The 57256-nt window shown below is 57.7% G+C and carries 57 protein-coding genes (2 of these 57 running past the window's edge); 21 read left to right on the top strand and 36 right to left on the bottom strand.

All coding sequences use genetic code 11. The features are described from left to right. From GJU83_RS10875 to GJU83_RS10840, 8 genes are all read right to left on the bottom strand, one after another. Positions 1-167, bottom strand: partial view of an ABC transporter permease gene (locus tag GJU83_RS10875; RefSeq protein WP_174805025.1) — the beginning only. It extends 694 nt beyond the left edge of the window; only the first 167 of its 861 coding nucleotides appear in the window; the start codon lies at positions 165-167; the stop codon falls past the left edge of the window. Beyond that, positions 164-1258: an ABC transporter ATP-binding protein gene (locus GJU83_RS10870; protein WP_153634321.1), complete on the bottom strand. Its 1095-nt coding sequence runs from the start codon at positions 1256-1258 to the stop codon at positions 164-166. The genes GJU83_RS10875 and GJU83_RS10870 overlap by 4 nt, the downstream gene beginning before the upstream one ends. 5 nt (positions 1259-1263) lie before the next feature. After that, on the bottom strand, positions 1264-2349 hold the full coding sequence (locus tag GJU83_RS10865) for an extracellular solute-binding protein (RefSeq protein WP_228715175.1): 1086 nt from the start codon (positions 2347-2349) through the stop codon (positions 1264-1266). Between the two features lie 150 nt (positions 2350-2499). Beyond that, positions 2500-3540: an extracellular solute-binding protein gene (locus GJU83_RS10860; protein WP_153634320.1), complete on the bottom strand. Its 1041-nt coding sequence runs from the start codon at positions 3538-3540 to the stop codon at positions 2500-2502. Then, a complete protein-coding gene (gene potC, locus GJU83_RS10855; RefSeq protein WP_153634319.1) occupies positions 3537-4307 on the bottom strand; it encodes a spermidine/putrescine ABC transporter permease PotC in 771 nt (256 codons plus the stop codon). The genes GJU83_RS10860 and potC overlap by 4 nt, the downstream gene beginning before the upstream one ends. Beyond that, on the bottom strand, positions 4307-5164 hold the full coding sequence (potB, locus tag GJU83_RS10850; protein WP_136630711.1) for a spermidine/putrescine ABC transporter permease PotB: 858 nt from the start codon (positions 5162-5164) through the stop codon (positions 4307-4309). The genes potC and potB overlap by 1 nt, the downstream gene beginning before the upstream one ends. Further along, the gene (potA, locus tag GJU83_RS10845; RefSeq protein WP_153634318.1) at positions 5157-6272 is read right to left on the bottom strand and encodes a spermidine/putrescine ABC transporter ATP-binding protein PotA; all 1116 of its coding nucleotides are present in this window, start codon (positions 6270-6272) and stop codon (positions 5157-5159) included. Before potA ends, potB begins: the two co-directional genes overlap by 8 nt. Before the next feature lie 141 nt (positions 6273-6413). After that, positions 6414-7478, bottom strand: coding sequence for a TRAP transporter substrate-binding protein (locus tag GJU83_RS10840; protein WP_136630709.1), 1065 nt, complete (start codon positions 7476-7478; stop codon positions 6414-6416). 160 nt (positions 7479-7638) lie between these two features. Here GJU83_RS10840 and GJU83_RS10835 point away from each other — a divergent pair, with 160 nt between their 5' ends. After that, positions 7639-8817: a response regulator gene (locus GJU83_RS10835; protein ID WP_153634317.1), complete on the top strand. Its 1179-nt coding sequence runs from the start codon at positions 7639-7641 to the stop codon at positions 8815-8817. Here the strand turns inward: GJU83_RS10835 and GJU83_RS10830 are convergent, their stop codons facing one another. Next, positions 8818-10494, bottom strand: a complete 1677-nt coding sequence (locus GJU83_RS10830; protein WP_153634316.1) for a methyl-accepting chemotaxis protein — start codon at positions 10492-10494, stop codon at positions 8818-8820. A gap of 225 nt (positions 10495-10719) precedes the next feature. On the opposite strand from GJU83_RS10830, the gene GJU83_RS10825 reads away from it, so the two are divergent. From GJU83_RS10825 to GJU83_RS10815, 3 genes are all read left to right on the top strand, one after another. Then, the gene (locus GJU83_RS10825) at positions 10720-12072 is read left to right on the top strand and encodes a CHAD domain-containing protein (RefSeq protein WP_153634315.1); all 1353 of its coding nucleotides are present in this window, start codon (positions 10720-10722) and stop codon (positions 12070-12072) included. After that, a complete protein-coding gene (locus GJU83_RS10820) occupies positions 12056-12430 on the top strand; it encodes a thiol-disulfide oxidoreductase DCC family protein (RefSeq protein ID WP_153634314.1) in 375 nt (124 codons plus the stop codon). Before GJU83_RS10825 ends, GJU83_RS10820 begins: the two co-directional genes overlap by 17 nt. Before the next feature lie 83 nt (positions 12431-12513). Further along, entirely contained in the window at positions 12514-12894 is a 381-nt protein-coding gene (locus GJU83_RS10815) for a rhodanese-like domain-containing protein (RefSeq protein ID WP_153634313.1), read from the top strand. 7 nt (positions 12895-12901) lie between these two features. Here GJU83_RS10815 and GJU83_RS10810 read toward each other — a convergent pair whose 3' ends face one another. After that, positions 12902-13360, bottom strand: coding sequence for a YchJ family protein (locus GJU83_RS10810; protein WP_267313036.1), 459 nt, complete (start codon positions 13358-13360; stop codon positions 12902-12904). 99 nt (positions 13361-13459) lie between these two features. Between GJU83_RS10810 and GJU83_RS10805 the strand changes: the two genes are divergently transcribed. Beyond that, the gene (locus tag GJU83_RS10805) at positions 13460-14191 is read left to right on the top strand and encodes a sulfite exporter TauE/SafE family protein (protein WP_153634311.1); all 732 of its coding nucleotides are present in this window, start codon (positions 13460-13462) and stop codon (positions 14189-14191) included. Here GJU83_RS10805 and GJU83_RS10800 read toward each other — a convergent pair. After that, entirely contained in the window at positions 14188-14868 is a 681-nt protein-coding gene (locus tag GJU83_RS10800) for a hypothetical protein (protein WP_136630704.1), read from the bottom strand. The genes GJU83_RS10805 and GJU83_RS10800 overlap by 4 nt on opposite strands. 163 nt (positions 14869-15031) lie before the next feature. Here GJU83_RS10800 and GJU83_RS10795 point away from each other — a divergent pair, with 163 nt between their 5' ends. Together GJU83_RS10795 and GJU83_RS10790 are read left to right on the top strand one after the other, a co-directional pair. Then, positions 15032-16369 carry a cyclic di-GMP phosphodiesterase gene (locus GJU83_RS10795; protein ID WP_153634310.1) on the top strand — a complete coding sequence of 446 codons (1338 nt, stop codon included), beginning with the start codon at positions 15032-15034 and terminating at the stop codon, positions 16367-16369. 76 nt (positions 16370-16445) lie between these two features. Then, entirely contained in the window at positions 16446-17399 is a 954-nt protein-coding gene (locus GJU83_RS10790; protein WP_153634309.1) for a GGDEF domain-containing protein, read from the top strand. 26 nt (positions 17400-17425) lie between these two features. On the opposite strand, the gene GJU83_RS10785 is transcribed toward GJU83_RS10790, so the two are convergent. From GJU83_RS10785 to GJU83_RS10765, 5 genes are all read right to left on the bottom strand, one after another. Continuing rightward, positions 17426-17854, bottom strand: a complete 429-nt coding sequence (locus GJU83_RS10785) for a hotdog fold thioesterase (protein ID WP_153634308.1) — start codon at positions 17852-17854, stop codon at positions 17426-17428. Positions 17855-17926: 72 nt separating this feature from the next. Beyond that, on the bottom strand, positions 17927-20194 hold the full coding sequence (locus tag GJU83_RS10780) for a putative bifunctional diguanylate cyclase/phosphodiesterase (RefSeq protein WP_153634307.1): 2268 nt from the start codon (positions 20192-20194) through the stop codon (positions 17927-17929). A gap of 119 nt (positions 20195-20313) precedes the next feature. Then, positions 20314-21069, bottom strand: coding sequence for a substrate-binding periplasmic protein (locus GJU83_RS10775; protein WP_153634306.1), 756 nt, complete (start codon positions 21067-21069; stop codon positions 20314-20316). A gap of 49 nt (positions 21070-21118) precedes the next feature. Beyond that, positions 21119-22501 carry a ribonuclease J gene (locus tag GJU83_RS10770; RefSeq protein WP_153634305.1) on the bottom strand — a complete coding sequence of 461 codons (1383 nt, stop codon included), beginning with the start codon at positions 22499-22501 and terminating at the stop codon, positions 21119-21121. Next, the gene (locus GJU83_RS10765) at positions 22498-23250 is read right to left on the bottom strand and encodes a substrate-binding periplasmic protein (RefSeq protein ID WP_153634304.1); all 753 of its coding nucleotides are present in this window, start codon (positions 23248-23250) and stop codon (positions 22498-22500) included. Before GJU83_RS10765 ends, GJU83_RS10770 begins: the two co-directional genes overlap by 4 nt. 239 nt (positions 23251-23489) lie before the next feature. Between GJU83_RS10765 and GJU83_RS10760 the strand changes: the two genes are divergently transcribed. Then, positions 23490-24173 carry a type 1 glutamine amidotransferase domain-containing protein gene (locus tag GJU83_RS10760; RefSeq protein ID WP_041645947.1) on the top strand — a complete coding sequence of 228 codons (684 nt, stop codon included), beginning with the start codon at positions 23490-23492 and terminating at the stop codon, positions 24171-24173. Between the two features lie 72 nt (positions 24174-24245). Here GJU83_RS10760 and GJU83_RS10755 read toward each other — a convergent pair whose 3' ends face one another. Next, entirely contained in the window at positions 24246-24692 is a 447-nt protein-coding gene (locus tag GJU83_RS10755) for an acyl-CoA thioesterase (protein ID WP_153634303.1), read from the bottom strand. Between the two features lie 95 nt (positions 24693-24787). On the opposite strand from GJU83_RS10755, the gene GJU83_RS10750 reads away from it, so the two are divergent. Both GJU83_RS10750 and GJU83_RS10745 read left to right on the top strand, forming a co-directional pair. After that, positions 24788-25516, top strand: coding sequence for a MotA/TolQ/ExbB proton channel family protein (locus GJU83_RS10750; RefSeq protein WP_153634302.1), 729 nt, complete (start codon positions 24788-24790; stop codon positions 25514-25516). Further along, positions 25513-26538, top strand: coding sequence for a peptidoglycan -binding protein (locus tag GJU83_RS10745; protein WP_153634301.1), 1026 nt, complete (start codon positions 25513-25515; stop codon positions 26536-26538). Before GJU83_RS10750 ends, GJU83_RS10745 begins: the two co-directional genes overlap by 4 nt. Here GJU83_RS10745 and GJU83_RS10740 read toward each other — a convergent pair. From GJU83_RS10740 to GJU83_RS10655, 18 genes are all read right to left on the bottom strand, one after another. Then, a complete protein-coding gene (locus tag GJU83_RS10740) occupies positions 26535-27482 on the bottom strand; it encodes a ketopantoate reductase family protein (protein WP_228715174.1) in 948 nt (315 codons plus the stop codon). The genes GJU83_RS10745 and GJU83_RS10740 overlap by 4 nt on opposite strands. Positions 27483-27544: 62 nt before the next feature. After that, positions 27545-28942, bottom strand: a complete 1398-nt coding sequence (locus GJU83_RS10735; RefSeq protein ID WP_069182678.1) for an amidase — start codon at positions 28940-28942, stop codon at positions 27545-27547. A 5-nt stretch (positions 28943-28947) separates the two neighbouring features. Then, the gene (locus GJU83_RS10730; protein WP_069182677.1) at positions 28948-29508 is read right to left on the bottom strand and encodes a hypothetical protein; all 561 of its coding nucleotides are present in this window, start codon (positions 29506-29508) and stop codon (positions 28948-28950) included. A gap of 151 nt (positions 29509-29659) precedes the next feature. Beyond that, positions 29660-29851: a 2-hydroxymuconate tautomerase gene (locus GJU83_RS10725; RefSeq protein ID WP_069182676.1), complete on the bottom strand. Its 192-nt coding sequence runs from the start codon at positions 29849-29851 to the stop codon at positions 29660-29662. Positions 29852-29860: 9 nt separating this feature from the next. Then, on the bottom strand, positions 29861-30655 hold the full coding sequence (dmpH, locus tag GJU83_RS10720; protein WP_069182675.1) for a 2-oxo-3-hexenedioate decarboxylase: 795 nt from the start codon (positions 30653-30655) through the stop codon (positions 29861-29863). Beyond that, positions 30652-31689, bottom strand: a complete 1038-nt coding sequence (dmpG, locus tag GJU83_RS10715; protein WP_153634300.1) for a 4-hydroxy-2-oxovalerate aldolase — start codon at positions 31687-31689, stop codon at positions 30652-30654. Before dmpG ends, dmpH begins: the two co-directional genes overlap by 4 nt. A 13-nt stretch (positions 31690-31702) precedes the next feature. Then, positions 31703-32638 carry an acetaldehyde dehydrogenase (acetylating) gene (locus GJU83_RS10710; protein WP_069182852.1) on the bottom strand — a complete coding sequence of 312 codons (936 nt, stop codon included), beginning with the start codon at positions 32636-32638 and terminating at the stop codon, positions 31703-31705. Positions 32639-32664: 26 nt separating this feature from the next. Continuing rightward, entirely contained in the window at positions 32665-33450 is a 786-nt protein-coding gene (gene dmpE / locus GJU83_RS10705) for a 2-oxopent-4-enoate hydratase (protein ID WP_069182673.1), read from the bottom strand. Continuing rightward, a complete protein-coding gene (locus GJU83_RS10700) occupies positions 33450-34310 on the bottom strand; it encodes an alpha/beta fold hydrolase (RefSeq protein WP_136630693.1) in 861 nt (286 codons plus the stop codon). The genes dmpE and GJU83_RS10700 overlap by 1 nt, the downstream gene beginning before the upstream one ends. A gap of 7 nt (positions 34311-34317) precedes the next feature. Beyond that, a complete protein-coding gene (locus GJU83_RS10695; RefSeq protein ID WP_153634299.1) occupies positions 34318-35778 on the bottom strand; it encodes a 2-hydroxymuconic semialdehyde dehydrogenase in 1461 nt (486 codons plus the stop codon). A gap of 28 nt (positions 35779-35806) precedes the next feature. Then, positions 35807-36730: a catechol 2,3-dioxygenase gene (locus tag GJU83_RS10690; protein ID WP_069182851.1), complete on the bottom strand. Its 924-nt coding sequence runs from the start codon at positions 36728-36730 to the stop codon at positions 35807-35809. Positions 36731-36741: 11 nt separating this feature from the next. Continuing rightward, the gene (locus GJU83_RS10685; RefSeq protein WP_153634298.1) at positions 36742-37065 is read right to left on the bottom strand and encodes a 2Fe-2S iron-sulfur cluster-binding protein; all 324 of its coding nucleotides are present in this window, start codon (positions 37063-37065) and stop codon (positions 36742-36744) included. Between the two features lie 12 nt (positions 37066-37077). Further along, positions 37078-38139, bottom strand: a complete 1062-nt coding sequence (locus GJU83_RS10680) for an NADH:ubiquinone reductase (Na(+)-transporting) subunit F (protein WP_069182669.1) — start codon at positions 38137-38139, stop codon at positions 37078-37080. Positions 38140-38154: 15 nt separating this feature from the next. Continuing rightward, positions 38155-38514, bottom strand: a complete 360-nt coding sequence (locus GJU83_RS10675; RefSeq protein WP_069182668.1) for a phenol hydroxylase subunit P4 — start codon at positions 38512-38514, stop codon at positions 38155-38157. A 72-nt stretch (positions 38515-38586) separates the two neighbouring features. Beyond that, complete coding sequence (locus GJU83_RS10670) at positions 38587-40122, bottom strand: aromatic/alkene/methane monooxygenase hydroxylase/oxygenase subunit alpha (RefSeq protein ID WP_136630689.1); 1536 nt, start codon at positions 40120-40122, stop codon at positions 38587-38589. Between the two features lie 14 nt (positions 40123-40136). Then, a complete protein-coding gene (locus tag GJU83_RS10665; protein ID WP_069182666.1) occupies positions 40137-40406 on the bottom strand; it encodes an MmoB/DmpM family protein in 270 nt (89 codons plus the stop codon). Further along, entirely contained in the window at positions 40403-41404 is a 1002-nt protein-coding gene (locus GJU83_RS10660; RefSeq protein ID WP_069182665.1) for an aromatic/alkene monooxygenase hydroxylase subunit beta, read from the bottom strand. The genes GJU83_RS10665 and GJU83_RS10660 overlap by 4 nt, the downstream gene beginning before the upstream one ends. Positions 41405-41457: 53 nt before the next feature. Continuing rightward, on the bottom strand, positions 41458-41715 hold the full coding sequence (locus tag GJU83_RS10655) for a phenol hydroxylase subunit (protein WP_069182664.1): 258 nt from the start codon (positions 41713-41715) through the stop codon (positions 41458-41460). A 369-nt stretch (positions 41716-42084) separates the two neighbouring features. Between GJU83_RS10655 and GJU83_RS10650 the strand changes: the two genes are divergently transcribed. The 6 genes from GJU83_RS10650 to GJU83_RS10625 all read left to right on the top strand — a co-directional run bounded on the left by GJU83_RS10650 (position 42085) and on the right by GJU83_RS10625 (position 51487). Continuing rightward, positions 42085-43788, top strand: coding sequence for a sigma-54-dependent Fis family transcriptional regulator (locus GJU83_RS10650; RefSeq protein WP_153634297.1), 1704 nt, complete (start codon positions 42085-42087; stop codon positions 43786-43788). A 259-nt stretch (positions 43789-44047) separates the two neighbouring features. Then, positions 44048-45046: a WD40/YVTN/BNR-like repeat-containing protein gene (locus GJU83_RS10645; protein WP_083231746.1), complete on the top strand. Its 999-nt coding sequence runs from the start codon at positions 44048-44050 to the stop codon at positions 45044-45046. A 2-nt stretch (positions 45047-45048) separates the two neighbouring features. Beyond that, a complete protein-coding gene (locus GJU83_RS10640) occupies positions 45049-47514 on the top strand; it encodes an efflux RND transporter permease subunit (protein ID WP_069182662.1) in 2466 nt (821 codons plus the stop codon). Positions 47515-47555: 41 nt separating this feature from the next. After that, positions 47556-49472 carry a DUF1302 family protein gene (locus GJU83_RS10635; protein ID WP_153634296.1) on the top strand — a complete coding sequence of 639 codons (1917 nt, stop codon included), beginning with the start codon at positions 47556-47558 and terminating at the stop codon, positions 49470-49472. 15 nt (positions 49473-49487) lie between these two features. Next, the gene (locus tag GJU83_RS10630; RefSeq protein ID WP_228715173.1) at positions 49488-50816 is read left to right on the top strand and encodes a DUF1329 domain-containing protein; all 1329 of its coding nucleotides are present in this window, start codon (positions 49488-49490) and stop codon (positions 50814-50816) included. Positions 50817-50890: 74 nt separating this feature from the next. Continuing rightward, positions 50891-51487: an antibiotic biosynthesis monooxygenase gene (locus GJU83_RS10625; RefSeq protein ID WP_153634295.1), complete on the top strand. Its 597-nt coding sequence runs from the start codon at positions 50891-50893 to the stop codon at positions 51485-51487. A 76-nt stretch (positions 51488-51563) separates the two neighbouring features. Here the strand turns inward: GJU83_RS10625 and GJU83_RS10620 are convergent, their stop codons facing one another. Beyond that, entirely contained in the window at positions 51564-52676 is a 1113-nt protein-coding gene (locus GJU83_RS10620; protein WP_069182658.1) for an S-(hydroxymethyl)glutathione dehydrogenase/class III alcohol dehydrogenase, read from the bottom strand. A 115-nt stretch (positions 52677-52791) separates the two neighbouring features. Between GJU83_RS10620 and GJU83_RS10615 the strand changes: the two genes are divergently transcribed. The 5 genes from GJU83_RS10615 to GJU83_RS10595 form a co-directional block, all read left to right on the top strand. Continuing rightward, positions 52792-53379, top strand: a complete 588-nt coding sequence (locus GJU83_RS10615) for a TetR/AcrR family transcriptional regulator (RefSeq protein ID WP_069182657.1) — start codon at positions 52792-52794, stop codon at positions 53377-53379. A gap of 69 nt (positions 53380-53448) precedes the next feature. Beyond that, positions 53449-54570, top strand: a complete 1122-nt coding sequence (locus tag GJU83_RS10610) for an alkene reductase (RefSeq protein WP_069182656.1) — start codon at positions 53449-53451, stop codon at positions 54568-54570. A 31-nt stretch (positions 54571-54601) separates the two neighbouring features. Beyond that, entirely contained in the window at positions 54602-55351 is a 750-nt protein-coding gene (locus tag GJU83_RS10605; protein WP_069182655.1) for an SDR family oxidoreductase, read from the top strand. 215 nt (positions 55352-55566) lie between these two features. Beyond that, positions 55567-56895, top strand: a complete 1329-nt coding sequence (locus GJU83_RS10600) for a DASH family cryptochrome (RefSeq protein WP_153634294.1) — start codon at positions 55567-55569, stop codon at positions 56893-56895. Positions 56896-56906: 11 nt separating this feature from the next. After that, positions 56907-57256, top strand: partial view of a DUF6231 family protein gene (locus GJU83_RS10595; protein ID WP_153634293.1) — the 5' portion only. The gene runs 151 nt beyond the window's last position; the window shows 350 of its 501 coding nt (coding positions 1-350); the start codon lies at positions 56907-56909; the stop codon falls past the right edge of the window.

Genomic DNA, 57256 nt, shown 5'->3' with positions numbered 1-57256 from the left:
AAGTTCTGATACTGCTCAATGCCCCAGGCAATGGTGTCCCAGCTTTCCCGCACCTGGAACGACACCCGTAACATCTGGAGGTGGGGCAACAACACCAGCAACACGATCCAGAGCAGGAACGGGGTAAGCAGCAACCAGAGGGATAAGCGACTGACCGATGACTTCACGGACTGTCGGCTCCAAAGACCCTGGCCAAAGCCGGATTCCATGCCAGCCGGATGGAGCTGTCGGCAGACAGCCTCGGTGCCGAGCCATCCTGGGGCAGGCGGGCATACACCGGCTGGCCACAGCTCTCTGCCTCAACCCGACTGTTGGCTCCATCGAACAGGGTGGTTCGCACCTTTGCCTGCATTGATGAGAAACCGGCACAGAGGGCATCACCTGACAACACCAGCGATTCGGGCCGGATATACAGTTCGGCCCGATGGCCGGTTCTGAGGTTGTCCGATGCCACCCGTCCCTGAACCAGAACACCATCATCCAGACGGATGTCTGCCAGATTATCCCGCACCGCTACCAGTTCTCCGGACAACCGATTATTGTCGCCGACGAACCCGGCTACGAAGGGTGTGGCCGGTTCCCGGTAAAGTTCCTCCGGTGGCGCCACCTGATCAAACCGCCCGTCCCGCATGACGGCCACCTGATCCGACATCACCATGGCTTCCGACTGGTCGTGGGTGATGTACACGAAGGTGGTGCCGAACTGCTTCTGCAGGTGCTTGAGCTCCACCTTCATCTGCTCACGGAGTTTCAGATCGAGGGCGCCGAGGGGTTCGTCCAGCAGCAGAAGCGTGGGCTCCAGTACCAGGCAGCGCGCCAGCGCCACCCGCTGTCGCTGACCACCGGATAGCTCCTGTGGATTTCGGTGCTCAAGATCCGGCAGGCCAACCTGCTCCAGCACCCGGGCAATGCGCTTTCGACGTTCTGCCAGTAGCATCTTCCGGCGCTTGAGCCCGTAACCGATGTTGTCGCCCACGGTCATGGTGGGGAACAGGGCCAGATGCTGGAACACCATGTTCACGGGCCGCCGGTTTGGTGGCACATCGTTCATGCGCTGGCCACGGATGTGGATGTCACCTTCATCGGGCTTGTCAAAACCGGCCAGCAGTCGCAGGAGAGTGGTTTTGCCGCAACCGGAGGGGCCAAGAATGGAGAAAAACGTGCCCGCAGGCACGTCCAGGGACACATGGTCCACCGCGGCATTGCTGCCAAAGCGGCGGACCAGTCCCTCACAGAACAGATCCGAATCCATTCCCATAGGGATCAGTTCGCGGCCTGGACGCGATCCAGCACCTGGCCTTCCATGGTTTCCAGTCCCGGGGGAACCGGCGGATACCACTTGATGTTGTTGATGGCGGCTTCATCAAAGCTTTCGCGATAAGCGTCCCTCAGATCGGCTTTGACAAACTCATCGGCACCTTTTGAGGCGGTGAAGTTGCCCGACGCATTGGTAATACGGGCCGCAATCTCCGGCTGCATCACGAAATTGATCCACTTGTAGGCGGCTTCTTCGTTCTCGCTGCGGCGAGGAATCGCGAAGGTATCGATCCAGCCCAGGGCGCCGGATTCGGGGGCCACAAACCGGATGTCCGGGTTCTCGGCATTGAGCTTCCAGCCGCCGGCATCCCAGGCCATGGCCGCTTTCACTTCACCGGTACGCAGCAGGGCCAGCAACTGGTCGCCACCGGTCCAGTAGGTTTTCACATTGCTTTTGCAGTCGATCAGTTTGTCCTCAACCTTTGCCATGATCGACTCGTACTGGTCCCGGTCATCGTAGGCTGCGAACGGATCCAAACCCATCGCAAAGGCAAAACCGATCAGTGTGGGTCGCTTGAGGCGGTAGCTGACCTGTCCTTCGACAGCAGGATCACACAGGTCGGTATAGTCAGACACGGTATCCGCTACCGAGCTGTGCACGATCAGACCACTGGTTCCCCACACCGAGGGCACTCCATAAAACTGGCCATCCAGTTCGGTGGAATCCTGGGTCGCCTTGACCATGGACGGCTGCAACTGATCCGTGTTCACCCGGCTGAAATCGATCGGCTTGTAGATATTGAACTGGCGCTGCACACCAACAATCCGGTCCTGGCTCGGCTGGGCCAGGTCAAACCCGGCACCGCCCGTGGCACGGAGCTTGGAAATCATGTCTTCATTGTTGGAGAGGGTAACCTTCACATCGATGCCGGTCTCCTCCTCAAACTGGGCGACCACATCATCCGGGGCGTAGCCACCCCAGGTAATCAGGCGCAGCTCTTCAGCCAGGGTACTGCCAGAAAAACCTGTGGTGGCAAGGGCTGCAGACAGCAAAAAAGCACGGTTCCGTATCGAGCGAGAGGGCATGATCATAACGTGTCCTTACTGATGGCAAGTTCAGAAGTTTGCTAACCATTTGTTATCAGGAAGTTATAGACCATGTATTGCAGTTTTGTGAAACCCGATACAAAAAAACGGAGGCCGCAGCCTCCGCTTTTTCAGGACCATTAACAATCCGCGCGCTTAGCGGCCAGACTTCAACATTTCCCAGTACTTGGCGTAGACCTGCAGGGCGTCGTCGCCGATGTCGGTCTGGAACTCCGCGTTGATCATATCGGTGGCGTTCGGATAGCTTGCCCGGTTATTCGCCACTTCGTCCGGCAGCAAGTCCCGCGCTGCCAGGTTCGGAGTGGCATAACCGATCTCCTTACTGATCAAAGCGGAGATTTCCGGCTGCAACACGAAACTGATGAACTGGTGGGCCGCTTCCGGATTCTTCGCGTTCTTCGGAATCACGAAACTGTCCAGCCAGGCAATGATGCCTTCTTCCGGATAGACGTACTCCAGCGACTCCATGGTGTCCTTGCCCATCACGGCTTCGCCGTTCCAGATCATACCCACGTCGGTCTCACCCTCCAGGTAAGGCATGCGGGGCGCATCGGAATTGAAAGTACGAACCGAGGGCATGAGCTCGGACAGCTTTTCATAGGCCGCCTCGATTTCATCCGGATTGGTGCTGTTGCCGGAATAGCCCAATACCCGCAGGCCAACGTGGAAAACCTCCCGCATGTCGTTGGTCAGCATCACCCGGCCATCGAAACGGTCTTCCCACAGGTCTTCCCAGGCAGTGACAGGCTCACCTTCGATGTCTGCGGTGTCCACGGCCAGCCCCGTGGTACCCCAGAGGTACGGGACGGAGAATTTGTTCTCCGGATCAATATCCAGGTTCACCAGTTCCGGGTCCAGATTATCGAAGCCCTCGATCTTGCTGCGATCGATCGGCAGCAGCAGGTCTTCCTGACGCATCTTGCTGACGTAGTAAGTAGAAGGTACCGCCAGGTCGTAGGCTGCACTGTCATCCAGCAATTTCAAGCGGGCATACATGGCCTCGTTGCTGTCGTAGGTGGTGTAGACCACCTGGATACCGGTTTCCTCAGTGAAGCGGTCGAGCGCTTCCTGGGGCATATACTCGGACCAGTTATAGAGGTTGAGAACCTGGGGCTCCTCGGAACTGCACCCCGTCAATCCCACTGCCAGCAAGCCGGCCAGTGCCAGTTTCTTCATCGTTTGCTCCTTATCAGAATCCATTGAGACAACATCAGCATAATCAGTGAAAACACCAGCAACAGTGTGCCCAGGGCATTCACCTCGGGTTTCAGGCCCACACGCACCATGGAGTAAATGCGCAGGGGCAGAATCTCGTAGCTCGGGCCACTCACAAAAGTACTCACTACCACATCATCGAGGGACAGTGTAAACCCTAGCAGCCAGCCTGCCAGTAATGCCGGCATGATCACCGGGATCAGCACGGTACGGGTCATGGTGAAATCAGAGGCACCAAGATCCCGGGCGGCCTCGGGAAGGCTCTCATCGAAACCACTCAATCGAGCCATGACCGTGATCACCACAAACGGAAGACAGAAGGTGACATGAGCCAGTAGCAGCGATACATAGCCGAGCTGCAACCCCACCAACAGAAACAGGGCCAGCAACGAAATGGCCAGGACAATCTCCGGCGACATCATCACCACAAACAGCATGCCATTGAGCAGCTTCTTGCCCCGGAACCGGTAACGATGCAGCGCCAGGGCGGTCAGGGCGCCAATCACCGTGGACACGGTGGCGGCAGACAGCGCCAGCCAAAGGGAATTCCACATGGCATTGACCATGGCCCGGTTATCGAAAAGCGCCTCGTACCAGCGCAGGCTGAGCCCGCCCCAGGCATAACCGGTGCGGGATTCGTTGAAGGAGAACACCACCAGCACCACGATGGGCACGTAGAGCAAAATGTAGACGAGGGTCAGATAGGTGCGGGGCAACCATCGTGTCATCAGGCACCCTCCTCGCCAATTCGCCGTTTACTCAGGCGATGGGCGAACATGAGGAACGCCATGGTCAGGGTCAGCACAATGCTGGCCGCCGCCCCGAAGGGCCAGTTGCGGGCATCGAGGAACTGGTTCTTGATCACGTTACCCACCAGCAGATTGCGGGAACCGCCAAGAATATCCGGCACGAAGAAAAGCCCCATGGCCGGCAACAGGACCAGCATTACACCAGCCAGAACTCCCGGCAAAGTCAGCGGCACAATCACATGAATAAAGGTGGACAGCCGACCCGCGCCCAGATCGTGGGAGGCCAGCAGCAACTCCTGCTTCAGGTCTTCGAACACCGAATACAGCGGCAGGATCATAAACGGCAGCAGCAGGTACACCAGCCCTATGATTACCGCACCCTCGGTATAAAGCAGCTGCAGGGGCTCATCAATCAAACCGATCGACATCAGGGCGCTGTTCAGCAGACCGTTGGTAGCCAGGATCAGCTTCAGGGCGTAGGTGCGCACCAGGGAGTTGGTCCAGAAGGGCACGATCAGCAGGAAGATCAGGATCAGCTGACGCTGCTTGCCCACCTTGGAGAGCGCCCAGGCAAACGGATAACCGATCAGCAGGCACACCAGGGTCGTCATTGCCGCCATGTACAGGGAATGGAGGAAAACCTCCAGATACAGCGGGTCAAACAGCTGGCGATAGGCGTCCAGATTCAGAGGCAGCGACAGAAAGGTTGCCGGATCCCGGGTCATGACACTGGCGCCTACCACCAGGAGATTCGGTGCCAACACCAGAAACAGGAGCCAACCCCAGACCAGGATCAGGACGGCGGTTTTGAACGGCTGCTGCATAACGCTATGCATCGGCCGCAAGTTCCTCTTCCGTTGCGGTTTCGCCGGGCAGCAGCCATTCCCAGCCATCCACCCAACTGACCTTGACCGGCTCGCCCAGGCGGTAATCGAAGGCGGGATCGTCCTCATCAAAGAATTCGCTGGCCAATACCTCGGTGCCATCGTCCAGGTGAATGACAGAATCCAGCGTGCTGCCTTTGTAGTTACGCTCAACGATCTTGCCCGCGACACCCTGCTCATCGGCCGGATCCAGCACCCGGATGTCCTCAGGCCGCAGCAGCACGTTCAGGGGCTGGCCTTCGCTTACCGAAAAGTCGGGGCGGCGCAGGGTTCGTTTGAGGCCAAAGACATCCACGGTAATAGAGCCATCGTGAACCGACTCGACCGTGCCGGGGAAAAAATTGGTTTCCCCCACAAACCGGGCGGTAAAGAGGTTGGCTGGCCGCTCGTAAACCTCCCGCGGAGTGCCGAGCTGCTGCACCACGCCATCCTTGAGGACCACTACGCGATCCGACATCGACAGCGCCTCTTCCTGGTCGTGAGTTACGAATACGAAGGTGATGCCCAGCTCCCGCTGCAGGCGTTTCAGCTCAACCTGCATGGTACGACGCAGCTTGTAATCCAGGGCCGAGAGCGGTTCATCGAGCAGTAGCAGCCTCGGCCGCTTGACCACTGCCCGGGCGATGGCAACCCGCTGCTGCTGGCCGCCGGACAGCTGATGCGGCTTGCGACGGGCAAAATCCTGCAACTGGACCATGGCCAGCGCTTCATCGACTCGCTGGCGAATCTCGTCCTTCGGGCGCTTTTCCATCTTCAGGCCATAGGCCACGTTGTCGAACACCGACATGTGGGGAAACAGCGCATAATGCTGGAATACGGTATTGAGCGGACGGTTTTCCGGGGCAGTGTGGGTGAGATCTTGTCCCGCCAGGGTGATGCTGCCCTCATCGGGATGTTCGAAACCGGCCATCAGCCGCAGCAGGGTGGTTTTTCCGCACCCGGAAGGGCCCAGCAGGGTAATGAACTCGCCGTCGTAGATCTCAAGATCCAGACCGTCGAGCACCGTTTTGCCACCGAATTGCTTGGAAAGATTGCTCAGGGATAGCAGTGTCTGTTTCATCGGCGCTGCCCAAAGAATGAGCGGCCTATTTTTCCAGAAACCGACGCAAACAAAAAGGGGCGCCGGGGTATTACAGCCCCGGCGCCCCTTTGACTGACAAAGTCCTCAAGCCTTTGGCTGGCTCTCAGGTATTGTCAGGCTTCAGTCCTCAGCCACACTGTTCAGGTAGGCCTTGTCTGAAATATTGGTCCACTGACGAACCTGCTTCAGGTAGTCACGCTGGGACTCGATGATTTCCTTCGCCAGCGGATCGTTCTCCGCAGCCTCGGCCAGTAGCCGGTTGGTGGTGCTGCGCAGGGCATCAATGACTTCCGGCGGGAACACCTTGTGGGTCACATCCGGGTAGTCTTCCTTCATGCGATCCCAGGCTACGCCACTCTGGTGGGTGCTCTGGATGTACATGTCATAGGCGGCGGTGCGCATGGCCACACGCAGGATTTCCTGAAGATCCTTTGGCAGCTCTTCCCAGGTCTTCTTGTTGATCAGGAACTGGACTTCCGCGCCCGGCTCCTGCCAACCCGAATAGTAGTACTTGGCGATCTGATGGAAGCCCATCTGGAAATCCAGGGCCGGACCGACCCATTCAACGGCATCCACGGTGCCACGCTCAAGTGCGGTATAGAGTTCACCCGGCGGCAGGTTGGTCACGGCAACCCCCAGCTCGGACATCACTTCGCCAGCAAAGCCCGGAGTACGCATCTTCAGCCCCTTCAGGTCTTCCAGCGAGTTGATTTCCTCGCGGAACCAGCCACCCATCTGGTTACCGGTATTACCGCCCGGGAAAGACAGCATGCCGTACGGCTCGTAGACCTTCTGCATCAGTTCCATGCCCTCGCCGTGATAGAACCAGGCGTACATTTCAGGCGCAATCAGCCCGAATGGGATGGTGGTGAAGTACATGGCGTTCGGGATGGTGCCCTTGTAGTAGTAGGACGCGGTGTGACCCATGTCGTACTGGCCATTGCGCACCAGATCAAAGATGCCGAACGGCGCCTTGTGCTTGTTGGACGGATCTATGCGGATCTGCAGACGGCCGTCCGACATGGTTTCTGCCATGTCCGCCATATGCTGAACTGTCTCTCCCAGTACCGGAGAGTTGGGCCCCCAGGTTTGCGCAAGGCGCAGAGTATAGTTTTCCTCGGCGAGGCCGATGCTGCTTGCGAGAAGCAGCGCCGACGCTACCGTTGCTTTCAGCAGGTGGGTCATTGTCGTTGAACCTCTATTTCATTGTTATGTTGTGATTTTTGATGCCTCGGAGATAGTAACCTGAGAGTTTAAAAAAGGCCAAAATCTGTTCATCCGGGCGTTTATTGGCTATGTTGAATACCACTGATTGCAGTAATTCCAGGGATCCGGGATACAGTCCATGCCAGACAACGAGCTTTCCAGACATCGGGCACAGTTAGAGGCCCTCCGGGCCGCCTACGTGGAAAAGTTGCCCGAGACGTTTGAACGTCTCGAAGCGCTCATCGACGCGATACCGACCGACCCGAGTGATGCATTCGGGCTCGACAACCTGAACGCCTCACTCGGACTGCTATACCAGGAGGCCCACAAGCTCGCTGGCACTTCCGGTTCTCTCGGTCTTGAGTATGTTTCTACAGCGGCAAGGCAGTTGCTGTCTCTTGCCGAGAACTGGCACACGCATCCTCTCGACGCTCTTTCGAAAAGAGAAACGATGGATACGCTGGTCGAGACCATGCGAAATTGCGACCTGAAGCCGGTTGAGGAAAGCCCTGGACCCAATAAACGCGGCTCTCGGAAAATCCACATTGTGGACGATGACGAGTTGGTGGCTCAGGAAATGCTTACCTGGCTTATTGAGGCCGGATTTGATGCGGAAGTTTTCCTGTCTTCGTCGGTTTATCTGGATATATTTGAAACGCTTGCCCGGCCAGACATGATTATTATGGACGTCGCCTTTGGCGAGGACATGAGCGCGGGGCCGGACATCATTCGACAGCTTCGCAACCGGCTGGGGAGAATGCCGGCGGTTATCTTTCTTTCTATCCATGACGAAATGCCCGCCAGGCTTGCAGCACTCCGGGCGGGTGCCTCGCGCTATCTGGTCAAACCGGTCACCAAAGACCGCCTTATGGACCTCGCCCATGAATTCGCCGAGCGCAAGCACACGACAACCTACCGCGTACTGCTGGTAGATGATGATCAAACCGCCCTGCAGGCCGCAAAAATACAGCTGGAATATGTTGGGCTTGAGGTACATGCCTGCGAGGAACCTCTGCAGGCATTGACGGTTGCGCGGGCGATCAGGCCAGATGTGATCATTCTGGATATTGTGATGCCCAACGTCTCCGGGACAGAACTCGCTGCCATCCTCCGGGAGGACCGTGAATTCGATGCCACTCCCATCGTCTTCCTGACGTCACAGTCTCATCAGGATGAGAAAACCCTGAGTGTTGCCCTCGGAGGCGACGACTACGTCCTGAAGCCGTTCGACACCGACTACCTGACGGCCACGGTCCGCGCCCGTGCCAAACGCTCCCGAAGGTTGCGCGAGCTCATCAATGCGACCGACAGCCGCTGATCAGACCTTGAACTGACCAACTAGCTCCCGAAGGCTCTCACCCAGGCGCGCCAGTTCGTGGCTGGCTTCGTTGGTCTGGTTTACGCCGGTATCACTGCGTTGGGCAGCATCGACAATACGGACCACGTTCTGGTTGATTTCTTCGGCAACCTGGCTCTGCTGCTCTGAGGCTGTGGCGATCTGAGTCACCTGATCATGAATCTTGCCGACCGAGGTCTCGATGGTTCGCAACGCGCTGGTTGCATGATTGATCCTTTCGACGGTTTCCGTCGAGCGGTTGCGTGACTTGTTCATCCGCTCAACCGATGCCTTGGATTCGGTAACAAAGCCGTCAATCATGGTGCGAATCTGATCAGCGGACTCGGCGCTGCGTTTCGCCAGCTGGCGAACCTCATCCGCAACCACTGAGAAACCACGCCCATGCTCACCAGCCCGTGCAGCCTCGATGGCGGCATTAAGGGCCAGCAGATTGGTCTGCTCAGTCACAGCATGAATGACATCCAGCACCTGCTGGATCTCATCGGACTTTTCCGCCAGAGCGTTGATGCTTCGGGCGGTATCTTCGATCTCTTCGGACAGTTTGTTCACGGCACCCTGAGCACTGCTGATGGTTTCGCCACCTTCCCGGGCCATGCGATCGGCGTCTGAGGCAGAGCTCTCAACCTCATTGGCATTGCCGGAAATCTGCTGGATGGTGGCGGCCATTTCGTTGATGGCTGAGGCGATCTGGTCAGTCTCGGAGCCCTGCTCCTGAACCGAAGCCCGGGTTTCATTAGCCACCCGGCTCAACTCCTCGGCTGCGGACGCTACCTGATCGGTGGTCGCGCCCACCTCACGCATGGTGTCCTGGATCTTGACCACGAAGGCGTTGAAACGCCGGCCCAGCTCGGCCAGTTCGTCAACGCCTTCGTCTGGCAGGCGCTGGCGCAGGTCACCCTCACCGTCGGCGATTTCCTGCATCATGTTGCTGACGCTCTTCAGTGGCCGGGTCACACTACGACCCACGAAAATGCCGATTACCAAAGCAACCACAACTACCAGGACTGTCACCAGCAGGATAAAGCCCAGGGTCTCGGCCATACCGGCTTCAATTTTTTCTCGAGCCGCTGCCACCTGGCGATCGATGTCGGTGATGTAGACGCCGGCACCGATCATCCAGTCCCAGTCCGGGATGATGGTGGAATAGGACATCTTGGGTTCTTCATTGCCGGAGGCCGGGTTCATCCAATCGTAGCCGTAGAAGCCCTCACCGCGGGCCGCGTTGAAAAGATTGCCAACCAGTTTTCTGACAACCGGGTTTGTCGTGGGGCCTTCTTTCGAGGGATCCGGGGCATACGCCAGGTTGAAAACGTCCCGGGTGTAGGCGAATACATAATTGGTTTCATCAAAACGGATAGAACGCAGACGCGCGGCAGCCGCTTCCTTCGCCTCCGCTTCTGTCATTGAGGGGTCGTTCTTGGCCTCCAACACCACCGCCTCAGCAGCATCAATCAGGTTCTGCAGCCCGGTCTTGCGCGCATCGAGAAGACTGGTCTCCAGGCGCTTGAGCTCGGCTTCTCCGTTCGCCTGAATCTGGTTGGCGGTGATCCAAGCGAGGGTTGCCGCCGTTATCAGTACGGGCACCAGTATAGCTAAAAGTAGGCGGCTTCGAATTTTTAACCGACTCAAAACATTCATGTTTCCAGACTCCAGGGAACTTACTATTGATGCGGATTATCCACAGACCCACTCAGGTGCTCTGTTCCAGTTTGTAAAAAGAGGTTTCAGAGACCGACGCATGGCGCGTTCGGATTTCTGGACAAACTGATCTTCCGCCATTGTTATCAGACAAGTAGAGTATCGGCAGTAACGAAAATGTCTTGAGCAAGCGTTAGACTAAAGGACCACTACGAAGGTAGGCCAATGAAGCACCTGTTTCTGGTTCGCCACGCCAAATCCAGCTGGGCTGATGAGTCTCTGTGCGACCATGAGCGCCCTCTCAATGCCCGGGGTGAAAGCCAGCTGGCTCCGCTGGGCAAGGCACTGAAGGCTGCAGGCGCCCTGCAAGGTGAGATTTACTGCAGTAACGCCACCCGTGCCCTGGCGACCCTCGAGGGGGCCATGCCCGAGCCTGTTATGCCCGAGCACTGGCACACTCAAAGCGAGCTCTATACGTTTGACTACCGTCGGTTGATTGCCTGGCTGAAAGAGCGGGAAGAAGATGCCCAGGTTATGCTTGTAGGTCACAATCCGGCCCTGCTGGAACTGGCCCAGTGGCTGTTAAAACAACCTCCCGAACAGCTACCCACCGCCAGCTTCATTCACATCCGCCTCCCGATCAAACATTGGCACCAGCTAGACCGGGGCAAGGGCAAGCTGGTGGCTCTGATGACGCCACAGGATTACAGCTATGCCCACTTCGAACGGAAACTTAAAAAGAAAGCCAGAACCGAGGGAGACGACCCGGCAAGGGACATCCCCAAGGCCCTTCACCACCAACATGATCGGCTATGGCAACTGGAGCGTGGCGTTATCCTGGGCCTGGACGACGAATTCCTGCACCAATACCGGATTGCGATTCGGCGCAGCCGGGCCATTGCCGAATCGGTGCAGGAAGTGACCGGTGACAAGACGCTGGCAAAAGCGGTTAAAACCCTGAAACGTCATGCCCGTGCGACGGGACCGTTACGCGATCTGCATGTTTTTCTCCAGGACTTGCCTGAATTGTGTGGCGACAATTCGGAAATCCGGGCAGCCCTGCAGATCTGGTTCGAACAGGAAGCCGCCAACCGCCACAAAAAACTGGTCAAGCGCCTGCAGAGCAAGCGCTATCACGACAGCATGGAGCACTGGCTGAACCTCATTGAGTCCCGAAAGTTCCAGAAGTTGGCGGAGACGCTGAGGGCAAAAGACATCCGAAAGGCGGTGGAGAGCCGTATAAAAGGGTTCAACAAATTGACCGCTGAGCTGATGCATACCTCCCCGGATGAGGATATTCATCGGCTTCGCAAGCAACTCAAGCGAATCCGTTACCTGATGGAGCTGGACTCGAAAACCTGGAAGTCCGAGCTGAAAACGATGAAAGCACGCCAAAAGCTGTATGGCCGCTTCCAGGATCTACATGTTCAGATCGAACTGCTTGACCAGTTCCACAAGGCGGCCCCGGAGGTCTTACCCGCCGCCCTCGACGGGATTCTGGAAACCCTGGAAGAGCGCAAAGTGGACGCCCGGAAACAGATTCTGACCCTTGGAGGACTTGATGGAGCCCCGTTATGACACCCTGTTTTACGACGGACAATGCCCACTGTGTGCCAAGGAGATTCGCACCTTGCGCAAACTGCAGCGTGGCAATCTCATCTTCGCAGACATCCACGAACAGCGTGATGGCAGCGGCAATTTGCCGAGCCATGAAACTCTGCTGCGACGCCTGCACCTGATGACCTGGACCGGGGAATGGGTCATCGGCTTGCCTGCAAACGTTCGGGCCTGGTCCCACACGCCCTATGGCTTTCTGTTCAAGCCCCTGCTGTGGCCCGGCATTTTCCAGATTGCCTCGCGTATCTACGGGAGATGGGCAGACAAGCGGTATGAACGGAAATACGCCTGTGCCTTCGGTGACAACGAGGCGGCTTAATCGTACATATGCGGAGTGACGCTCGGCGGTCGAACCCTTATCCTGAGGCATAACCTTATTCCATCAGTTTGAGGAGCTCAGCTATGAAAACTGCCCATGACCTTGTAGAAGCCGCCAGGAAAGAAATCCAGGAAGTGCCCCTGGATCAGGCGGACGATGCCATCAGGAATGCCGATCTTCTGCTGGATGTGCGTGATGCGGATGAATACCGGGCTGGCCATATTCCGGGCGCGGTGAACATTTCCCGCGGTTTGCTGGAGTTCAAGTTTACCAACGATCCGGCGTTTGAGAGCCGCGACATGAACATTGTCTGCTACTGCAAGACATCCGGGCGAGCCGCCCTGAGCGCCAAGGCCCTGAAGGAAATGGGCTACATGCATGTGCAGTCCATCGCCGGTGGATTCGATGCCTGGCAGGAAGCCGACAAACCGGTCGCCAAGCCGGAACTGCCCTCGTTCGAGTAATGGGCGCCTACAGGCAGCAGGCCTTGTACTTCCGGCCACTGCCACAGGGGCAGGGATCGTTCCGACCGGGCTTTAACTGGCCCTCGCTGGTATCGCCTCGAAGGTAATACCAGCGGCCCTGCTCCTGAACGAAATCGGAATTTTCTTCGAGAAAGCCCCAGCCCTTAGCCAGGCGGTAGAGCGCTCGGAAATGAACCGTGCCGCGATTGCCCGACTCACTGGTGTCCAGGATCTGCAGGCCGGTCCAGTCCGGCGAATCTTTTAGGTCGAGCGTGTCCGGTCGTGCGCTCTGATGCCAGGTGGCGCGCAGGTATTCCGGAAGATGGAGAACAAATGCTGCGTAACGGGACCGCATCAGTGCCTCCGGAGACGGAGCCGGTTTACCCTGATGGAAGGACTGGCAGCATTCAGGGTAGGATTTGCCGCTGCCACAGGGGCAACTTTGGTGTTCAGGCTGCTGGATCATCGGGGATCATTCTTTTCGACTTTGCTCCTGGCCCCGCAGTGTATCAATATCTGACCGGTACTGCTCCGGCCTTTTCCAACGACTTCCTGGTGATTTCCTTTGACGGATGTATCGCTGTTACAGATTCTTCTGGCCAACCTTGCCATTCTAGCCGGGGCCTGCCTGCAGGGCGTGGCCGGCTATGGCATTGGTACACTGGCTGCGCCATTGCTTTTTCTGATCAGCCCGGTGTTCGTTCCTGGCCCCCTGATACTGAATGCCACTCTGCTTACTGTCTTCATGCTGATACGCAATCGAGGCGCATTGCAGGTCCGGGAAGTACGCTTTGCCATTGTGGGCGGAGTGGTCGGCGCAATTCTGGCGGCTCTGACATTGCTGGTGATCTCGACGGCGGGCTTCGAGCTGATTTTTGGTGTTCTGATTCTCGCGGGGGTAGCGCTCAGCATTGGTGGGCTCAAGCCAGCGCTGAACGCCCGAAACAGTGTGATGGCCGGAGCCGCCTCGACCTATATGGGCACGATTACCGCGGTGGGTGGACCACCGATCGCATTGATTTACCAGAATGAAAAGGGGCCTCTGGTCAGGGCCAATATGTCCGCGTTCTTTCTGGCGGCCAGCGTCTTGAGTCTGTCTGGCCTGCTCGCCTCCGGCTACCTGGGCACCCGGGAGTTGTTCCTGTTCGCATTGACCTTCCCTGGCGTATTCCTGGGCTTCTGGCTGTCCGGCAAACTCGTCAACCGCATGCCCTTTGAAGGCCTTCGCCCGGTCATTCTCGGTATCGCGGCCATCGCCGGAACCGCAGCCCTTATTCGCGGCCTGCTCTCGCTTTAGGAATCGGCCCAGAGCCGGACACGGAACCGATTCTTGCGCCAGAGCAGCGCCAGCCAGATGGCATTGGCGTTGATCAGGAAAGCCAGGATCCACTCGAAAGCATCGTCCTTGCGGCTATAGAACTCCGGGGCCACGCCATTCAGGATCACTGAAAGAATCCCCACAGCGAGGGTCAGTTGGCAGAGATTCAACAGCCTCATGCCCGTGTGTTTCCAAAGTGGATGGCTGCGCAAGCCGGCGCTAACCAGCAACTCACAGATGAAGGTGAGCGAAAAATACAGAACCACACCAACACGGCGGACCAGATTGAAGCCGTCGCCGGCATGGCCCAGCGCCAGGGTATAGGCGGCAAGCGACACACTGGCCACCATACCCAGCCACGGGATCCAGGCAACCCCGGACGAATGTACGCCGAGCTGGCGCAACCACCGGCCGTTGAGCCACCAGAACAGAATCCCGAGCAAGGCCGCCGGCAGCATGGTACCTTTGAAAATGAAGTAAGATGTTCCGTGACGGCCGGTACGACTGATGCTGGTACAGCTATCCCAGTAGGGGTTGCACAGCTCCACATACCCTTCCAGCACCGATACGGTAAACGTGGTGTGTATGGTCAACAGCGGAATAAGAGCCGCTGCCAGAGCCAGCCACCACAGATGAAAGGAACGATGGTCATTCATTGGAAAAATCCCTCTGACCGACTCCTTGCCCGGCAACGCAACACCGGCGAACTTGTTCGCCAATGCATTGAATGAACATTATTTGACCAGATTTTGCAATCCGGTCCATCCTGTTAGAGCGATTTTGCCTCAAAATAGTGCTCCAGGGATTCAGGATTAGAGTATGAGTGCACCCCATCAGGAAATTGTTGAAAGCCAGATCGACGTGTCAGAACTCGCCATCGGCATGCACGTCACACGCCTGGACCGCCCCTGGGAAGATACGGACTTCCTGATTCAGGGGTTTGTTATTCGTGACCAGACGGAGATTGATGCGCTGCGGGCACAGTGCGAATTTGTCTTCATTGAAGGACGTATCGATGGGGCACCGCTTCCACAACACGGTAACGGCCACGGGCGAAAGCCTTCAGGCCTGATGGGACTCTTCCGCAGGAAACAGACGACCGTACCGGTGCACAATCCTCCTAAATCTGTACCACCCCGAAAGCGCGTTCGATACATCAACAAGATCGACGCTGGCCGGGAGATGGAAACCGCGATCATACGCTTCGAAGAGGCTCAGAAGACCGCCAAGTCCATCATGTCGGGCCTTAGGGTGGGCCGCACACTGGACCTTAACAATGCCCGGACAGTGGTAAACCACTGCGTGGAAAGCGTCCTCCGCAATGAAAACGCGCTGTTGTTACTCACAAAAATCAAGCACCAGGATGAATACACCGCCGAGCATTGCATCAACGTGTCCATTCTGGCGGCGGCCTTTGGCAAGCATCTGGGATTGCTTGAAGGAGAAATCCGCAATCTGGCCCTGTGTGGCCTGCTCCACGATGTCGGCAAGACCCGGATTCCCGATGAGATCCTGAACAAGCCGGGAGCACTGACGCCGAAAGAGTTCGACGTGATGCGTCACCACACCACCCACGGCCGCACTATCCTGATGGGTACCAGCAACTCCCTGAATACCGCCGTGGATGTCGCATTCAGCCACCATGAGCGGATGGATGGTTCTGGCTACCCTCGCGGACTTCATGCCCAGCAGATCCCCTACTTTGCCAAGATCATCGGTTTGGTGGATACCTACGATGCCATTACCAGCAACCGGATCTACGACAAGGGTCGGGCCTCCATGCAGGCGCTGGAAATCATCCACAAGCACCGCGGCACACAGTTCGATGAAGAACTGGCAGATGCCTTTATCCAGATGATTGGCGTGTATCCGCCGGGCTCCATCGTGGAAATGGTGAACGGCGAGGTTGGCATCGTTGTGGAGAGCAGGCCAGAGCACAAGCTGAAGCCCTGCGTTCTTCTGGTCAGGGAGGCCGATAAAAGCCTGACGAACCCCTACCGGACAGTCGACCTGAAAGTCAGTCCTGAAGACGCCGCGGGTGAAATCTATCGCATCGCCCGGGAAGTCCCTGACGGCACCTACGACATCGTGCTACAGGAGTTTGTTGACCAGGGTCTGATTGTAACCAAGCCAAACCCGGGCACTGACGCCACATAAAAGGGACAGTCTGTTACTTTCTAACCGGGAATGCCCTGCTATACTGCGTTGCAAACAAATTCCGGCACAACAAGACATGAAATCCGCCATCCCCTCCCTCAATCTTCCTGCCGCGCCAGAAGCTGGTGGCATTTCGGAGGTTACTCCCGCCGAGGGCCTCAGGGCCGTGCTCGACAACCTGGACGCCCTGGTTTACGTATCAGACCTTGAAACCCATGATCTTCTGTACATGAATGCTTATGGCCGGAAAATCTGGGGTTCCATAGACGGTAGAAAGTGCTGGGAAGTCCTGCAGGATAGCGCCAGCCCCTGCGACTTCTGCACCAACCACCTTTTGATTGATGCCGAAGGCACCCCGTCTCCGCCGCACATCTGGGAATTCCAGAACCGCTTGGACCAACGCTGGTACCAGTGCCGGGATCAGGCAATTCCCTGGATAGATGGCCGGCTGGTCCGCCTGGAGATCGCTACCGACATTACCGAACGAAAAGAAATGGAGCTGGCACTCAAGGAAGCCCATGAAAAAGCCCGGGCCGCCGCCTTGGAGGATGACCTTACCGGTCTTCGAAACAGGAGAGCCTTTTTCGAACTGGGCAACCAGCTTTTGAAGCAATCCCGAAGGAGCGGCTCGCCCCTGGCGATCATCATGTTTGATCTGGACTACTTCAAAAAGATCAATGACAACCACGGCCACGAGGCCGGAGATGAGGTGTTGCGGCACATCGGGCAGCTTCTGGAAAGCAATGTACGTGAGGCGGATATTGCGGCACGCATTGGCGGCGAAGAGTTCGCAATCCTCCTTGCCGATGCTCATGCGGTTCAGGCTTCAGAGCTGGCAGAGCGGCTACTGGAACTCATGCAGAAAACGCCAGTCCGGTACCGTGACGTGCGTATCCGGCCAACTGCCAGTTTCGGCATTTCAGCACTTCACCCCGAGGAGCCAGATCTCAAAAACCTTCTGGCCAGGGCCGATAACGCCATGTATCAGTCAAAAGCACTTGGCAGGGGCCGGGTGCGAATCAAACCCTGAACCGCACCCGGAATAAATCACACAAGTCACCCCGGCCGCTTGGTTACCGCCATGGTCAGCCGGGAAATACAGGTGGTTTTACCTTCTTCGTTCTCAAGCAGAATTTCCCATACCTGAGTGGCGCTACCAATATGGATGGCCCTGGCCGTGCCATACACCCAGCCTTTGGTCACCGGCCGGATGTGGTTGGCGTTGATATCCAACCCAACCGCAACGGTTTCCGAATCCTTCAGACAGCAATTGGCCGCCATGCTGCCCAGGGTTTCCGCCAGCAACACCGATGCTCCTCCATGGAGAATGCCAAACGGCTGGACTGTGCGTTCATCCACGGGCATACGGCCCTTCACATAATCATCGCCAATTTCCAGGTATTCGATACCCATGTGGCTGACGGCGGTGTTTTCGCTGGATTTGGCCAGTTGTTCGAGGTTGGGGGTGCGGGTCCAGATTGCCATAGGGGAGTTGCTCTCGATATTGTTGAAAACAGGAAAAACGCAAGAGCCCAGTTTATACAGATAGGATGCGAACTACCAAGCCCTTCTTTGCTCACCTGTCCCGGACTTTTCGAGCAACCTCTCAAACTCGGTCGCAGGCAGTGGCCGGCTGAAATAGTAGCCCTGGAAGCGGGTGCACCCCATGCTCACCAGGCGTTCCAACTGCCCTTTGGTCTCGACACCTTCGGCCACCGCGGATAACTTCAGGGCAGAGGCAAGAGCCAGGATAGTCTCGGCGATGGCTGCGTCATTGGGATCATCAAGGATGTCCCGGACAAACCCCTGGTCAATCTTCAGCTCATCCAGCGAGAGCCGTTTCAGGTAACCAAGGGATGAATAGCCCGTGCCGAAATCGTCCAGGGAAATGCGTATGCCCATGCTTCTCAGGGTTCGCAGTGTTTCCTCCACCAAATCAAGATCGTAAGCCAATGCACTCTCGGTAATTTCCACTTTCAGGTTTCTGGGGGATGCACCCGTTTTTCTGAGCAATGCCATCACAGTTGAGCAAAAAGACGGCAGATGGAACTGCCTCGCACTCACGTTTACCGACACCTGGAGCCGTGCCAGAGCACCGCCGCGTTGCTTCCAACTGGCTATCGTGGACATGACCTCTTCAAGTACCCAGTAGCCCACCGATTCAATGAGGCCCGTTTCCTCTGCCAACGGAATGAACTCGGCGGGAGACACCATGCCGCGGCCCGGGCAATGCCACCGAAGCAACGCCTCGGCACCTATCGGCTTTCCTTTCTCGTCAACAAGAACCTGATAGTGCACCGCCAGCTGGTTCTTCCGAATGGCCAGTCGAAGGTCGGATTCCATGGCCAGGCGTTCGGACACCTTTTTCTGCATCATGGCATCGTAGAAACGGATGCAGTTGCGACCGTCTTCCTTGGCACGAAACATGGCCATGTCGGCCTGACCAAGGAGCTCTTCGAGGGAATCATCGTGATCAAAAAACAGGGTGACACCAATACTTGGCGTACCGGTGTACTCAAAGCCATTCAGTTCATAGGGTTCGTTCAGTGCTTCCCGGACTTTCTCACAGACCTTTTCCACACGGGCCGCAGCGCTGGCATCATCGGCCGGAAACCCCTTCAGAACGAGAACAAACTCATCGCCACCAAGCCTTGCGACGGTATCCCACTCCCTGACTGTCTGCTTGAGCCTTTTGCCGACCTGAATCAACAGCTCATCTCCTGTCATATGGCCCGCCGAGTCATTGATGTTCTTGAAGTGATCCAGATCGATAAAGACCAGGGCGCCGTGGTTATGATCCCGGGTGCTTCCAGTTAACGCCTGGGCCAGGCGATCCCGCAACAAGCGCCGGTTTGGAAGGCCCGTCAACGCGTCATAGAACGCCAGTTTCTCTATCTCTGATTCCGATTGCTTGCGGTCACTCACATCGTAGAAGTACCCGTGCCAGATCATGCTGTCATCGGCCAACCGGGCAGGAACCGACCGCGCTTCCATCCAAGCCGTTGTTCCGTCCTGTTTCCTGGCCCGGAAGTTTGTTTCAAACGGCGTCATTTGCCGCCTTGATTCATCTACATCTTCGTCGAAGGATTTCTTGTCTTCTGGATCAATGAGGTCTAAAAGGGGCTTCGCATCGAAGCTGAGTGCATTGGCCGTGAGTCCGAACAGCTCCTTCACTTTTTCACTGATGAAGGGAAACGTAGTTTGCCCGTCGGGGTACATCCTGAACTGGAAAATAACCCCCGGAAACTGGTCTGAATACCGATAGAGGCTGTTTTCGAATCGCACATTGCGACTGGCCAATATCTGTCGGTGCACCGCAGCCCCCAGAACTTCGCCTACCTGGAGCAGAAAATCCTCTGTACCCGGATTCAGTGCACAGGAATGGTCAAGAAAATCGAACCCCAGAATACCGCTGACTTGCTCCTCCAACTTCAAACCAATGAGAACCAGACTCCGGATACTTTCACGAAGGAATTCCAGTTTCTCTTCTTCTGCATCGGGGGGAAGTTGTTCGACTTCGGGGATCACCAGAACCGGAAGGATCTGAAGCTGTTCCATAAGCCAGGGATATCGGTCCTTCGGAACATTTTGAATGGCATCCCGTTGGGGTGTGACGCCGTCTCTGCAGATTTCATGGGAGATTGAAATTGTCTGGGTGGCTTCTTCGAAATTGATCAGGTAGGCGCGATCAGATCCAAGCCAATCGCCAAGCTCAGCAATAACCCCGTGGATGCAGCCATCGAGTTCGTCAATCTTCGAGCGGGCAAGGTTGAGCGACAACCTGTACACGAAATCCCTGTGGCCCGAGGTAACTGCCTTTGCCATTGCTACGGACTCCTTCCCAGCAATACTGCCCATGAATTTTATTTTATACCGGGAGTACCTGTACTGAGTTACGACGGGTGCGCCTCAAAAGTTCATGTGCTAGCACTAACGGTAGCCTCTCAACTCGCTTTTGTATAACGAGCTTTATACTGCAGGATCAGCTCATCGACCCTGCCAGAGTTCACGAGCTCATAAAGCCGGTCCGCAATGCGCTCTCTCAGTTCAAAAGAATTACACGGCGAAGCCTTGGAAAAAGTCAGAAACAGGCCCTCACGGCTAACCGGCGTTTCCAGCGGAACGAAATCGTCAGCAATGCCCATGTATTCAAGTTTCACCTCTCCCTGAAGGACTTCATAGAGCACATAATCAACACGATCAACCAACGCCATCTGGAAGGATTGCTCAATGGACCGGACACCTTCAATGCGCAGATTCTGCTCTGCATACCGGTCGAAGTTCTGGCCAAAGCTGTTGTTGATCAGGGTACTGCCGCGCTTGCCCTTCAGGTCTGGCCAGTGGCGATAGACGAACTCCCGCCCGATGGGCACCCAGACCGCTGTTGGCAAGTGCGTGACCGGAGGAAGCAGATAATCCATGTAGCGAATGCGTTCCGACGTGATGAACGCCCCGGCTACCATATCAATCTCCCCCTCGCGCGCCATCCGTTGGACCCGGGCCCAGGAACCGATATCTTTCACTTCCACGGTTACGCCGAGGGGTTGGGTAATTTCCCGGAGCAAAGCAGGTACGGCGCCATTCAGGAAACCAGGATTTTGCTCGTCTCGCCAGAGCAGGGGCGGATACTCCGGATTACCACTCACGGTGAGTGTGTCGCACGGGGTTACTGCCGTGGCATTAGTCGGCGAAAGAATCATCGCGGCTGCAAAAAAGACAAGTGACTTACCAACAACAGAAAACAATAGCTTATTCAACTCTGACAAGACCTTCTTTGTGCCAGCCCAGACGGCCGGTTTCGACAACCTGGCGACGTATCCCCGGCACTGGCCGGATCATGAAAAGATCGCCGTTTCTGCCCACCATGGCTCGGGGTACACCAGTTGCTTTGGCTATGTCAGCGTGCGTTTCCATGTGTTCAGCCTCACCATGCACCGGAATGGCAATGGCAGGCCTGACCCATTTGTACATTAACTCCAGTTCTTCCTGCGCAGGATGACCTGAAGCATGAATTGGCAAATCCGCATCTTCGGCGGTGATAACCCGGACACCCAACTCTTTGAGTCTCGCCACGAGCGCCTCGATGGCTTCTTCATTGCCGGGAATAGCACGGGCGCTGAAGATAACTGTATCGCCGGCTTCCAGCTCGAAATCCGGATGCGTACCAGCAGCCAGTCTGCGCAGAGCCGTTCTGGGTTCACCCTGACTGCCGGTGGCCACGGCCATGACTTCATCCCGGGGCAGATAACCAAGATGAGCGGGATTGATCAACTGGTCAGCCGAATCCCACAGCCCGGCGGCCCTGGCGGCGCCGCTCATATTGATCAGCGAACGGCCTAACAGCCCCATATAGCGCCCGGTTTGTCGCGCAATCGAAGAGAGCGTATGCAGGCGGGCAATATTGCTGCCGAAGCAGGTCACTACAACGCGCCCCTCAGCGGATCGTATAGCCTGCAACAATCCGGTATGCAAGGCCGCCTCGGACACCGAGTGACCTGACACCGTTGCGTTGGTGGAGTCGCATACCATGGCGTTCACACCCTCTTTTGCCAGATCGGTAAAGGTCTGTGGCGAATAGCCATGGCCGACCAGCGGCTGCTCATCCAGCTTCCAGTCACCGCTATGAAAGATGTTACCTGCGGCGGTTCGAATCATCAGGGCGTTGGGATCTGGAATGGAATGCGTCAGCGCCAGCCACTGCACGCTGAACGGCCCGATCTGTTTGCTCTGGCCGGTCTCCACTTCAATGATCGGAACCCGGTGCAGCAGATCGAACTCCGCCAGTTTTCGTCGCAGAATTTCCGCAGTGAACCGACTGGTATAGATCGGACACTGCAACAGCGGCCAGAGATAGGGTACGGCTCCAACGTGATCCTCATGGGCATGGGTTATCACCAGACCCGCGAGGCGGTCACGGCGGTCAGCGATGAAAGCGGGATCCGCCATTTGTACCGGCGGTTCCCCCCGGTGGTGCACGGTTCCACCAGCGGCAATACGGCCAGGCTTTGGAAAGGTGACGCCGCAATCCACCATCAACCAGGCACCGTCGTGGCCATAGAGGTTGAGGTTCATGCCAATTTCGCCGGTGCCTCCCAGGGGCAGAAACCAGAGATCAGACTGCGCAGGAATCATTCGGCGGCTCGGTCCAGATACTTCAACACCAGGTCCTCGTGTATGCCTTCCATTTCAATCAGTTTCAGCGCCGCCCGGATATCGTCGGCGTACTGAATCACCGGCGAGTTTTTCGCAACGGCGATGTAAGAGCGCTCTCCGGGCACAAAGAACGGCGAGACCTCAATATCCAGACCCAGTTTCTCAACCGCGTACAAACCCACCAGTTCTGGCGCAATCACCACATCCACCCGGCCCTTCTGAAGCATCAGCATCAGGTTTTCATATCGAGGCGCAGGTTCTTTGAGCAAGCCCTCATCATCATCAAACCTCGGAAAATACGACGCGCCTTCGAGCACGCCAATAGCCCTGCCGTACAGATCGGCGTAGCGCTCAATGCGGTGCTCTTTGTTCAGATAAAAGAACAATCGTCGTTCTGGCGGAAACGCCGGTGCCACAAATTCCATCAATTCGGCCCGTTCCTCGGTTTCCAGAGGACCAAGCATGACATCAACCTCGCCCTGCTGGACCATTCTCAACACGCGCCTGAACGGGGCTTCCCGGTAGTGCACTTCCCAGCCGAGCCGATCGGCAATCTCCTCGAAGATCTCCACGTAGAGGCCGGTTCTCTCCCCACCCTCGAGAATCCGGTATGGGGGGGCATGGTTGGCACCCACGGTGATGGTAAGAGGTTCCACAGTTTCTGTGCCCTGCTGGGCCCAAGCCGGAAACACCAACACCATCAGAAGGGCGGCTGTTAGCACTCGCATTCCTGTCGTCCTTGCACGTGAGTCTTTCAGGTTCTTATGCAGTCTGGTCATCTGTGTCCAGTATAGACGGTTCAAGATCCGGGAACGTCGGATTTACGTAATCACGGTTGAAATCAACCACCCATGGCACAAGATCGGTTACCAGATCAGTCAAGAAGTGATTCACCAAACCGGCTGCACGTTATTTACCAATAGCTGTCGAAAGTGCCATTCATTCGTCAACAGAAAGGACGGACACCATGAAGATTCTGATGGTTCTCACCTCACATGACCAGATGGGCGACACCGGCCACAAGACCGGCTTCTGGCTCGAAGAATTCACCGCGCCCTACTATGTTTTCCGGGATGCCGGTGCAGACATCACCATCGCCTCGCCGAAAGGCGGCCAGCCGCCAGTGGACCCCAACAGCGAGGCGGAAGAGGCACTCACGGAAACCACCCGTCGTTTCCAGCAGGATGCCCACGCCAAGGAATCCCTTGCCAGCACCAAGAAGCTGAGTGATGTGGACATGAACGAGTACGACGCGATTTTCTATCCGGGTGGCCACGGCCCGCTCTGGGATCTGGTCAACGACGACAAGTCCATTGCCCTGATCAAGACCGCCTACGAGCAGGACAAGGTCATTGGTGCGGTTTGCCACGCGCCGGCCGTGTTCAAGAACGTGGAAGTCAAACCGGGCCAGAACATCGTTGGCGGCCGGGAAGTAACGGGCTTCACCAACAGCGAGGAAGAAGCAGTAGGCCTCAGCGGTGTGGTGCCTTTCCTGCTCGAGGACATGCTGAAGGAAAATACCGCCACCTACACCCGCGGTGACGACTGGGCTCCGCACATCGTGGTGGACGGCAAGCTGATCACCGGGCAGAACCCGGCATCCTCCGAGGGCGCCGCGAAAGCCGTTGTGCAGGCTTTGCAGGAGGCCTGATCCGGTAAAGACCGGAAGATGAACCCAAGGCCAGGTGAGATTCTCATCTGGCCTTTTTCTTACGCTTCGAGTTCATTCCCCCGCGTGACTGATCAACTGGCCAGGAGCGCCCTGCTCCAGCAGTTCACGAATATGATCCGGTATCGTCACTTTTCCCATCACTGAAGGCTGAATCAACACGTAGGTCACATCGGCATCAGCGATAAACGCCCCATCCCCATATCGGAAAAACTCCAGATGCAATGTAAACGAAGTGTTGCCGATTCGCCCCGCCCGAATACGCGCCTCCAGCACATCATCGAACTTCGCCGGGGCTTTCCAGTTCACGGTGAGGCTCACAACCTGAATATCCAGATCCTGATCCAGCAGATGCTGGTAATCGCCAAACAGCGTGCGAATATACTCATTCACTGCAATATCAACGAAATCCGCATAGCGGGCGTTGAACACCACACCCTGGGCATCGCATTCGCCATAGCGAACACGGAAACGAAAACGGAAAGGCAGATCACCGGCCATGAAGTGCTCCGATTAAAGTTCAGTTACTGTCGGCAACAGCTTCTCATATCTGTGCTAACGTTTTGAGGAATATCTCAAAAAAGCTGGCCATCGCTATGAGCAACCCCAAGCACACCCTGTTCTGGATGACGCTGTTCCTAGGCGTAGTCGCCATCGTCGGCGCACTGATCCACAAACCCCTGATCTCGGCCTTTATGGCCAACTGGGTTTTCAATCTGCTGATTCTGGGGGTTCTGATCGTCGGCATTGCGCTGACCTACCGGCAGGTGTTCGTGCTGTTTCCGGAACTGAAGTGGGTCGCCCAGTTCCGGACCGGACACGCCGGCCTTTCGGTGGTTCAGGAGCCCAAATTGCTGAAGCCGCTGGCAAGGCAGCTCGGCGAGGATGCCACCAAGGACCGGTTCACGCTGTCCACCCTGTCCCTGCGAACCGTACTCGATGGTATCCACTCCCGCATGGACGAACAGCGGGAAATCACCCGCTATTTCATCAGCCTCCTGGTATTTCTGGGGCTTTTGGGCACCTTCTGGGGCCTGCTGGGCACCATCAACTCGGTCGGCCAGGTCATCACGGGCCTGGACATGAGCCAGGAAGACTTCGGCAAAGTGTTCGCGGAGCTTCAGGAAGGCCTGCTTACACCCCTGGAGGGCATGGGCACGGCGTTCAGTTCCTCCCTGCTAGGCCTTGGCGGCTCACTGATACTTGGCTTTCTGGACATCCAGGCTGGTCATGCCCAGAACCGCTTTTATGACGGTCTCGAGGAGTGGCTGACCGGCGTGACCAACCTGGTAGACCGCGTAGATAGCGAGAAAGACCTGTCATGATTGGATCCAGGCGCCGAAGCCGCAGCACCACCAACGTCTGGCCGGGGTATGTGGATGCCCTCTCGGCTCTTCTGATGCTGGTGATCTTCATGCTGCTGGTGTACGTGGTTAGCCAGCTCTACCTGTCCCAGACCCTGTCCGACCGGGATACCCAGCTTGCGCGCCTGAATGCCCAGTTGAACGAACTCTCGGAGCTGTTGGGCCTTGAGGAAAGCCGAAGCGAAGCGCTGGAAGAACAGCTGACCAGTGTTCAGGCTCGCAACGACAGCCTGGTTGGTCAGCTTGAATCCACCCGCGAACAGCTGATGCGGCAGACCGCCATGGCCGATGCCCAGTCGGAACGGCTGGCCAGATTGGAAGAGTCCATCGACGAGAAAGACGAAATGTCCGCCAGCCAGCAGGCCATGATCCTGAGGCTGTCCAACCAGATTGCCTCACTCCGGGAACAACTCAGACAGATTGCCTCCGCACTGGAGCTCCAGGAACAGATGACCGCCGAGAAAGAGCAGGAACTGGAGCAGGTCAGTCGACGGCTGAATACCCTGCTGGCGGAGCGGGTCAGCCAGCTGGAACAGTATCAGTCGGAATTCTTTGCCCGTCTGCGGGATATTCTGGCAGGTAACGAGAACGTCCGGATTGTCGGCGACCGCTTCCTGCTGCCCTCGGAACTGCTGTTTGCTTCGGCCTCGGCGGAACTGGGCGAGGAAGGCCGGCGAGAGCTGGACAAGCTTGCGGATTTACTGCTGGATGTTTCAGCCAGGATTCCTGATGACGTTGACTGGATTCTGAGAATTGACGGCCATACCGATGTCATACCTATCAACACCCCGAGATTCCCTTCCAACTGGGAGCTGTCCACCGCCCGGGCGGTTGCAGTCGTTCGCTACCTGGCCGACCAGGGGGTTCCGGAACGGCGCATGGCGGCTGCCGGCTTTGGCGAGTTCTTCCCGGTGGCGGAAGGCACCTCGCCGGAGGCACTTCAGAGAAACCGGCGAATTGAGCTGAAGCTCACGGACCGCTAATTCTGCGAATGGGTCAGCAGGGCGTTCACCGTCCCGGTGTATGGCGCCTCAATGCCCAGGGTCTCGCAGCGTCTCAGGACGGCACCGGCGATACTGTCCAGTTCGAGGGGCCGCCCTTTTTCCTTGTCGACCAGCATGGACGTCTTGATGGCGTTGAAGTTGCTGATCAGGTCGAACATCTCGGCCAGATCCTCCGGCCCGAGGTTGACGTCGTCGGCCTCCGATGCAGCCACTGTTTCCGCCATCATTCCATGGACAATCTTCCGGAATTCTGGGTGGTGTGTGAGGCTCCGGGTATCAAGACCGGTCAGGGCGGACAGCGGATTCACACCGTTGTTGATCACCAGCTTGCGCCAGAGTTCGTAACGGATGTTTTCAGAGACGGTGGTTGGAATGCCGGCCGCGTTGAACAATGCTTCCAACCGTCTGAGCAGGGAAACGCGGGGATCGTCAGGTCGCTGCCTGGGCCAGGCACCCATCACAACCTGGGCAACGCCCTCGGCGAACACATGCCCGGGTTCGGTAATGTGGCCGCCAATGCGCACCGCAAGCCCACCCAGTACCCGATCCTCACCAACCACCCCGGCAATCACCGGCTCGTTGTCGACCCCGTTCTGGAGCGACAGTATCGGAACAGACGCGTTCTCCAGCCAATCGGAAATCTCATCCATGACCGGCGCTGTCGCCGTGGACTTCAGGGCGATGACGATCAGATCAAAGTCATCGGGTTCATGCTTCTGCATCAGCTCTGTGTGGGAAAAGGCCGGCAGTGCCTGATGCAGAATCTCGCCTTCATAATCCACAGTCAGGCCACCGGTTTTCAACGCCTTGAGATGATCACCACGCGCGGTCAGGACCAGCTCGTGTCCCGCCTGGGCGAGTCTTGCCGCGTAATATCCACCAATGCCACCGGCACCCATCATTAAAATCTTCAGACCTGCCAAGGGAACCTCACCGCTCAGAAAATGCCCGCCGAATTTGACACCCAGAGGAAGCAGACAAGCCGTTAGTCTGCAGGCGCCAGGCCCATTATATCAGGACCTGTGCCGAGGCAGCGCTCAACGGCCTGACCGACTGCCAGCAGCCGCTCTTCCCGCCAGGGCCCCATCAACAATTGAAGCCCTACCGGCAAACCCATCGAATCGAAACCGACCGGCAAACTCAGCCCACACAGGCCCAGATAATTCGCCACGGCTGTGTTGCGCAGAACCTGCATATTGGCCGCTACATAGGCATCAGGGTCCGCCAGACTGCTCACGGTTGGCGGCGTAAGCGTAACCGTCGGTGTCAGAAGAGCATCCACTGTTGATAGTTCTTCGGCCGCCTGAGCAGACAAACGATCAATCAGGGTACGGCGTTGAATGTACTCCCACGCGGGTAATCCCTCGGCTTTGTGAAGCCTGGCCGCCACATCGGGATCAAGCGACGATCTGTAATCCGGTAGCTCTTCCCTGATTAAAGCCGCCAGTTCCGGTGCTGCCACGCCGCCCTTGAGGAACATTGAATGAACCGTTGCCAGACCGGACAACTCAAACTTCACCAGCCGGGCGCCGGCAGCTTCAAGCTGTTTAAGGGATGCTTCGACAGTTTCCGCAATGCCGGGACTGCAATTCTCCCAAAAAAAACCATCCGGAACCCCCAGGGTCAAATGGGACAGGTCCGGGCTGGCAGGTATCCCGGCGCCTCTGCGAGCTAACATCGGGTCAAGCGCCTCGAACGCAAAGGCCAGATCCTCAACACGACGGGCCAGCAAACCGGGTGTATCCAGGGTGCTCGACAGCGGAACAATTCCGCGGGTGGACCAGCGCCCGCCTGTGGTCTTGAGGCCGGCCACACCCGTCATTGCTGCAGGAACACGCACAGAGCCGGCGGTATCAGTGCCCAGAGCCAGCGCCGCGGTTCCATTGATCAAAGACACTCCGGCACCTGAACTCGACCCGCCAGGCACCCGATGCTCATTCTTGCACCAGGGGTTTTGGGGGGTTGGCCAATGGGCGTTTGTTCCCAGCCCCCCGAAAGCGAACTCCACGCAGTGGGTTTTACCCACCACCGGAGCAAGTTGGGATTGCAAGGCTCGAACCAGAGGCCCTTCAGCCTCCCAGCTTTTCGGCAAGGCTCTCGCACAACCGGCGTAGGTGGGAAAACCCGACACCCCGAACATGTCCTTTACCGATACCGGTATACCCATCAAAGGCCCGGTGGAACCACCGGCAGCCCTGACTTGATCAGCGGCGCGGGCAAGTTCCAATGCCGGCTCGGGGCGCCAGCTGATATAGGCTCGGTTATCACAGTCCTTGCTGGCTTCTATCGAGGCTTCAACCAGAGACTCCGCTGTCATGTCCCGGGATCGGAGCCCATCAGCAAGATCGCGCAATGGCATCGACAGCAACTGTTTCCCGGCCATTGGGATTACCGCATCCAGCCAAATCCGGACAGCATCTGGCCAGCATTATTCATACCGCTGCTGAACATCCGCTGAGGGAATTTACATCCGCCAAGCGTAAACGCGGCGTTGAGGAGGCACACGGTTGGATCTTCCAGTTTACGGTTATGCCTGTTACCGGACAGGCCGCCCTTGACCGAGATCGCGGCACCCCACTGCTGGTCCTGAACCCAGCCGTTGATCATCTCACGCAGGTGCCGGTCATGCAGCGATACCTGGCTTTCGCGCTTGTCATCCAGACAGATCACGAGGACACCCTGCTCCCGAATGGTTTCCAGACATTGCCCGACAAGCCGGTACTCTCCTTCACTCATCCCGGTATTAAGTCGGAGCTCACAGAGGTCCGCCGGTTCTTCGGAAAGCAACGCCCGAAGAAAATTCTCTCTACCCTCACACGTTTCATCCTGAAAACCCGGAGCAAAGCCCCGGGAACTGAGCAGAGAAAAGACACGCTCCGAACGCTCATGATCCCCTTTCAGGTGGGTGACCTCCGGCGCCTGGAGACTTGTGTCCGTGCTTAACAGCAAGACACTCCTGACACTTTGCCCCCAGATCATCCTCGCTGGTCCGGAACCAGCTTGTCGCTGAGCCTCTAGGCTTCGTGCATCACATGAGACAAATAATACCGGCAGCTTGTCCACGATTTCCTCCAAAACGGGCCTGTCCAGAAGCTGGGACTCAGCGCCCCAGCTTCTTCGCGGATTGACCACCGATACCGAAATGCTGCTTCGGCATTTCATTGATGATGATCCGGACACTCTCTACAGGCGCCCCTAGCGACCGGCAAAGCGCATCGGTGACCTCTCTGATGAGCGCTTCCTTTTGCTCATCAGACCGGCCTTCCAGGATGTTGATCTGGGCGACAGGCATAAAACCTCCTTATTCGAATCGTGCGGATACCGTACCCAGGCCCTGGTATCGGACCGTGATGTTGTCACCGGGCTCAACCGTGATGGCTGCGGTAATACCGCCGGTCATGATGAAGGTGCCAGCCGGGATGTGTTCACCGCGCTCTGCCAGCAAATTGGCCAGCATGGCGACACTGGAAGCCGGATGGCCCAGAACCGCGGCACCGGCCCCAACGTCTACCACTTCGCCATTCTTCTCGACCACCACGCCCAGGGTTTTCAGATCCACATCAGCGACATCAGCCATCTGGCCACCGGTAATAAAGCGGGTCGAGGAGGCGTTGTCTGCCACCACACTCACCAGATCAAACTTGAAGTTTTCGTAGCGCGAATCGATCACTTCCACCGCGGGGATCACGAAATCGGTGGCGGCCAGAACCTGGCCAATGTGGCAGCCAGGGCCCTTCAGCGGCTCCTTGGTGACAAAGGCGATCTCGGCCTCGATCTTCGGGTGGATCAGTTCTTTGGTGTTCACCACTCCACCGTCGGGCACGCTGAAGTAATCCGCCAGGAATCCGTAGATCGGCGTCTCCACTCCCATCTGGGCCATCTTGGCCCAGGAGGTAAGGCCCATTTTCATGCCAACGACTTTGTTGCCACGGGCTTCCTTGCGACGGCGGATCTCCCACTGCACGTCGTAGGCATCTTCGAAGGTCATGTCCGGAAAGTCGTTGGTGACCTTGGTGATGTCATGGGCCTGCAATTCGGCGTTTTCCACGTGTTCCGCCAGGGCCAGAACCTGCTCACGGCTCAATGTCTTGCTCATGCGTTCTGCTCCTTCTGTGCCGCCAGCAGATCCAGCGCCACATCCACAATCATGTCTTCCTGGCCACCCACCATGCGGCGTTTGCCCAGCTCCACCAGAATATCCACGGTCTTCAGGCCGTACTTCTGCGCTGCCACTTCGGAATGGCGCAGGAAGCTTGAGTACACACCGGCATAGCCCAGCGCCAGGGTTTCACGGTCCACACGAACCGGGCGGTCCTGCAACGGACGCACGATGTCGTCGGCGGCGTCCATCAGGGCGTACACGTCGGTGCCGTGCTCCCAGCCCATCTTGTCGAAGGCGGCGATGCAGACTTCCAGCGGCGCGTTGCCAGCGCCGGCGCCCATACCGGAAAGGGAGGCATCCACCCGGTCACAGCCCTCTTCCACCGCCACGATGGAGTTGGCTACACCCAGGGCGAGGTTGTGGTGGGCGTGAATGCCGGTCTGGGTTTCGGGTTTCAGCACGTCTTTTAGAGCCCGGAACCGGTCGCGGATGTCGTTCATGTTCATGGCGCCGCCGGAATCGACCACGTACAGGCAAGTGGCGCCGTAGTCTTCCATCAGCTTGGCCTGCTCAGCCAGACCCTGCGGGGTCTGCATGTGGCTCATCATCAGGAAGCCGACGGTATCCATGCCCAGCTTCCGGGCGTGTTCGATGTGCTGCTTGGACACATCCGCCTCGGTGCAGTGGGTAGCCACGCGCACAATCCGGGCGCCGGCGTTGTAGGCGTTGTCCAGATCATGGACGGTGCCGATGCCGGGCAGCAGCAGGGTGGCAATCTTCGAATGGGTAACCACTTCGGCCACCGCCTCGATCCACTCCAGGTCGGTGTGGGCACCAAAGCCGTAGTTGAAGCTGGAGCCCTGCAGTCCGTCGCCGTGGGCCACTTCGATGGAGTCCACCTTGGCCTTATCCAGCGCACGGGCAATATCCTGCACGTTCTTGATGGAGTACTGATGACGAATGGCGTGGCTGCCGTCTCGCAGGGTCACGTCGGAGATGTAGAGTTTTTTGCCGGGATTGAATGTCATGGGAATACCCTCCTCAGTTGACCAGCGATTCGGCGATGCGCTCGGCGGTACCGAGAGCGGCGGAGGTCATGATGTCCAGGTTACCGGCGTAGGCCGGCAGGTAGTGGGCGGCGCCCTCCACTTCCAGGAAGATGGAGGTCTTCAGGCCGCTGAAGCGGCCCAGGCCCGGGACATTCATGGGCTGGTCTTCGGGGATGTCGTCGAACTGCACTTTCTGCTTCAGGCGGTAGCCCGGCACGTAGCTGTTCACGGCCTTGACCATCTCTTCCACGGAAGCTTCCACCTGGGCCTTGTCGGCCGCATCCGAGAGCACGTATACGGTGTCCCGCATCAGCAGGGGCGGCTCGGCCGGATTCAGGATGATGATGGCCTTGCCCTTCTGGGCACCACCCACCACTTCGATAGCCCGGGAGGTGGTTTCGGTAAACTCATCGATGTTGGCGCGAGTGCCAGGGCCGGCGGACTTCGAGGAAATCGACGCGACAATCTCCGCGTAGTGGGCCTTGGCGACTCGTGATACCGCGGCCACCATCGGAATGGTGGCCTGGCCGCCACAGGTGACCATGTTGACGTTGCCTTCCTGGAGCTGCTGCTCAAGGTTCACCACCGGCACACAGTAGGGACCGATCGCTGCCGGGGTCATATCAATGATCTTGATGTTCTCTTTGTGGCCGCGCAGGAACACTTCGTTGTGCATATGGGCCTTGGCGGAGGTGGCATCGAATACGATATCGATGTCGGCGAATTCCGGCATCTTTACCAGTCCGTCGACGCCTTCGTGGGTGGTGGCCACGCCCATGCGGGCAGCCCGGGCCAGACCGTCCGATTCCGGATCGATACCGACCATGGCGCCCATTTCAATGTGCTTGCCATTGCGCAGGATCTTGATCATCAGATCGGTGCCGATGTTGCCCGAGCCGATGATCGCTGCCTTGATTTTCTTGCTCATAGCCTTTTCCTCATTGTTCTTTTCGGTCATGCGAAGCGCACAGACGCGCTACCGATGCCGCCGATGTCGACCCGCATGTAATCACCGGCCTTGACCGGCTCAAGGGGTACCAGCGAGCCAGACAGAATGACTTCGCCGGCCTTAAGGGAAATACCGAACTCACCCAGCGTGTTCGCCAGCCAGGTAACACAATTCACCGGCGAACCCAGTGCCGCTGCCCCGGCGCCGGCACTGATCACACTGCCGTTCTTCTCGACGACCATGCCGCAGGTCACCAGATCCACCTTGCGAGGCGATACCGCCTGGTCGCCAAGCACAAACAGGCCGCAGGAAGCGTTGTCGGCAATGGTGTCCTGGATGGCGATCTTCCAGTCCTGGATGCGGGAATCGACAATTTCGAAGCAGGGCATCACGCATTCCGTAGCCGCCAGAACGTCGGCGTTGGTCACGCCCGGACCGGTCAGATCCTTTTTCAGGATGAAGGCAATTTCGCCCTCTGCGCGCGGCGCGATCAGCCGGTCGCTGATGGGCATGACTTCACCGCTGTTGAACACCATGTCGTCGGTGAGATAGCCAAAATCCGGCTGATGGACGTTGAGCATGTTCTGTACGGCTTTGCTGGTAACGCCAATTTTCTTGCCGATAATCGAGGCGCCATCCGCCAGACGACGTTCCAGCATGCGCAGGGAAATGTGGTAGGCATCATCAATGGTGATATCCTCACCACGGCTGGTCAGCGGGCTGACCGCTTCCCTTTTCATCATTGCCTGGTAGAGCTCGTCGCCAAAGGCGTGAATTTTCGTCTGTTCCATTAGTTACCTCCGGCAGCGGCCTGATCGGCCTCGTTCAGGAAATCATTGACCAACCGGGCAAACCGGCCGGCATGCTCAATCTGGGTCCAATGGCCACAGCGACCGAATACATGCAGCTGGGCGCGGTCGATCAGTTCAGCCAGTCGATAAGAGGCGTCGAGAGGAATGACTTCATCTTCCCGGCCATGGAGGATCAGGGTTTCATGGGGAAGCGCCCGGATGTCGTCTTCGTTACTAGCCAGGTTATCGACCCAACGTTGACGAGGAGCCGGGAACATGGCCGAAAACGACTCCTGGAAACCGGGCCGGATGCTGGCCTGATAGCGCATCTCCGCCAGCTCGCTGGTCAGCAGGCCCTTGTTGAAGGCAAACACGTCCATCAAACGGCGCATGGTCTCAAGCGAAGGTTCGTACCCCCACACCTCGTCCAGGCCTTTGGTAATCGGGAAGCTGACCCCTGCTGAGCCCATCAGCACCAGGCGGCGTACCCGTTCTGGATGCTCAATGGCGAGCGCCAGGGCCAAACCTCCCCCGAAGGAATTCCCCACTAGGTCGACCTGTTCCAGGCCCAGCTCATCCATCACGCCCAGGGCGTGCTTGACCCAGCGCTCCCGGTTGTAGATCTGGTCTTCCGGGCGCTCGCTGTAGCCGAAGCCCAGCATATCCGGCGCCACAACGCGACGGTGTTTGGCCAGTTCCGGAATCACCAGGCGCCAGTTTGCCCAGGCCGTCACACCGGGGCCGGAGCCATGAATCATCATCACGGGGAAACCGCCTTCGCCATGGTCGTGCACGTTGGTGCGGTAGCCTGCGGCAACAATTTCACGCCCGATTTCAGGGCTGTCTACAGGTGCATTCATGACGCCCTCACAATTTGACGCAGATGTTTTTCATTTCGGTGTAGAACTCGAGGGAGTGCACACCACCTTCACGACCGACCCCTGACTGCTTACTGCCACCGAACGGTGTCCGCAGGTCTCTCAGGAACCAGCTGTTTACCCAGATAATGCCGGCTTCAATCTGGCCCGCGACGCGATGGGCGCGGGTGATGTTTTCGCTCCAGATTGCTGATGCCAGGCCGTAGGGGAGACTGTTGGCCAGCTCGATTGCCTCTTCTTCGGTATCGAACGGGCGGATATGGCAGCAGGGTCCAAAGATCTCGTCCGTAACGACCGCCGAATCGTCCGGCAGGCCGGTCCAGATGGTGGGCTCGACCCAGGCTCCGCCCGCCAGCTCGGAAGGCATCTCAGGAACACCACCACCGGTCACAACGGTTGCTCCGTCATCGACGGCTTTCTGGTAGTAAGAGAGCACCTTTTCGCGGTGTTCGAGGCTGACAAGCGGCCCCAGGTTGGCTTCTGCATCATCAGGCGGGCCAATCTTCAGACCTTCCGCGGCTTCCTTGAGGCGACCGACAAACTCGTCGAAAACCGACCGCTCAACGTAAACTCGCTCGGTACCCAGGCAGACTTGGCCACAGTTGGCAAAAGCAGAGCGCATGGTGCCCTCGATGGCCTTGTCCATGTCGCAATCGGCGAATACCAGGCCGGCATTCTTGCCGCCCAGCTCCAGGGAAATATCCCGGATACCTTTGGCAGCCGCCTTCATAATGACTTCACCCGTGCCGGTCTCACCGGTGAAGGTGAACCCGTCAACCTGCGGGTGCTCGGTCAGATAGGCGCCAGCGGAATCACCACCGAAGCCATGAACAACGTTGTAGACGCCATCCGGCACACCGGCTTCCTTCATCACCTCGCCCAGAAGGGCGGTGGTGGTCGGTGTCTCTTCCGACGGTTTGACGACGACGGTATTGCCACAGGCCAGGGCCGGCCCGACCTTCCAGGTCATCAGCAGCAGCGGCAGGTTCCAGGGGCTGATCACACCGATCACACCCTTGGGACGGCGAACGGCGTAGTTCAGGGCACCCGCGCCGTCCGGCGTGGCCATTTCGAAGGATTCCGTGGGCACGTTCTTGATCATGTCCGCGAACACCTTGAAGTTGGCCGCACCCCGGGGGATGTCGATGTGGCTAGCCAGGGATTTCGGCTTACCGGTATCCAGGCACTCGGCTTCCAGGAATTCCTCAAAGCGTTCGTTGATGCCATCGGCCACCCGATGCAGAATGCGGGTGCGCTCGTCCAGAGTCATCTTGCCCCAGGGGCCTTTCAAGGCCGCCCGGGCTGCCCTCACAGCGGCGTCGACTTCGTCTCGACCACCCTCGTGCACCTTGGCAATGACCTTGCCGTTGGCGGGGTTCACGTTGTCGAACAGCTTGCCGCTGGCGGAGCCCACGTACTGACCGTTGATGTAGTGTTTGATCTCTTTCATTGCTGCTAAATCCTGTTGCTGGATGGTGTCAGGTCAGAACCGTCAGGAACCGCTCGTTCAACTGGCGATCGTGATAGAAGATGGCCTTGCCGAGCTGCTCCGCCTGCCAGGTCACCGGTTTGTGGTCCGGATAGGTGTAGTCACCGCCACAGAAGACTTCGTTGCGATTGCCCGACGGATCGAAGAAATAGATGGTTTTGCCGTGGGTCAGGCCGTGCCGTGTGGGCCCGATATCAATAGAGGTATCGGTCATGGAAATCAGGTCTGCGGCCCGCAGGACGTCTTCCCAGGTTTCGAGGAAGAAGGACGCGTGGTGGAACTTGCCTTTCTCTTCATGGTGAATGAAAGCAATGTCGTGCTCCTTCATGGACACGGTCAGGAACTGGGCAATCCGGGTGCCTTCCGGGTCCAGCACCTGCTCGGCCAGATGGAACCCGAGCACGTTCACGAAGATGTCATACACAGCCGCCAGTTCCGGCCCGTAGAACAGGCAATGGTCAAATCGCACCGCCTTCATGCCGGAAAGGCCACGGGGCCAGGCCTCGGGATTAACCTCGGTAACACCCCATTTGCCGGTGTAGAGTTTGTCGGCGTATAGCTCGAACGCGTGGCCCGAAGGCACGGTAAAGCGGATCCGGCGGCCGCAGTCTTTCAGCTCGCCTTCGGGAATCTGCTCTACATCCAGCCCGTAAGCCACCAGGTCTTTTTCCAGCTGAACAAGCGCTGCCTCATCCACAACCTTGAAGCCCATGAAATCACAACCGGGCTCGTCGGCTTCAATCAGTACCACCGAGAACTTGTCCACTTCGGTCCAGGCCTTCAGATAGACCCGACCCTGTTCGTCTCGGTCTGTCTCAATAAGGCCCATGAGGTCTGTGTAATGTTTTACCGCTTCTTCAATGTCCAGAACGCGGATCTGAACGTGGCCGGGACGCATAACACCTTTTTTCATGACGATTACCTCTACGGTTTTGTTTTTGTCTGTTCGGCGAGTGGCGCTGCAGGTTGCGGCATACACTCGATCATCAAATCGGTTCTCGGGTAGATCCGGCAGGCCAGGACTTCCCCTTTTTCAAGAGCCTCCGGGGGGCAATGTGTCTTGCTCATCTTTCCGCACCGGAACTCACCTTCAACAACACGGATCTTGCAAAACCCGCAGCCGCCGCCCCGGCAACCCACCGGGACACACTTCTTGCCAACCAGCTCCATGGCCTTGAGGACACTCTGGTCCTCGTCACACCGGAACCGGTCGCCGGTCGTGCGGTTGATCACATGGAATACCGCCATGCTTCCTCCGCATCAGATCTTCTTGAACAGCGCTGAACGCTGGTTGTCTTCCGCACCATCTGCAGCCGTCAGGAACTTCTCCATAAAGATGTCCCGCTCGAACAACCGTCCCTGCATCAATGCTGTAATCGCGGAATCGATCATCGGAGGCGGTCCACACATGTAGGCCTTATTGCCGGCAAACCGCCCGTCGTAGTGCTCTTTGGCCGCTTCATGGACGTAGCCGCGGAAGCCCTGCCAATCAGCATCGTCGTCGGCGTCACTCAATGCGGGCACGTAGGTGAAATGTTCGTTATCCCTGGCCAGTGCCTCGAACAACTCGCGGTTGTAGAGCTCGGCCTGGTTCCGGGCACCCTGGAACAGGGTGATCTTGCGCTCGTCGTTCTGCTCCAGCAGGTCCAGAATCATGGACTGCGGGCTGGAAAGGCCGGAGCCGCCGGCAATGAAGATCAGATCGCCCGGCTGGGAGCTGCGGACAAAAAATTGCCCGTAGGGGCCGGACAGGTTCAGCTCTTCGCCGACCTTGAGCTGTTCATGGATGTAGGTGGTGGCAGCACCGCCAGGCACCAGGCGAACGTGCAGTTCCACTTCGTCGGACTTGCTGGGCGGGTTGGCCAGTGAGAAAGCCCGGGGGCCGTCCACATCCGGCAATTCGATATTGATGTACTGGCCGGCCTGGAACGTCATGGGGCGGTCCAGCTTCAGATGAACACCCTTGATGGTGGGCGACAGGTCGACGATGTCTGTCACGGTAGCGGTGTAGTCCTCCACCGGGTATCCCTCGAAATCCGGATCGACATCGATATCTGCTTCGATGGTCACGTCACTTTCAACGGTGGCACAGCAGGCAAGCACCTTGCCCTCGTCCCGCTCAATGTCCATCAGGGCAAAGGGCGAGGCGTCGCCAATCTCCACGTCGCCTTCCAACACCTGGACCTTGCACGTTGCGCAGGTGCCATGACCGCAGGCGAAGGGCAGCCAGACACCCTGGCGGAGCGCGGCCTGGAGGATGGTCTGGCCGTCCTCCACTTCAATCTGCTCGCCGATAGGCTCGATAGTCACGGTATGACTCATGGCACTTCTCCCCGCTCAGTAACCGACGTCGGCAATGCCGTTCAGCCCCGGCGTGGTGACCGTGAGCATGCTTTTGTGATCAATGCCGTTGTCTTTCAGGCTGGCGTCAGCCCGCGGCGTGAACGGTTCATCGTTCAGCAGCCACTCGGCATTCAGGAAGTCGGCTTTGGCGGCATCCGGATGGGCGGCAGCTGCCGGTTTGATAACGGTCTCGACGAGATCGCCGAACGTCATATCCGGCTGCACCAGCAACGCAAACGGCGCGCAGAACAGCAAGTGATTGGGCCAGTAGACATACAGCAGTTGCATGCCATTGAAGTTCTCAACCTTGTCTTTCGGTTCGAACTTGTAGTCGTATAACGCGTTAACACTCATGGTGGTCACCTTGTTGTTTTTGTGCGTGGTTCGCCCGACGCCCCAGGCAGCCGGGCGATTCCCGGGTCACTGTCAGGCTGCGTCTTTACTCTGGTCAGCCGGTTTCTGGCCCTTGATGGAAAGCCAATGCTTGTGGTCTGGGGACCCTACGTACTCGAAATTGTCCTCGCCGATATTGATGTGGTAGTACTTCTGCACCACTGTCTCGACGTCGGCACCCTCACAGTTGCCCTGGTAGATCTGGTGCACCGGCAACCAGGCCTGGACGTACTTCTCCGGTTCATCCTTGAAAATGTCGCAGCAGGCTTCGGAGCAGAAGTGGTAGCGCTCGCCTTCATGCACCAGCTGACGATGGCTCAGCTTGGTGGGCGCACCCATCTCGGTAAACAGGGTGGGTACCTGACACACCTGGCATAGCTGCGGCAGGGTGTTGTTGTAGAAGCGCCGGCCAGCGGCGGCTTCTTTCGCCAGGTACTCGTAGCGGGGACGGTAGTACTTGTCGAAAGTCTCCGGGTACTTCTCGGACATCCAGTCCATTTCTTCCTTTTCCGGAATCCAGGTGTGGAAGTTGGTGGCCTGGCTGTACTGGTAGAAGGTGGTCCATAGCTGGTGGCTCAGGTGATGCTTGGCATCGTTGGCCACGTCCTGGTATTTGGGCGGACGGATACCATAGCGTTCCAGATCCTTGAACAGGGCACCGCCATTCTGCTCGTAATAGACTTCCCAGGCCTCGGCCCAGCTCATAACCTTGTTCGGCAGCATGTAGTCCATCATCATGCTGACCAGGCTGAGCAGGCGGAACCCGCGCCAGAACCACTTGTCGATCCAGCGCTGAACGATGGGCACGTTGTCCTCGTGCTGCTCCAGGATGAACTTGATCACCTCAAGGCCCAGGGTCATGTGCCGCGCCTCATCAGACTGAGCCGAGAAACCAAAGGTCACCGTGGCCATGTCGCCGTTGTAGGCGGCGCCGGACATAAAGGGCACGAACAGAAGGTTGGTCAGCACATACTCGAAGGAGAACGAGATAGCGGTCAGGAACTCGAACGGGCCGGCCGAGCGAGCATCGTCAAAGAACGACTTGGGCACCGACAGGAACCAAACCCGGTCGTGCATGTAGGCAGCATCGTGCAGGCCATTGAAGTGCTTGTTGTAGTGGCTCATGGCGTGCTGCTGGGTCTGGGAATGACGCAGCTCGTCAATGGCCTGCATCTGGCAGGCCACGCGTGCACCGGCACCACTGAACTGTCTGCCTACTTTGGCATAACCCTGGAACGCCGCATGTTCAAGCGGTGATACGCCGGTCAGGAACAGTTTCAGGGCGTTGACATAGCGGGCATCGGAAATGTTCTGATGGCCGTTGTTCTGGGCAAAGGCATCAAAAATTGCGTACAGCTTCTTCTCTTTTTCCGCCTGGTACTTCCAATAGGCATCCATGGTCAGACGGAACGGGTCTTCCCACTGGGACCAGTCAGTGATCTTGATACCCTCGAACTGCTCGTCCGGGAAGATGTCCTCTTTCTTCTGGTAGCTGGGCTCCCAGGCCATGTCCCGAGTCAGGTACTGGTACTTGTCTTTCAGGTTCAACTTTTTGTTTTTAACAGCCATGATGTGTCTCCCGATTATTTCCACTCAAGGATGAAGTGGTCATCGTCTTCGTCGACGTTGCCGCCAATACTGATGACATCGATAAGCATTTCCTGGACATCCCAGTCGCGGCCCAGCTTTTCTTCCATGGTCTCCCGGTTGATCACCAGGCGCTTTTCGGCCTGGATCCGGATCATTGCCGGCTGGTGCTGAACCTCCGCTTCAGGGTTGTCTTCCTGAATGGCTTCCACCATGTAGCGGGCGTTGTCGTTGTCCTGGAATGCGATGAATACGAGCTGGCTCATGCCGATACTCCCTGGGTGTTGAGCCCGAACTTCTTGAGACGGGTGGCGAGTTGCGCCCTGACCTCATCGAGGGCTTCCACGCCAACGGATGCTTCCGCCAGCGGCTTCAGGGCGTTGTAGATTTCCGGCTCCCACTGGTCGGCCCAGGTCTGGAGCTGCTGGAGGTTGGCTTCGCTTTCGCCGGCAACCACCTTGACCATGGCGTTGGTCCAGCGTTGGGAATCCTTGTACCAGTCGCGCATGAACTCGGTGAGCATGGAAACGTCTTCGGCACCCTGCTCTTCCCACCACTGGTCCATCTTTTCGTAAACCAGCGGGAACAGCAGGCCGTCCATCAGCACGTTCTGAATGAGGGTCAGCTCGAACCAGTCCTGGACAACCAGGGTGTCTTCCACCAGCTTGCGCATGGGTTGCCAGAGCGCATCGTCCATCCAGTAACCCTTGGACTCGTCGAGCCCGGCACCGGTGGTCCCGTCAATCATCAGGGCAATTCGCGAGAGATACTGGCCGATACCGAGACGGTCCATGGCCTGGTAGATATGCATCTGGGATACCGTGGTTGCGGTGGCCTCACCTGCGATTTTGCTGTTGTTCATGTTGGCGCCCAGCTCCAGGTGACGCAGGGGAACCAACAGACGCAGCAGCATGGTGCGGGTTTCTTCCGGCAGACGGGTCAGCAGGTTACGCTTGTCGCAGAAGCCATAGCTGGTCTCGGCGGCCTCCTGCATCTTGGCGCGATTGCCGACGTATGCCCCGTAGTAGAACTGGCGCGGATCAGTCACCGCATACCAGTCTTCCATGCGAATCGCGGTACGCCGCTCGTCGTTGAGCTCGTAATTCGGATCCCACTGGGGGCGGTAGTGGAAATTGGTTTTCGCCTCCAGGTCGTAACTTGCTTCCTGGTAGCGGGTGGCGGGTTTGTCTCCGAAACGGCGCGCGATGTGGCCGTAGGTCTGACGGATGGGCTCCACCGAGTTGGTCTTTATTTCGATAGTCATATCAACCTTACCGTGTTGTTTTTGTGGAACAGAACGTTGATGGATGTTGCTCATTAACGCTGGCCGCGCTCCCCGAACCGCCACTTGACCATGTCTTCGTCGATTTGGCGGATCATGTCGGAGTCCATGTGGACCACGTTGTTGTGCTTGCAGAAGATTTGGAACGCCTCCCTGGGTAGAACCAGTTCGACGAACAGCTCCGGGTGACCGATGGCAAAGTCGAATTCCACGAATTTGTCGCCCGGCTCGCTGCGAACCCGGATATAGCGGGTCATCTCGTCAAAGGATTTGGCTCGTGTCTCGCTGGTCATGATTTGCACCACTGGGTTTGTTGTTGTCTGGGAGGGGACGAGCAACGCGTGTGCCAAACCCGTCAAAAAGCCGAGCGTAAATATCCATCCAACTGTTTTTCAAACAGTTATCAGTCATTCGAAATGAATCAGCGTGAATAGTTCTTGGAGAGTACCTGCTGCTTCCGCGGCTATCTTTTTACTAAATGATCAATTTCCCCCACCCGAATAACCAAATGCTGAGACGCCCTGATCTCGCCCTGCTGCAAGCAGTTTTTTATCATTTGGTTGATTTGTGACATCCATCAGGTATTAACTGTTTATACGAAATGCCAACAGGCTCTCCGAAAAGAGCAGTCCCCGCCGACAACAACAAAAGGGGTGAACACTATGGCTGTAAGCTACAAGCCACAGCTGAGTTATTCAGACTTCAGGGATCTCAAGGACCAGATCCAGTTTCAATCCACGGAGGGCAAAATCTGGTTTGGCGAACAGCGAATGCTGTTAATGAATCTCAGTTCATTGGCAGCATTCCGTCGCGAGATCGTTAATAGCATGGGCATTGAGAGAGCCAAGGGATTCTTCCTGAGGCTTGGCTATCTCTCTGGGCTCAAGGATGCTGAGCTGGCCCGCAAGCTGAGGCCTCATTGCAGTGAGCTGGATATTTTTTTGGCCGGTCCGCAACTTCACTCACTGAAGGGTATGGTAAAAGTCATTCCCCTGGAGATTGATCTGGACCAGGAATCCGGAGATTTTTACGGACGCTTAGAATGGATCGACTCCTGGGAAGTGGAAATCTGCAAGACCGAGCTGGGTCTTATGAAAGAACCGGCCTGCTGGGTACTGCTGGGGTATGCCTGCGCCTATACCTCATCGTTCATGGGCCGGGAAATCATCTTCCGGGAAGTCAGCTGCCGGGGCTGTGGCGATGAGAAATGCATGATCGAGGGTAAACCTGCTGAGCAATGGAAGGACGGGAAAGAGTTCTCCCGCTACTTCAAAGCGGATCCGATCATCGAAGAGCTTTACGATCTTCAGGCACAATTAAACTCCTTGCGAAGCTCCTTTCAGCGGCAAGAAGGCCAGTATTACGGCATTGGCCAGTCCGCATCCTATAACAAGGTGTGCCGGATGATTGACAAGGCCGCACAGGGAAAGGTGTCGGTACTTCTCCTGGGCGAGACAGGCGTCGGCAAGGAAGTAATAGCCCGCAGCGTCCATTTGCGAAGCGCAAGGGCTGATGGGCCCTTCATCGCCGTGAATTGCGCGGCCATTCCGCCGGATCTGATTGAGGCGGAACTTTTCGGCGTTGAAAAAGGCGCCTACACGGGTGCGAACCAGTCGAGAGAAGGGCGTTTCGAACGCGCCAACGGTGGAACCATCTTTCTGGACGAGGTTGTGGAGCTCACTCCCCGAGCCCAGGCCACCCTGCTCAGAGTATTACAGGAAAGTGAACTTGAAAGAGTGGGCGACAATCGCACCCGAAAGGTCAACGTTCGAGTGATCGCCGCCACCAACGAGAGCCTTGAACAGGCAGTCGAGGACGGCCGCTTCAGAGCCGACCTGTTTTATCGCCTGAACGTTTTCCCGGTGAGAATCCCACCTTTGCGGGAACGACTTGAAGATTTGCCTTTGCTGGTCGGCCACTTCCTGGAAAAATTCCACGCCCAGTATGAAAAACGCACTCTGGGGTTATCGGACAAAGCCCTGGCGCTGTGCATGAACTATCAGTGGCCGGGCAATATACGGGAGCTTGAGAATGTCATCGAGCGCGGTGTCATCCTAACTGACAACAACGAATCCATCAGTCAGGATGCCCTGTTCGTCTCGCCTCCTCCATCGGAGCCAATGCCCATAGAACGAATCGATGCAGACGGTAATGTCTGCGTCGGCCAGGCTGCCGGCAAGGAGGAAAGCTGGTCTGATCATATCATCAACAGCGGAATCAGCCTGGAGGAAGTGGAAGAAACGCTGATGCGGCAGGCCATGGAACAGGCGAATCAGAATGTCTCAGGGGCTGCTCGAATTCTGGGGCTGACCCGTCCCGCTCTCGCCTATCGCCTTAAAAAAACTGGCATTCTCGATGAAAGCTGATTCTTCAAAGAGTATCTGCGACATGGAAGTTGCACCTCCTTCACACCGACTATGACGAAATGGACAACCCAGCCCAGCGCTTGATCATTTGATAAAAATCAACGCTGTGATCCCACGTTATCGAAAATCAAAACCTGCCAAGCACAAAGCATTTTTAATTTTATTTTCAAAAGCTTAGATCGTTTAAATCCGTTCTGGCACAGCCGTTGCTGAACCACCGTCAGTCGCTTTTCCACAAAAACAAAGACGGTGACATAACATGCCATACCCCATGGAATATCCTCGCGGCAAAGTTCCAGTCACGCTCGCTCTTGCGAGTGCGTCCGCGCTGCTAACCGGTTGCGAGGCGCCGCTGAATCTTGAAGCGGTACGACAACAGTCCCAGCAAGCCATTCAGCGAACCGATTTTTTCCAGTCCGTCGCCCGGAACGATCAAATTGTTGCCATCGCCGGCAACAACGGCGCGTTGCTTGTGAGCGAGAACGGAGGTTCGGACTGGCAACGGGTCCCGGTGCAAACCACCGAGAGTTTTCTTTCCCTTGATGCCTGCCCGGACGGCAGTTTCATCGCCCTGACCTTCAACAATCAGCTCTGGCACGGGAACCCTGCCGGCACCCAGTGGACTGCCCATGAGCTTCCGAGCCAGGAGCAGATGATGACCGCCGATTGCGCGCCCGACGGCACCTGGTGGGCGGGCGGCAGTTTCACCACGCTGCAGAGCTCATCGGATCAGGGTACGACCTGGCAGGAAACTTCCCTGAATGAGGACGCCATTCTGACCAACCTCCAGTTCCTCGATCCGGAAACGGCACTTGCGACCGGAGAATATGGCCTGGTTTTGAAAACCCTGGATGGTGGCGAGACCTGGGATTACGCCGGCTATCTACCGGACGAATTCTATCCCCATGCAGCTTACTTCGAATCAGCAGACGAAGGCTGGGTTGGTGGCCTGAACGGTTTTATCTACCACACCACCGACGGCGGAGAAACCTGGGACCGCCAGCCTACCGACACCAGCATGCCGGTGTTTGGCTTCGTCAAGGCCGGCAATGCCCTGTTTGCCCTGGGTGATAACGCCACGGTTCTGGCGTTGTCCGGAGGCAGCTGGACAGGTCTTGAAACACCCAACCAGCCCCTTTACCTGCGCGACGGCGTGGTTCTCGCAGACAACCAGCTCCTGGTGGCCGGAGGCCGCGGTCTGCTCCTTCAACTCGACATTCCCGTGGCCTCAGTGGCCAGCAACAACCGAGGTAACTGATCATGGCCGGACTGCACAGATTCACGCACTTCCTGCACCAGCTGGAACTCTGGATTTTCAGGAATCCTCGGAAGGTCCTGTCGCTGATCGCCATCCTGACGCTGTTTTTCGCGCTACGGATTCCGGGGCTGAAAATCTTCACGGACTTCGCCGATCTGTTGCCCCAGCAGCATCCTTACATCGAGCTGCACAACAGCATCAAGGACGATTTTGGCGGCGCCAACGTTCTGGTGGTCGGTGTTGAATTCGCCGAAGGCGACATCTTTTCCAATGAGAACCTGGCAACCATCGACCGGGTAACACAGGCGGTCGATAACCTGCCCGGCGTGAACCACAACCTGGTTGCGAGCGTTACGCACCGCAATTCCCGGGAGATCTGGCTGACTGAAGTAGGCAGCATTAACTCCGAGCCCTACTACGACTCCACCCGAGGCGAGTATTCCGAACAGGCCCTGAGTGAAATGAAGGCTGCAGTGGCCGCAAACCCAAGAGTCTATGGGCCTCTGGTGTCTCCGGATTTCAGAATGGCTCTAGTCAAAGCACAATTGATCGAAGGCAAGCTCGACTACGAGAAGACATTCGCGCAACTGCAGCAGCTCCGCGAGCAGGAGGCCGGTGACGACGTCACCATCTACGCCACAGGCCAGCCCGTACTTGTTGGCTGGGCCTACACCTACATGGACCAGATTCTGCAGATCTTCATCTTCACCGTTCTGGCCATGCTGGCACTGCTGGTTTTCCATTTCCGCAAAGCCTATGGGGTGCTGATTCCCCTGGGCGGCGTTCTGATCTCCACGATCTGGGGCCTTGGGATCATCAGCCTGCTCGGGTACAACCTGGACCCGCTCGGGCTGGTCATCCCCTTTTTGATTGCTGCCCGGGCCATGAGCCACGGTGTTCAGCTGGTAGAACGTTATTACGCAGAAACCCGCGAGCTGGGCGAGGGCCCAAAGGCCGCCAAGGCTACCTTTGACAGCCTGTTCCGCCCCGGCTCCCTGGGCGTGGTGTCTGACGCCATCGGCCTGTCACTGATCGCCATTGGCTCGATTCCCCTGAACACCCACCTGGGGATCTATGCCTCTCTCTGGGCCATCACCGTTGTCTTCACGGTTCTGATCGGTGTTCCCCTGCTGCTTTCGATCCTGCCCACACCAAAGAATGCCGAGATGCGCGAGACCGCCCTGCGCTATATCGGCAGCAGCTGCTCACGAACCGTGACTCGCCCCGGACGGGCAAAAATTGTACTGGCAGCGGCGGCAGTCTTGATGGGTGCCGGCGTCCTTGCGGCGTCCAACGTCCAGATCGGCGACTCCGAACCCGGTTCTCCGATCCTGTACCCGGACCACGATTACAACATCTCCTCCCGCGTGGTGAATGACCGCTTCCCCGGCTCCGAGGAACTGTATGTGATCGCCGAAACCGACGAGAAAGGCGGCCTCAAGCGGCCGGAAGTCCTCAAGGCACTGTCAGATTTCCAGGCCCACATGCTCACCGATCCCGGTGTTGGCGGATCCAAGGGTCTGCCCGACCTGGTAAAGCAGGTAAACCGGCTGATGCATAACGACGATCCACGCTGGTATCAGATTCCCCACGATCAGCGCTATGTGGGCGGCCTGATGTTTACCTACATGGCCTCAAGCCCGATTCCCGGCGCCCTGGATGAGTTCAATGACACCGACGACCGTGTCGCCAATCTGGTGTTCTTCTACAAGGACCGCCAGGGCGAAACCATCCGCCGGGCCATTCACATGGCCAAGGAATGGATCGCCGAAAACGGTGACAGCGTCGAGGGACTGACCATCCGGCTGGCCGGCGGAACGCTCGGCGTTGCCGCAGCCATGAACGAATCGGCGTTCGACACCAACATGATCGTGCTGCCGCTAGTGTTCCTGCTCATTTTCGCCTTCGTGATGCTGTTTTATACCTCCTGGCACGCCGGCCTGATGATGCTGTTGGCAATGCTGTTCGCCACCACCCTGACCTATGCCTACATGGGCCTGTACGGACTCAGTATCGACATCAATACCGTGCCCGTGATTGCCGTCGGCATAGGCGTCGGCATTGATTACTCCATCTACATGATGGATCGCATACGCGAGGAGATGGCCAAGTGTGGCGAGCTGCGCGAAGCGGTACGCCGGGCCATCGCCACTACCGGCATGGCCATCAGTTTCACCGCGCTCACCCTGATGGCCGGCATCATCATGTGGGTAATTTTCTCTGACCTGCGCTTCCAGTCCGACGCCGCCATGCTGCTGTGCGTGATGATCGTGATCAACGGCATCGCCGCCATGCTGCTGGTGCCCTCCTGGGTGCTGGTGTTCAAACCCCGCTTCATTACCAACGTCTACGCAGACGAAGACGGCATTCTCCATGCCGACCGTCAACGTCCCGAACCGACTCCATCACCGGCCAGCAACCGTCAGGACGGTGAAGGATACGTAGCCGGAGCAACGTCCCGGGCCTGACCCGGGGCAAGCCTCCATAACAACCCAAACGAGGATCTGCCATGCAAACAAAAATAAAAGGCCTGAGTCTGTGGTGCGCTGTATTCTCCAGCACCACTGCACTCACCCTGGCTGCGCTGCCCGGCACTGTTGCCGCGGAGGACACCAGGATCAATGGCTTCTATGAGAACGCAACCTACGCACGTGACGGAGTGGGGCTCTCCAAATTCCGGAACACCATTCAGCTCGAGGGGGAAAAACGGATAGGGAACGTGGGCATTTTCAGCAATGTCTCCGTAAACGGCACGCTTCGCGGCACCTACGACGGTGTCTACGACCTCAACGACGATGAATACGGCAGTGAAGCCGGCGGGCCGATTCAGCTCCAGGACATTGCCCAGGGCTCGGTTCCTCACGGAGGCGGTATTGCGCCCACACCGCTCTTCGGTTTCGACATCAATGAGAACCCCAACGACGGCATGGTAGTTCTCGGCGAGCACCTGCATGATCAGGACAACGGCGTTGCTTTTGGCGTACCCGTACGTCCCTGTGACGTCGACAGCCGCGGCTGTATCGATGACTACCTCGACAAGGACGAAGATGAGCTGCGTTTCCAGGAGTTCAATGACCGTCTGGATTTCATCCGGGAACTCTATGTTGATTTCGATCTTAACTTCGACAGTGGCAACGTACTCAGCACCCGTCTGGGTAAACAGCAGGTCATCTGGGGCCGCACCGATCTGTTCCGGGTCCTGGATGTGATCAACCCGGTGGACTATTCCCGCAACAACATCTACGACGAGCTGGAAGATATCCGGATTCCCATGTGGATCCTGAAAACGGACTACCGTATGGGCCCGACGGAAGTGTTCGAAGGCTTTGCCTTTGACGACCTGAACTTCCAGGTGGTGTGGAACTTCGACGAGTTCCGTCCCCACGACATCGGCCAGTGCGGCCAGCCCAACGTGATCCTCGACGCCGGCTGTTTCTTCCGGGGCATGAACAACCTCTGGGAAAATGGCAGCACCGTGGCCAACTTTGCAGGCGCCACACCCGATGGTGGTCTGGCCACCGACTTCGGCCCCGGCCAGATCGGTATCCGCCGCGCCAATATGCCGAGCTGGAAGCTGTCCAATACCCAGCTGGGCCTGAAACTGGAAGGTGTCTATGGCGATTTCGGATTCTCCCTGAACGCCCTGACCTACCGTTCCCAGTTGCCCTCGCTTCGTGGCGGCATTCCAGCCCAGAACCCGTTTGACGGTACAACAGACGTTTATCCGTCTCTGATCGCCTTTGATATCCACTTCCCGCGGGTCAACCTGGTGGGTGGCTCCCTGGACTACTACTCCCAGGGCATCGATACCGTGTTCCGGTTCGAGACCGCCTACACCTCTGGCGAGGAGTTTGCCAACACCCTGCGCGAGAGGCTCTACTCCGAGTCTGACGTGGCACGTTACGTTATTGGCGCAGACAAGAACGTGTTCATTCCCTTCCTGAACGAAAACCAGTCGTTCCTGTTCTCCGGCCAGATTTTCGGCCAGCACATTCTTGATCATGAGCGTGAGCAGAGAACCTATGGTGAGGCCGGCATTCCGGACTGGGAGCACAACTGGATTGGCACCCTGCTGATTCAGGGCTTCTATATGAACAACCGTCTGATTCCGAAACTGATCACCGCCCACGACTTCCGCGCCCAGGCCACCACCCTTGCGCCCAGCGTGGACTGGATCGTGACCGACCGGTTCAAGGTTACCGCCGGCGCGAACGTGAAAGTCGGGGACGGTGCCCGCAAATTCGACGACTGCCGATCCTGTAACCCTTGGGATCCGTTCACCCAAACACCGGGTGTGGTCAATCACCAACCAGGTGAGTCCGCGGGCCTTGGTGGCTTTGAGCCCCTCGGCCGCTTCAAGTCCGGTCCGATCGGTATGGCGCAGGAAGAAGACGAAGTCCAACTGACCGTTCGCTACAGCTTCTGATCACGAGGTACCATCATGAGAAACAGAACAATGAACACCTTCAAACGCACACTGCTCGCGGGCTGCACCGTGAGCTTCCTAGCCACCACCGCGTTCGCGGACGAGGCGGTGATTACCGAGTCTTTTTATCCCTACAAGACCGAAACTCCAAGCTTCGAAGGTCTTGAGCCGGGCATGGTCATCAACCAGACCAATGTCGCCCAATTCAAGGACATTATCGATCCGGCCTTCTACGGCTTTATCGAACAGGGCTGGACCACCATCGTTGTAGGCGAAACCACCTCATTCGACCTGCACCCGAGCTACGTGGAGGCTACCCGGGTGGCCATGGATCAGGTAACCCTCGGTGATCAGGTGGGTGAGATCAACGGCTGGCAGGCCGGCCGGCCCTTCCCGGAAGAGCCGAGTGCCGAAGATCCTCGTGCCGGTGAGAAGCTCGCCTGGAACTACAAGTACGGCTACAACTGGGGCGACAGCGCCGCTATCTCGCCGTTCTACTGGAAGTACCGTGACATGAATTCGGGCGACGTGGAGCGGACCATCAAGTTCAACTTCCACTTCCTCAACTACAAGGGTCGGGTGAACCAGGAACCCACGCCGGAAATCACTCCGAACCCCTCCGACCTGTTCCGGGCCATCTACGTGCAGGTGATGGACCCTGCCGATGTGCGCGACACCCAGCTGCTGATCCATCGTGCCGCAGACGACCTGAAGCGTGACAACAGCTGGCTTTATCTGGGTTTCCAGCGCCGGGTACGTCGTCTGGCCACCGGCCAGGTCACCGATGCGTTCCTGGGCTCCGACCTGATGATTGAGGACTTTGAAGGCTACAACGGCCGTATTTCAGACATGAACTGGACCTACAAGGGCACCCGCTACATGCTGATGCCGTTCTACAACCACAACGAACTGAAGCTGGATAACGAAACCCACAGTGACAGCGACGGTTACCAGGTAGTTGCCTTCAGTGGCCAGGGCGGATGTTTCCCGGATATAACCTGGCAATTGCGCAAGGTCTACGAAGTGGAGTCGGTTCCGGTGGATGAAAGTCATCCGCTGTCGAAGCGCGTGCACTTTATGGACGCCCAGACCTTCACCATTCCCCGTACCGTGTCCTATGACCGCAAGGGCAGCCTCTGGAAAACCTTCACCATTGGTCAGGCCCACCCGGACCATCACCTGGCGAAGAACAAGGGCAGTGGTGTATCCATCGACGACAGCTTCAGCATGATCGACGTGCAAGCCAGCCACTGCACCACTGGCCAGTTCAAGGGCCAGGTGGATCCTGAAATGTCGCCGCCCAACATGTTCAACGTTCAATACCTGCGCGCCACGGGCAGTTAACCGGGCATCATTGTTGCTCCTCTTTCGGGCCCGCTTCGGCGGGCCCCTTTTTTGGACTATGGAGGATATCGGACATGACAGATAACCAGTCTGCGGTTGGTAAGCAGGATTCAACCGCGCCCCTCACAGTCGTTGTTTCGCGGCGAATCAGGAAGGGCCAACAAGAGGCGTTTGAAGCGTTGAGCAGCCAGATGACCGAGCGGGCGTCCCGTTTTCTCGGTTACCTGGGCACGGCCATGTTCCGGCCCGCTTCGCCCGACGATCCCGAGTACCGGATTGTCTTCAAGTTCCGGGACCGGGAAACCCTGACCGCCTGGGAGGAATCGGAAGAACGCGCCGAGCTGCTGGAACAGATTGAAAGCCTGCTGGTACAGCCCAGCGAACGGGAAGTCACCTCCGGCATCGTGACCTGGTTCACCCTGCCCGGCCAGAACCCGGTGCAACCGCCACCCAAATGGAAGATGACTATTGTCAGTTGGCTGGCACTTTACCCCGCTGTGACCCTGGTGTTCGTCATTTTCGGAGACCTGCTGGCCCAGGTGCCACTCTTGCTGCGGACGATGATCGTCACAATCGTGGTGATGGGGTTAATGAGTTATGTGTTGATGCCCAGAATGACAAAATGGTTCGCCTTCTGGTTGTTTCCCCGACAGAAGGGACCCTCCCGTTGAGCGAACGATTCATGGATGCCTGACAAGAGCAAAGTCAGGGAGCAAGCCAGGCCGCGCTGACCCGCTCCCGACCGACTCAGAAATGAATAACCGACCGGATGCTCTTACCCTCGTGCATCAAGTCAAACGCCTTGTTAATGTCTTCCAGCGGCATGTTGTGGGTAATGAACACATCCAGCGGAATCTCGCCCTTTTCGGCTTTTTCCACGTAGCCCGGCAACTCGGTACGGCCTTTCACGCCGCCAAACGCTGAGCCTTTCCAGACCCGGCCGGTGACCAGCTGGAACGGACGGGTGCTGATTTCCTCGCCGGCGCCGGCGACGCCGATGATGACGGATTCGCCCCACCCCTTGTGGCAGCACTCCAGGGCGGCGCGCATCACCTTGACGTTACCGATACACTCGAAGGAATAGTCCACGCCGCCGTCGGTCATTTCAACGATCACTTCCTGGATCGGCTTGTCGTAGTCGTTGGGATTGACCACATCGGTCGCACCCAGCTGTTTGGCGATGTCGAACTTTCCCGGGTTGATGTCGATGGCAATGATGCGACTGGCCTTGGCCATGGTGGCACCGATGATAGCCGCCAGGCCGATACCACCCAGGCCGAAGATGGCTACCGTTGCCCCTTCTTCCACCTTGGCCGTGTTCATCACCGCACCGATGCCGGTGGTTACGCCACAACCGAGCAGGCACACCTTCTCAAGGGGCGCTTCCTTGGGGATCTTGGCCAGGGAGATCTCGGGCAACACGGTGTACTCGGAGAAGGTGGAGCAACCCATGTAGTGGTACAGCGGCTTGCCCTGGTAGGAGAAGCGGGAGGTGCCGTCCGGCATCACGCCCTTGCCCTGGGTAGCCCGAACCGCGCCGCACAGGTTGGTCTTGCCGGAGGTGCAGAACTTGCACTCGCCACACTCGGCGGTGTAAAGCGGAATCACGTGGTCACCCACTTCCAGGTTTTTCACGCCCGGGCCCACGGCCTCCACAATACCACCGCCTTCGTGGCCGAGGATGGTCGGGAACAGGCCTTCCGGGTCGGCGCCCGACAGGGTGTAGGCATCAGTATGGCAGACGCCGGTGGCAACGATGCGCACTAGCACTTCACCTTTTTGCGGCGGGGCGACATCCACTTCAACGATTTCCAGCGGCTTGTTGGCTTCAAAGGCCACCGCGGCACGGGATTTGATCACTGGCATGCTCCTCTGGTTCTGTCAGGAATCTCGGGCATTGCTGATTCCCTTTGTATGATGAATTGACAGATTGACGGTTTGACGATTACTAGACGACTGGTCTACTATAGCAAATATGACGTCAACCGACACCCGCACTCACATTATTCACACCGGCGCCGACCTGATCGGCCATAAAGGCTTTGGTGCGACAGGCATCAATGCCGTGCTGACCGCAGCTGGCGTACCCAAGGGGTCGTTCTACCACTACTTTAGCAGCAAGAATGATTTCGGCCTGGCGGTCATTGATACCTTCGCGGAGGAATACGACGCCAAACTGGATCGGATTCTCAATGACACCAGCCGCTCCTGCGTCGACCGGCTGCGCGCCTACTTCGACACCGGCTTTGAAACCATGACCAGCTGCGAGTACACCCGGGGCTGTCTGATCGGCAACCTGGGCCAGGAACTGGCGGGACAGAACGAAGCCTTCCGGCAGAGGCTGGACTCGGTCTTCGCCAGCTGGGAAAGACGCTTTGAGCATTGCATCCGTGCTGCCCAGCAGGCCGGAGACATCAGCGCCGACATCGACGCGGCAGACGCCGCCAGTTTTCTTCTGTCCGGCTGGGAAGGCGCCATCCTGCGTTCGAAGGTCCTCAAGTCCACCGAACCCATGGAGAGGTTCGTGCGAGTCTTTTTCAAACACTGCCTGAACATCGGCTGAAATTTTTTTCGATTGCCGACTAGTAGACTGGTCTAATTAATATCATTTGATCCTGAAGGAGGATGCCCGATGAGCAACCAGAACGATCCACTTTTTCAACCGCACCATCTGGGCGAACTGGCCCTGCCCAACCGGATTCTGATGTCACCACTGACACGTTCCCGCTCAAGCCAGCCCGGGGATATCCCCAACGACATGAACGCCCGCTACTATCAGCAGCGGGCCAGCGCTGGCCTGATTCTCAGTGAAGCCACCCAGGTTTCGCCGCAAGGCAAGGGCTATGCCTTTACCCCCGGCATTCATTCGCAGGAACAGATTGAAGGCTGGAAGAAGGTAACCGGGGCGGTGCACATGGCCGGCGGCCGAATTCACATGCAACTGTGGCACGTGGGCCGGATTTCCCATCCGGACCTGCAACCGAACGGTGAAAAGCCCGTTGCGCCTTCTGCCATCAAGCCCGAAGGTGCCAAGACCTTCATCAGTGCCGACTCCGGCATGGTGGATATCCCGGAGCCCCGGGCCCTGGAAACCGCGGAAATGACCGACATTGTCGAGCAGTACCGCCAGGGTGCGCTGAACGCAAAAGAAGCCGGCTTTGACGGCGTTGAAGTCCATGCGGCCAACGGCTATCTGCTGGACCAGTTCATCAAGAGCGGCAGTAACCATCGCACTGACGAATACGGTGGCTCGGTGGAAAACCGTCTGCGCCTGCCATTGATGGTCGTCGAAGCGGTTATCGACGTCTGGGGCAAGGACAAGGTCGGCGTCCGCGTCAGCCCCACGGGTAGTTTCAATGCCATGGACGACGACAACCCGGCCGAAACCTTCGGTACCTTCGCCCGGCACCTGAACGACCTGGGCATTGCCTACATCGAAGTGGTGGAAGACTCCTTCCAGGGCAATCACGCGAACGGCCGCCCGGAAGAAGTCATCGACGCGATCCGCGCCGGCTTCAAGGGCACCTACATTGCCAATGGCGCCTACACCGCCGACGAGGCCCGAAAGCGTATCGACGAAGGCCGGTGCGATCTGGTCACCTTCGGCCGCCCGTTTATCGCCAACCCGGATCTGCCGGAGCGCTTCCGCCAGAACGCGCCCCTGAACGACTGGGACGACAGCACCTTCTATGGCGGTGATGAACACGGTTACACCGACTACCCGACACTGATAGAACTCGAAAAAAGCGCCTGAACAGCGCTTTCATTCCCAAAGGAGACAAACCATGAGCAACACCAATGACCCGATCAACAGCAAAGTAGTGATTATTACCGGCGCCAGCAGTGGTCTCGGTGAAGCCACGGCCCGCCGCCTGGCAGACCGGGGCGCCAAGCTGGTACTCGCAGCACGCCGGGAGGACCGCCTGAAAGACCTGACGGAAGATCTCAAATCCCGGGGCGCCGAAGCCATCTGGCAGGTCACCGACGTGACCGACCGCAATCAGGTTGAGTCTCTGGCCGCTGCGGCAAAAGAGGCGTTTGGCAGGATCGATGTGCTGGTCAACAACGCCGGGCTGATGCCCCTGGCACCGCTGGACGCCCTCAAGGTTGATGAGTGGGAACAGATGGTAGACGTCAACATCAAGGGCGTGATGTATGGTATCGCCGCTGTACTGCCGACCATGCGGGAACAGCACAGCGGGCACATCCTCAACCTGTCGTCGGTCGCCGGGCACAAGGTCTTCCCCGGTGCCGCCGTCTACTGCGCCACCAAATATGCGGTGAAGGCGCTGTCCGAAGGCGTTCGTATGGAAGGCGGCGACGAGATCCGCAGCACCAACATCTCGCCGGGTGCCGTCGCCACCGAGCTCACCAGCACCATCACCGATCCCGACGCGAAAAAGGCGGCGGATGAGCTCTACGAAGTCGCCATTGATTCCGATGCCGTGGCCCGGGCTGTTGTCTATGCCATCGAGCAGCCGGCGGATGTCGATATCAATGAAATCATCCTGCGGCCGACGGCTCAGGAGCTGTAGAACTTCTCTCGATCCTCGAACCCTGCACCATGCTGCCCCGCAAGGGCAGCGTTGGTGCAAGAGATCCACGGCCAGTCTCATCAAAATCCTCGAAAGATCACCACCTACCTGCGAAGTTCCCACGCACATCACATATCATTGTTGCGCCCCCAAAAACTTTTCCGAATCTGGTACGTATCTGAAGGGTTGAATCAAAAGGCCAAGGAGCATCCACCTTGCATACGCTTTACTGGTTTACCCGGGATCTTCGCCTGCACGACAACGCCGCGTTGCTGGCGGCCTCGAAGTCCGACGTGCTTTTATGTGTCTACGTTGTTGATCCCCGCTGGTTCGCACCGGGGCCACTGCAAAGCAAAGCCATGGGCGATCATCGCTGGCGCTTCCTCTGGCAGAGCCTGATGGCGCTGGAGCGAACCCTGCGGACGCTTGGCCAGCGCCTGCATATTGCCTATGGCGAGCCGGAAGCCGTGGTCCCCGAGCTGGTGCATGCCCACTGTATTGCCCGGGTTGTCCGGTCGCGGTTGCCGGGCACCCGGGAAGCTGGCCAGTGGCGCGCGATCAAGGACAAACTGCCACAGACCCTGTTCCAGCAATTCGAAACCCTGAGCCTGTTTACCGAGGGCTCCCTGCCCATGACCCTGCAGGATCTGCCGGACACCTTTTCCCAGTTCCGCAAGCAGGTTGAGAAAACCGGAGAACGCTGTACCGAGCGTTTGCGTATCCGCACTCTGACAGCCCTGCCTCCGCCACCAGGGTTCCCGGAGGACAATCGCGGCGACTGCCCGCCGATACCAGAGCCGATGCATCCATTGCAGTTTATGGGGGGTGAAACAGCTGGCGTGGAGCGGCTTCGGGAATTCCTGTACGGCAACCACAGCATTGACCGCTACAAGGAGACCCGCAACGCCCTGGACTCCTGGGACGCCTCCTCAAAATTCTCGCCCTGGCTGGCCAACGGCAGTCTCTCGGTTCGCGAAGTGGCGGAAACCATCACAGAGTACGAAGCCAGTGAGACCAAAAACGAATCCACCTATTGGCTCTGGTTCGAACTGCTCTGGCGGGAATACTTCTACTGGTACGCCCTGAAACACGGCGCCAACCTGTTCCGCCGGGATGGCGTCCAGCGCAAGCGTCGACACTGCACCTTCTATGGCCACCGTTTCAAGGCCTGGTGCCAGGGCAACACCGAATACCCAATCGTAAACGCGGCCATGAATCAGCTGCGTGAAACCGGTTACATGAGCAACCGGGCCCGGCAACTGGTGGCAAGCTGTTTGATCAACGAACTGGGCCTCGACTGGCGATACGGAGCGGCATGGTTTGAAGAGCAGTTGATCGACTATGATGTAGGGAGCAACTACGGCAACTGGCAGTACCTGGCTGGCGTGGGGGCGGACCCGAGAGGCCTGCGGCAATTCAATCTGGAAAAACAGACGCAGCAGTACGATCCCACCGGCACCTTCATTGACCGCTGGGGCGGACACGCGGAACAGCCCGTAGGTCTACACACAGTGGATGCGGCAGACTGGCCCTTGCAGCAATAAGGCGAACAGCCATGACGGATAGGAAGGACAACGGCAATTCGGCACGTGAGACCCTGGCTCGCATCATCGATACCAGCTCTCCCTCTACCTTGCTGAGTTGCGGCGACCTCGCGACCGAAGTCTCACGGATCTGGCAGAAACATCAGAAGGGCGTTGACGTTCACACACTGGACACCATCGACCCCAATGCCCACCTGTTCCTGGACCGGGTGGCAGACCTGGCCCTCGTTACCGAAACCCTCGAACACCTGCCCCATGACGAAGGCGCCCTTCTGCTGGGACAACTCAGGAACTATGGCACCCATCAGATTGCGGTTCTTGTGGGAGAGGCTCCCGACTGGGCGTTTACGGACTTCATCGG

This window comes from Marinobacter salsuginis (assembly GCF_009617755.1).
Taxonomy (GTDB): domain Bacteria; phylum Pseudomonadota; class Gammaproteobacteria; order Pseudomonadales; family Oleiphilaceae; genus Marinobacter; species Marinobacter salsuginis.
The sequence above is the reverse complement of the archived record's forward strand: the minus strand, read 5'-3'. Positions and strand labels throughout refer to the sequence as shown.

Coding starts and splice junctions, on each gene's coding strand:
- GJU83_RS10815 (WP_153634313.1), top strand. CDS start 12,514: ATGAAAACTGCCCATGACCTTGTAGAAGCCGCCAGGAAAGAAATCCAG.
- GJU83_RS10680 (WP_069182669.1), bottom strand. CDS start 38,139: ATGAGTCATACCGTGACTATCGAGCCTATCGGCGAGCAGATTGAAGTG.
- GJU83_RS10770 (WP_153634305.1), bottom strand. CDS start 22,501: ATGATTCCTGCGCAGTCTGATCTCTGGTTTCTGCCCCTGGGAGGCACC.
- potC (WP_153634319.1), bottom strand. CDS start 4,307: ATGACACGATGGTTGCCCCGCACCTATCTGACCCTCGTCTACATTTTG.
- GJU83_RS10795 (WP_153634310.1), top strand. CDS start 15,032: ATGAGTGCACCCCATCAGGAAATTGTTGAAAGCCAGATCGACGTGTCA.
- GJU83_RS10735 (WP_069182678.1), bottom strand. CDS start 28,942: ATGGCCGGGAAACAGTTGCTGTCGATGCCATTGCGCGATCTTGCTGAT.
- GJU83_RS10630 (WP_228715173.1), top strand. CDS start 49,488: ATGAGAAACAGAACAATGAACACCTTCAAACGCACACTGCTCGCGGGC.
- GJU83_RS10840 (WP_136630709.1), bottom strand. CDS start 7,478: ATGACCCACCTGCTGAAAGCAACGGTAGCGTCGGCGCTGCTTCTCGCA.
- GJU83_RS10830 (WP_153634316.1), bottom strand. CDS start 10,494: ATGAATGTTTTGAGTCGGTTAAAAATTCGAAGCCGCCTACTTTTAGCT.
- GJU83_RS10755 (WP_153634303.1), bottom strand. CDS start 24,692: ATGGCCGGTGATCTGCCTTTCCGTTTTCGTTTCCGTGTTCGCTATGGC.
- GJU83_RS10690 (WP_069182851.1), bottom strand. CDS start 36,730: ATGAAAAAAGGTGTTATGCGTCCCGGCCACGTTCAGATCCGCGTTCTG.
- GJU83_RS10670 (WP_136630689.1), bottom strand. CDS start 40,122: ATGGCTGTTAAAAACAAAAAGTTGAACCTGAAAGACAAGTACCAGTAC.
- GJU83_RS10610 (WP_069182656.1), top strand. CDS start 53,449: ATGAGCAACCAGAACGATCCACTTTTTCAACCGCACCATCTGGGCGAA.
- GJU83_RS10765 (WP_153634304.1), bottom strand. CDS start 23,250: ATGCGAGTGCTAACAGCCGCCCTTCTGATGGTGTTGGTGTTTCCGGCT.
- dmpE (WP_069182673.1), bottom strand. CDS start 33,450: ATGGAACAGACGAAAATTCACGCCTTTGGCGACGAGCTCTACCAGGCA.
- GJU83_RS10655 (WP_069182664.1), bottom strand. CDS start 41,715: ATGACCAGCGAGACACGAGCCAAATCCTTTGACGAGATGACCCGCTAT.
- GJU83_RS10780 (WP_153634307.1), bottom strand. CDS start 20,194: ATGGCAAAGGCAGTTACCTCGGGCCACAGGGATTTCGTGTACAGGTTG.
- GJU83_RS10835 (WP_153634317.1), top strand. CDS start 7,639: ATGCCAGACAACGAGCTTTCCAGACATCGGGCACAGTTAGAGGCCCTC.
- GJU83_RS10760 (WP_041645947.1), top strand. CDS start 23,490: ATGAAGATTCTGATGGTTCTCACCTCACATGACCAGATGGGCGACACC.
- GJU83_RS10820 (WP_153634314.1), top strand. CDS start 12,056: ATGGAGCCCCGTTATGACACCCTGTTTTACGACGGACAATGCCCACTG.
- GJU83_RS10660 (WP_069182665.1), bottom strand. CDS start 41,404: ATGACTATCGAAATAAAGACCAACTCGGTGGAGCCCATCCGTCAGACC.
- dmpG (WP_153634300.1), bottom strand. CDS start 31,689: ATGACATTCAATCCCGGCAAAAAACTCTACATCTCCGACGTGACCCTG.
- GJU83_RS10640 (WP_069182662.1), top strand. CDS start 45,049: ATGGCCGGACTGCACAGATTCACGCACTTCCTGCACCAGCTGGAACTC.
- GJU83_RS10750 (WP_153634302.1), top strand. CDS start 24,788: ATGAGCAACCCCAAGCACACCCTGTTCTGGATGACGCTGTTCCTAGGC.
- GJU83_RS10635 (WP_153634296.1), top strand. CDS start 47,556: ATGCAAACAAAAATAAAAGGCCTGAGTCTGTGGTGCGCTGTATTCTCC.
- GJU83_RS10625 (WP_153634295.1), top strand. CDS start 50,891: ATGACAGATAACCAGTCTGCGGTTGGTAAGCAGGATTCAACCGCGCCC.
- GJU83_RS10825 (WP_153634315.1), top strand. CDS start 10,720: ATGAAGCACCTGTTTCTGGTTCGCCACGCCAAATCCAGCTGGGCTGAT.
- GJU83_RS10710 (WP_069182852.1), bottom strand. CDS start 32,638: ATGAGCAAGAAAATCAAGGCAGCGATCATCGGCTCGGGCAACATCGGC.
- GJU83_RS10645 (WP_083231746.1), top strand. CDS start 44,048: ATGCCATACCCCATGGAATATCCTCGCGGCAAAGTTCCAGTCACGCTC.
- GJU83_RS10665 (WP_069182666.1), bottom strand. CDS start 40,406: ATGAGCCAGCTCGTATTCATCGCATTCCAGGACAACGACAACGCCCGC.
- GJU83_RS10745 (WP_153634301.1), top strand. CDS start 25,513: ATGATTGGATCCAGGCGCCGAAGCCGCAGCACCACCAACGTCTGGCCG.
- GJU83_RS10725 (WP_069182676.1), bottom strand. CDS start 29,851: ATGCCTGTCGCCCAGATCAACATCCTGGAAGGCCGGTCTGATGAGCAA.
- GJU83_RS10775 (WP_153634306.1), bottom strand. CDS start 21,069: ATGATTCTTTCGCCGACTAATGCCACGGCAGTAACCCCGTGCGACACA.
- GJU83_RS10605 (WP_069182655.1), top strand. CDS start 54,602: ATGAGCAACACCAATGACCCGATCAACAGCAAAGTAGTGATTATTACC.
- GJU83_RS10810 (WP_267313036.1), bottom strand. CDS start 13,360: ATGATCCAGCAGCCTGAACACCAAAGTTGCCCCTGTGGCAGCGGCAAA.
- GJU83_RS10700 (WP_136630693.1), bottom strand. CDS start 34,310: ATGAATGCACCTGTAGACAGCCCTGAAATCGGGCGTGAAATTGTTGCC.
- GJU83_RS10695 (WP_153634299.1), bottom strand. CDS start 35,778: ATGAAAGAGATCAAACACTACATCAACGGTCAGTACGTGGGCTCCGCC.
- GJU83_RS10790 (WP_153634309.1), top strand. CDS start 16,446: ATGAAATCCGCCATCCCCTCCCTCAATCTTCCTGCCGCGCCAGAAGCT.
- GJU83_RS10615 (WP_069182657.1), top strand. CDS start 52,792: ATGACGTCAACCGACACCCGCACTCACATTATTCACACCGGCGCCGAC.
- GJU83_RS10865 (WP_228715175.1), bottom strand. CDS start 2,349: ATGATCATGCCCTCTCGCTCGATACGGAACCGTGCTTTTTTGCTGTCT.
- GJU83_RS10870 (WP_153634321.1), bottom strand. CDS start 1,258: ATGGGAATGGATTCGGATCTGTTCTGTGAGGGACTGGTCCGCCGCTTT.
- GJU83_RS10650 (WP_153634297.1), top strand. CDS start 42,085: ATGGCTGTAAGCTACAAGCCACAGCTGAGTTATTCAGACTTCAGGGAT.
- GJU83_RS10675 (WP_069182668.1), bottom strand. CDS start 38,514: ATGAGTGTTAACGCGTTATACGACTACAAGTTCGAACCGAAAGACAAG.
- GJU83_RS10785 (WP_153634308.1), bottom strand. CDS start 17,854: ATGGCAATCTGGACCCGCACCCCCAACCTCGAACAACTGGCCAAATCC.
- potB (WP_136630711.1), bottom strand. CDS start 5,164: ATGCATAGCGTTATGCAGCAGCCGTTCAAAACCGCCGTCCTGATCCTG.
- GJU83_RS10685 (WP_153634298.1), bottom strand. CDS start 37,065: ATGGCGGTATTCCATGTGATCAACCGCACGACCGGCGACCGGTTCCGG.
- GJU83_RS10800 (WP_136630704.1), bottom strand. CDS start 14,868: ATGAATGACCATCGTTCCTTTCATCTGTGGTGGCTGGCTCTGGCAGCG.
- potA (WP_153634318.1), bottom strand. CDS start 6,272: ATGAAACAGACACTGCTATCCCTGAGCAATCTTTCCAAGCAATTCGGT.
- dmpH (WP_069182675.1), bottom strand. CDS start 30,655: ATGAGCAAGACATTGAGCCGTGAGCAGGTTCTGGCCCTGGCGGAACAC.
- GJU83_RS10860 (WP_153634320.1), bottom strand. CDS start 3,540: ATGAAGAAACTGGCACTGGCCGGCTTGCTGGCAGTGGGATTGACGGGG.